This window comes from Streptomyces sp. 840.1 (assembly GCF_003751445.1).
GTDB lineage: Bacteria > Actinomycetota > Actinomycetes > Streptomycetales > Streptomycetaceae > Streptomyces.
On the sequence record NZ_RJUU01000001.1, the window covers coordinates 3,868,298 to 3,925,968 of the forward strand.

The 57,671-nt window shown below is 71.5% G+C and carries 48 protein-coding genes and 2 tRNA genes (1 of these 50 cut by a window edge); 39 read left to right on the plus strand and 11 right to left on the minus strand.

The features are described 5' to 3' along the window. From EDD93_RS17555 to EDD93_RS17565, 3 genes are all read left to right on the plus strand, one after another. Positions 1–1,010 carry the 3' portion of a glutamate-5-semialdehyde dehydrogenase gene (locus EDD93_RS17555; protein WP_123526028.1) on the plus strand. The gene continues 274 nt to the left of window position 1, outside the view, so 1,010 of the gene's 1,284 nt are visible here — the last part of the coding sequence; the start codon falls outside the window, past its left edge; its stop codon occupies positions 1,008–1,010. A 65-nt stretch (positions 1,011–1,075) separates the two neighbouring features. Beyond that, positions 1,076–1,693, plus strand: coding sequence for a hypothetical protein (locus tag EDD93_RS17560; RefSeq protein WP_123526029.1), 618 nt, complete (start codon positions 1,076–1,078; stop codon positions 1,691–1,693). A 264-nt stretch (positions 1,694–1,957) separates the two neighbouring features. Further along, complete coding sequence (locus EDD93_RS17565; protein WP_123526030.1) at positions 1,958–3,088, plus strand: hypothetical protein; 1,131 nt, start codon at positions 1,958–1,960, stop codon at positions 3,086–3,088. Here EDD93_RS17565 and EDD93_RS17570 read toward each other — a convergent pair. Next, on the minus strand, positions 3,009–4,148 hold the full coding sequence (locus tag EDD93_RS17570; protein ID WP_123526031.1) for a M48 family metallopeptidase: 1,140 nt from the start codon (positions 4,146–4,148) through the stop codon (positions 3,009–3,011). The two genes, EDD93_RS17565 and EDD93_RS17570, sit on opposite strands and share 80 nt — an antisense overlap. Positions 4,149–4,258: 110 nt before the next feature. Between EDD93_RS17570 and EDD93_RS39600 the strand changes: the two genes are divergently transcribed. The 7 genes from EDD93_RS39600 to EDD93_RS17595 all read left to right on the plus strand — a co-directional run bounded on the left by EDD93_RS39600 (position 4,259) and on the right by EDD93_RS17595 (position 8,598). Next, a complete protein-coding gene (locus EDD93_RS39600) occupies positions 4,259–4,420 on the plus strand; it encodes a hypothetical protein (protein ID WP_185092351.1) in 162 nt (53 codons plus the stop codon). Positions 4,421–4,504: 84 nt separating this feature from the next. Then, positions 4,505–4,669: a hypothetical protein gene (locus EDD93_RS39605; protein ID WP_024494263.1), complete on the plus strand. Its 165-nt coding sequence runs from the start codon at positions 4,505–4,507 to the stop codon at positions 4,667–4,669. Positions 4,670–4,707: 38 nt separating this feature from the next. Then, positions 4,708–5,325 (plus strand): nicotinate-nucleotide adenylyltransferase, encoded by a 618-nt coding sequence (gene nadD, locus EDD93_RS17575; protein WP_123526032.1) that lies wholly within the window; start codon positions 4,708–4,710, stop codon positions 5,323–5,325. Between the two features lie 19 nt (positions 5,326–5,344). Beyond that, positions 5,345–7,120: an LCP family protein gene (locus EDD93_RS17580; protein ID WP_123526033.1), complete on the plus strand. Its 1,776-nt coding sequence runs from the start codon at positions 5,345–5,347 to the stop codon at positions 7,118–7,120. 195 nt (positions 7,121–7,315) lie between these two features. Beyond that, entirely contained in the window at positions 7,316–7,747 is a 432-nt protein-coding gene (rsfS, locus tag EDD93_RS17585) for a ribosome silencing factor (RefSeq protein ID WP_123526034.1), read from the plus strand. Next, positions 7,744–8,397, plus strand: coding sequence for a histidine phosphatase family protein (locus tag EDD93_RS17590; protein ID WP_123526035.1), 654 nt, complete (start codon positions 7,744–7,746; stop codon positions 8,395–8,397). Before rsfS ends, EDD93_RS17590 begins: the two co-directional genes overlap by 4 nt. Positions 8,398–8,525: 128 nt before the next feature. Continuing rightward, positions 8,526–8,598, plus strand: a tRNA-Ala gene (locus EDD93_RS17595). A gap of 20 nt (positions 8,599–8,618) precedes the next feature. Here the strand turns inward: EDD93_RS17595 and EDD93_RS17600 are convergent. Beyond that, the gene (locus EDD93_RS17600) at positions 8,619–9,410 is read right to left on the minus strand and encodes a helix-turn-helix transcriptional regulator (protein ID WP_311318335.1); all 792 of its coding nucleotides are present in this window, start codon (positions 9,408–9,410) and stop codon (positions 8,619–8,621) included. Positions 9,411–9,698: 288 nt separating this feature from the next. On the opposite strand from EDD93_RS17600, the gene EDD93_RS17605 reads away from it, so the two are divergent. The 8 genes from EDD93_RS17605 (at position 9,699) to EDD93_RS17645 (ending at position 21,168) form a co-directional block, all read left to right on the plus strand. Continuing rightward, positions 9,699–11,192, plus strand: a complete 1,494-nt coding sequence (locus EDD93_RS17605; protein WP_185092352.1) for an MFS transporter — start codon at positions 9,699–9,701, stop codon at positions 11,190–11,192. A 178-nt stretch (positions 11,193–11,370) separates the two neighbouring features. Next, a complete protein-coding gene (locus EDD93_RS17610) occupies positions 11,371–11,604 on the plus strand; it encodes a hypothetical protein (protein ID WP_024494568.1) in 234 nt (77 codons plus the stop codon). A gap of 111 nt (positions 11,605–11,715) precedes the next feature. After that, positions 11,716–11,788: transfer RNA gene (locus EDD93_RS17615), tRNA-Ala, on the plus strand. A gap of 306 nt (positions 11,789–12,094) precedes the next feature. After that, on the plus strand, positions 12,095–14,968 hold the full coding sequence (leuS, locus tag EDD93_RS17620; protein WP_123526038.1) for a leucine--tRNA ligase: 2,874 nt from the start codon (positions 12,095–12,097) through the stop codon (positions 14,966–14,968). Positions 14,969–15,192: 224 nt separating this feature from the next. Beyond that, positions 15,193–16,002: a hypothetical protein gene (locus EDD93_RS17625; RefSeq protein ID WP_123526039.1), complete on the plus strand. Its 810-nt coding sequence runs from the start codon at positions 15,193–15,195 to the stop codon at positions 16,000–16,002. Positions 16,003–16,174: 172 nt separating this feature from the next. Then, complete coding sequence (locus tag EDD93_RS17630; RefSeq protein WP_123526040.1) at positions 16,175–17,023, plus strand: DegV family protein; 849 nt, start codon at positions 16,175–16,177, stop codon at positions 17,021–17,023. Positions 17,024–17,503: 480 nt separating this feature from the next. Next, positions 17,504–18,412 (plus strand): ComEA family DNA-binding protein, encoded by a 909-nt coding sequence (locus EDD93_RS39610; protein WP_260255766.1) that lies wholly within the window; start codon positions 17,504–17,506, stop codon positions 18,410–18,412. Then, positions 18,409–21,168, plus strand: coding sequence for a ComEC/Rec2 family competence protein (locus EDD93_RS17645; RefSeq protein ID WP_123526042.1), 2,760 nt, complete (start codon positions 18,409–18,411; stop codon positions 21,166–21,168). The genes EDD93_RS39610 and EDD93_RS17645 overlap by 4 nt, the downstream gene beginning before the upstream one ends. A gap of 147 nt (positions 21,169–21,315) precedes the next feature. Here the strand turns inward: EDD93_RS17645 and EDD93_RS17650 are convergent, their stop codons facing one another. Beyond that, the gene (locus EDD93_RS17650) at positions 21,316–21,771 is read right to left on the minus strand and encodes a pyridoxamine 5'-phosphate oxidase family protein (RefSeq protein WP_123526043.1); all 456 of its coding nucleotides are present in this window, start codon (positions 21,769–21,771) and stop codon (positions 21,316–21,318) included. 371 nt (positions 21,772–22,142) lie between these two features. Between EDD93_RS17650 and EDD93_RS17655 the strand changes: the two genes are divergently transcribed. Together EDD93_RS17655 and EDD93_RS17660 are read left to right on the plus strand one after the other, a co-directional pair. Beyond that, complete coding sequence (locus EDD93_RS17655) at positions 22,143–22,973, plus strand: arylamine N-acetyltransferase (protein WP_123526044.1); 831 nt, start codon at positions 22,143–22,145, stop codon at positions 22,971–22,973. A gap of 187 nt (positions 22,974–23,160) precedes the next feature. Next, positions 23,161–24,054 (plus strand): YceI family protein, encoded by an 894-nt coding sequence (locus EDD93_RS17660; protein WP_123526045.1) that lies wholly within the window; start codon positions 23,161–23,163, stop codon positions 24,052–24,054. Between the two features lie 106 nt (positions 24,055–24,160). Here EDD93_RS17660 and EDD93_RS17665 read toward each other — a convergent pair whose 3' ends face one another. Together EDD93_RS17665 and EDD93_RS17670 are read right to left on the minus strand one after the other, a co-directional pair. Further along, positions 24,161–24,736: an antibiotic biosynthesis monooxygenase gene (locus EDD93_RS17665; RefSeq protein WP_148083873.1), complete on the minus strand. Its 576-nt coding sequence runs from the start codon at positions 24,734–24,736 to the stop codon at positions 24,161–24,163. 113 nt (positions 24,737–24,849) lie between these two features. Then, positions 24,850–25,113 (minus strand): hypothetical protein, encoded by a 264-nt coding sequence (locus EDD93_RS17670; protein WP_123526047.1) that lies wholly within the window; start codon positions 25,111–25,113, stop codon positions 24,850–24,852. A gap of 63 nt (positions 25,114–25,176) precedes the next feature. On the opposite strand from EDD93_RS17670, the gene holA reads away from it, so the two are divergent. Next, positions 25,177–26,163, plus strand: a complete 987-nt coding sequence (gene holA / locus EDD93_RS17675) for a DNA polymerase III subunit delta (protein WP_123526048.1) — start codon at positions 25,177–25,179, stop codon at positions 26,161–26,163. 354 nt (positions 26,164–26,517) lie between these two features. On the opposite strand, the gene rpsT is transcribed toward holA, so the two are convergent. Further along, positions 26,518–26,784: a 30S ribosomal protein S20 gene (gene rpsT, locus EDD93_RS17680; RefSeq protein WP_123526049.1), complete on the minus strand. Its 267-nt coding sequence runs from the start codon at positions 26,782–26,784 to the stop codon at positions 26,518–26,520. Between the two features lie 238 nt (positions 26,785–27,022). On the opposite strand from rpsT, the gene lepA reads away from it, so the two are divergent. From lepA to hemW, 4 genes are all read left to right on the plus strand, one after another. Next, complete coding sequence (gene lepA, locus EDD93_RS17685; protein WP_123526050.1) at positions 27,023–28,897, plus strand: translation elongation factor 4; 1,875 nt, start codon at positions 27,023–27,025, stop codon at positions 28,895–28,897. A 295-nt stretch (positions 28,898–29,192) separates the two neighbouring features. Continuing rightward, on the plus strand, positions 29,193–31,082 hold the full coding sequence (locus EDD93_RS17690; protein ID WP_123526051.1) for a long-chain fatty acid--CoA ligase: 1,890 nt from the start codon (positions 29,193–29,195) through the stop codon (positions 31,080–31,082). 292 nt (positions 31,083–31,374) lie between these two features. Further along, the gene (locus EDD93_RS17695) at positions 31,375–33,282 is read left to right on the plus strand and encodes an ATP-binding SpoIIE family protein phosphatase (protein WP_123526052.1); all 1,908 of its coding nucleotides are present in this window, start codon (positions 31,375–31,377) and stop codon (positions 33,280–33,282) included. 87 nt (positions 33,283–33,369) lie between these two features. Continuing rightward, positions 33,370–34,602 (plus strand): radical SAM family heme chaperone HemW, encoded by a 1,233-nt coding sequence (gene hemW, locus EDD93_RS17700; RefSeq protein ID WP_185092355.1) that lies wholly within the window; start codon positions 33,370–33,372, stop codon positions 34,600–34,602. Positions 34,603–34,630: 28 nt separating this feature from the next. Here the strand turns inward: hemW and EDD93_RS17705 are convergent, their stop codons facing one another. The 3 genes from EDD93_RS17705 to EDD93_RS17715 form a co-directional block, all read right to left on the minus strand. After that, entirely contained in the window at positions 34,631–37,495 is a 2,865-nt protein-coding gene (locus EDD93_RS17705) for a hypothetical protein (protein WP_123526054.1), read from the minus strand. Between the two features lie 116 nt (positions 37,496–37,611). Then, positions 37,612–38,430, minus strand: a complete 819-nt coding sequence (locus EDD93_RS17710) for a DUF3097 domain-containing protein (RefSeq protein WP_123526055.1) — start codon at positions 38,428–38,430, stop codon at positions 37,612–37,614. A 25-nt stretch (positions 38,431–38,455) separates the two neighbouring features. Beyond that, complete coding sequence (locus tag EDD93_RS17715) at positions 38,456–39,178, minus strand: MBL fold metallo-hydrolase (protein ID WP_123526056.1); 723 nt, start codon at positions 39,176–39,178, stop codon at positions 38,456–38,458. Positions 39,179–39,364: 186 nt separating this feature from the next. Here EDD93_RS17715 and hrcA point away from each other — a divergent pair, with 186 nt between their 5' ends. From hrcA to EDD93_RS17760, 9 genes are all read left to right on the plus strand, one after another. Beyond that, positions 39,365–40,381, plus strand: a complete 1,017-nt coding sequence (gene hrcA, locus EDD93_RS17720; protein WP_123526057.1) for a heat-inducible transcriptional repressor HrcA — start codon at positions 39,365–39,367, stop codon at positions 40,379–40,381. Continuing rightward, positions 40,382–41,518: a molecular chaperone DnaJ gene (gene dnaJ / locus EDD93_RS17725; RefSeq protein WP_123526058.1), complete on the plus strand. Its 1,137-nt coding sequence runs from the start codon at positions 40,382–40,384 to the stop codon at positions 41,516–41,518. A gap of 126 nt (positions 41,519–41,644) precedes the next feature. Next, positions 41,645–42,718: a nitronate monooxygenase gene (locus EDD93_RS17730; RefSeq protein ID WP_123526059.1), complete on the plus strand. Its 1,074-nt coding sequence runs from the start codon at positions 41,645–41,647 to the stop codon at positions 42,716–42,718. After that, positions 42,715–43,461: a 16S rRNA (uracil(1498)-N(3))-methyltransferase gene (locus EDD93_RS17735; RefSeq protein WP_123526060.1), complete on the plus strand. Its 747-nt coding sequence runs from the start codon at positions 42,715–42,717 to the stop codon at positions 43,459–43,461. Before EDD93_RS17730 ends, EDD93_RS17735 begins: the two co-directional genes overlap by 4 nt. A gap of 133 nt (positions 43,462–43,594) precedes the next feature. Then, the gene (locus tag EDD93_RS17740) at positions 43,595–44,095 is read left to right on the plus strand and encodes a hypothetical protein (protein ID WP_311318314.1); all 501 of its coding nucleotides are present in this window, start codon (positions 43,595–43,597) and stop codon (positions 44,093–44,095) included. Positions 44,096–44,172: 77 nt separating this feature from the next. Then, positions 44,173–47,400 carry a S41 family peptidase gene (locus EDD93_RS17745; RefSeq protein WP_185092356.1) on the plus strand — a complete coding sequence of 1,076 codons (3,228 nt, stop codon included), beginning with the start codon at positions 44,173–44,175 and terminating at the stop codon, positions 47,398–47,400. A gap of 221 nt (positions 47,401–47,621) precedes the next feature. Then, positions 47,622–47,981, plus strand: a complete 360-nt coding sequence (locus EDD93_RS17750) for a histidine triad nucleotide-binding protein (protein WP_123526061.1) — start codon at positions 47,622–47,624, stop codon at positions 47,979–47,981. Between the two features lie 18 nt (positions 47,982–47,999). Next, positions 48,000–48,908 (plus strand): ribonuclease Z, encoded by a 909-nt coding sequence (locus EDD93_RS17755; protein WP_123526062.1) that lies wholly within the window; start codon positions 48,000–48,002, stop codon positions 48,906–48,908. Positions 48,909–48,969: 61 nt separating this feature from the next. After that, on the plus strand, positions 48,970–49,962 hold the full coding sequence (locus EDD93_RS17760) for an adenosine deaminase (RefSeq protein ID WP_123526063.1): 993 nt from the start codon (positions 48,970–48,972) through the stop codon (positions 49,960–49,962). Here EDD93_RS17760 and EDD93_RS17765 read toward each other — a convergent pair. Further along, complete coding sequence (locus EDD93_RS17765) at positions 49,926–51,284, minus strand: MFS transporter (RefSeq protein ID WP_123526064.1); 1,359 nt, start codon at positions 51,282–51,284, stop codon at positions 49,926–49,928. The two genes, EDD93_RS17760 and EDD93_RS17765, sit on opposite strands and share 37 nt — an antisense overlap. 333 nt (positions 51,285–51,617) lie before the next feature. Here EDD93_RS17765 and EDD93_RS17770 point away from each other — a divergent pair, with 333 nt between their 5' ends. The 5 genes from EDD93_RS17770 to EDD93_RS17790 all read left to right on the plus strand — a co-directional run bounded on the left by EDD93_RS17770 (position 51,618) and on the right by EDD93_RS17790 (position 56,056). Further along, on the plus strand, positions 51,618–52,724 hold the full coding sequence (locus tag EDD93_RS17770; RefSeq protein ID WP_123526065.1) for a carbohydrate kinase family protein: 1,107 nt from the start codon (positions 51,618–51,620) through the stop codon (positions 52,722–52,724). Between the two features lie 133 nt (positions 52,725–52,857). Further along, a complete protein-coding gene (locus tag EDD93_RS17775) occupies positions 52,858–53,907 on the plus strand; it encodes a PhoH family protein (protein ID WP_123526066.1) in 1,050 nt (349 codons plus the stop codon). A gap of 9 nt (positions 53,908–53,916) precedes the next feature. Next, complete coding sequence (gene ybeY, locus EDD93_RS17780; protein WP_123526067.1) at positions 53,917–54,414, plus strand: rRNA maturation RNase YbeY; 498 nt, start codon at positions 53,917–53,919, stop codon at positions 54,412–54,414. Further along, on the plus strand, positions 54,411–55,706 hold the full coding sequence (locus tag EDD93_RS17785) for a hemolysin family protein (RefSeq protein ID WP_123526068.1): 1,296 nt from the start codon (positions 54,411–54,413) through the stop codon (positions 55,704–55,706). Before ybeY ends, EDD93_RS17785 begins: the two co-directional genes overlap by 4 nt. Continuing rightward, positions 55,703–56,056 carry an MmcQ/YjbR family DNA-binding protein gene (locus EDD93_RS17790; protein WP_123526069.1) on the plus strand — a complete coding sequence of 118 codons (354 nt, stop codon included), beginning with the start codon at positions 55,703–55,705 and terminating at the stop codon, positions 56,054–56,056. Before EDD93_RS17785 ends, EDD93_RS17790 begins: the two co-directional genes overlap by 4 nt. Before the next feature lie 94 nt (positions 56,057–56,150). Here the strand turns inward: EDD93_RS17790 and EDD93_RS17795 are convergent, their stop codons facing one another. Next, on the minus strand, positions 56,151–57,590 hold the full coding sequence (locus EDD93_RS17795) for an MFS transporter (protein ID WP_123527839.1): 1,440 nt from the start codon (positions 57,588–57,590) through the stop codon (positions 56,151–56,153). Positions 57,591–57,671 lie beyond the last annotated feature (81 nt).

Below are 57,671 nucleotides of genomic sequence, written 5' to 3' on the forward strand. Positions count from 1 at the left end.
GGGACGTCGCGGCGCTGCCCGACCCGGTCGGTGAGGTGGTGCGCGGCTCCACCCTGCCCAACGGCATCGACCTGCGCCAGGTCCGGGTGCCGCTCGGCGTGGTCGGGATCATCTACGAGGCCCGGCCGAACGTGACGGTGGACGCCGCGGCCCTATGCCTCAAGTCGGGCAACGCGGTCCTGCTGCGCGGCTCGTCCTCGGCCCGCTCCTCCAACACCGCACTGGTGCGGGTCCTGCGCGACGCGGTCGGCGGCTCAGGCCTGCCGGCCGACGCGGTCCAGCTGGTGCCGGGTGAGAACCGTGACTCCGTGCGGGAGCTCATGCGGGCCCGGGGCCTGGTCGACGTGCTCATCCCGCGCGGCGGCGCCTCCCTGATCCGCACGGTCGTCGAGGAGTCCACCGTCCCGGTGATCGAGACCGGCACCGGCAACTGCCACGTCTACGTGGACGCGCTGACCGACCTCGACATGGCCGTCGACATCCTGGTCAACTCCAAGGCCCAGCGCCCGAGCGTCTGCAACGCCGCCGAGACACTCCTGGTCCACAAGGACATCGCCGGGGCATTCCTGCCCCGGGCCCTGGACGCCCTGGCCGAGGCCGGTGTGACCGTGCACGGCGACGAGCGGGTCATGGAGTACGCCGAGGGGTCCAAGGCCACCCTGGTGGCGGCGACGCCGGAGGACTGGGAGACCGAGTACCTCTCGTACGACATCGCGGCCGCCGTCGTGGAGTCGCTGGACGCGGCCGTGGCACACATCCGGCTCTGGTCCTCCGGACACACCGAGGCGATCGTGACCACCTCGCAGGCCGCGGCCCGCCGTTTCACCCAGTTGGTGGATTCGACGACGGTGACTGTGAACGCCTCGACGCGTTTCACCGACGGCGGCCAGTTCGGCTTCGGTGCCGAGATCGGTATCTCCACCCAGAAGCTGCACGCCAGGGGTCCGATGGGGCTTCCGGAGCTGACCTCCACGAAGTACATCGTGACCGGCGACGGCCATGTGAGGTGAGCTCGGATTGCGCCGGATGTGCGGTCTCCCTGCCCAAACCGACCCTCCGGGGCTAGGCTGAAGCCGTGCCGGACGACGTGGGGGGCAGGCCGTTCCCGAACGGCTGGGAGCCCGACGACGACCGCGGGGGCGCGGACAAGGACTTCGCCTCCGTGGTGTTCGACGAGGACTTCGTACAGGCCGCCACCTTCCATGAACCGACCGCTGTCGAGCGTCTGTCGGCCGCTGCCGAGGCGCGCGCCGACGCGGAGGCCTTCCGGGCCCGGTCCGGCGGTGGACCGCTGGACGACGAGCTGTACGACGACGGCTACGGGCCGGGCGCCGGTTACGGCCGGGGCAGCGCCTACGACGACCGGCCCGGCGCGGACGACGACTACTACGACGGCCCCTACGGGCGCCACGGGGGCGCCCTGCGCCCCTACCGGGGCGCGGCCCGCTGGCACCGGCCGGTGGCCTGGTTGCTCGCCCTGGTGATGGGCATCGGCATGGTCGCGCTGGCCTTCAGCGCCGTCTACCGCAACAGCTCGGGCGACCGGCAGGACCAGGTCCCGCCACCGGCCAGTACCGGGGTGGACAGCGCACCGGCGCCCTCCGCTGTTCCGTCCGCGGTCCCCTCCATGGTTCCGTCCGTTCCGGGCAGCTACCTGCGTCCGGTGGTCTCCATGGCCCCGCGCACCCCCTGACGCAGCCCTGTCCCGCCGGCCCCGGGACTCCGGCCCGTCACGCCTGCCCGCGTGCCCCCGAGGCGGTTCTCCGCCCGTCTCCGCGTTTACGTTCGCCGTAATCGACCTACTCTCAAGGTATGACCCCTCACCTGCTCGAAGAGGGGGCTCCTCACTTGTCCGCGCATGCTCCCGCATGGCGGACAGGCCCTGCCCAGGCCGTCCGGCCGGGGCGGGGGCGCACCGCACCGGCCTCCGGTCGGTGACGTGGAGTCGGGAGACGGCATGGCAGACCACGGAGATCCACCCGAAGGCCCGGCGGAGAACAGCGCGAGCGGCGGCGAGGACGAGTACCGGTCGCTCGTCTTCGACGAATCCTTCGTCCGGGCCGCCCGGCTCCAGGAGTTCTCCGCGCAGGAGCGGATGGGGGAGCACGCCCGTGCCGTGCGGAGCCTGCCGGGCCGGGCCGTGCGCACCGGCTCCCGGGCCGCGCTCGCCCTGGTCGTCCTGATCGCCCTGGCCTTCGGCACGGCCGTCTTCATGGGTTTCCGCCACCCTTACCAGGCCCCCTTGGGCAGACGGGCCGAGCCGCTGCGGATGATCTTCGTCCCGTTGGCCCCGCGCGGAGCGGTACCCCCGGGCACGCCGGCCGCCCTCTTCGCGAGCAGCCCCGCCGCCGACTACCCGAACGGCGCCCAGGGCATCAGCCCGCCGGTGGCCCGGCGGACGGACAACTTCTCGGAGAGCCAGGTCGTCGCCGCCCTGGCCACCGTCAAGAACTACCTGGTCGCCTCCTCGCTCGACCCCGACGTCCTCGGCGGGAACACGGTGCGGCCGGTGGAGTCACTGCTCGACCCGGACCAGATGGCCCAGTTCGAGCGGAGCATGACCGAGCCGTACGACGACGGGCAGCACGCCGCGACGGGCTGGCTCGTGCGGTTCGACCCGGCCGAGGTCACCCCCGCCCCGGAGGTCCGCGTCCGGGGCACGCTGCGCTACGCCGAGGTGGGGACCGACGCGCTGGAGGTGGCGTCCGACCACACCTTCACCTACGTGCTCCGCCCGACCGTCTCGGGGCCCCAACAGGATGCCGGTGCTTCGCTGTTCACCGTGCGGCGGGAGCTGCGCTTCCGGCTCGACCGGGAGGACCTGCGGCTGGGCCGGCTGGAGGTGCGGACCAGCTACGTGCAGGCCGGGCCGCAGTCCTGCACGGCCGATGCCAGGGGTGCGCTGCGGCCACTGCTGGCCGGCCGGCGGGCGGCCCCCCGGGGCCCGGCGGGCACCGACCCGTACCGGACGGACCGGCCCACCGCGGGGCTGTGCGGGACGCTGGAGGTCAGCTCCCAGCCGACCCGGGCTCCTGAGGCCCCTGCTCAGGGTCCTCGGGGTTCCGGGGCTCCTGCGAACCGTCCGTAGCGCTGCCCTTGCCGGTGCCCGCGCCGCCCCCGCCGCCGGTGAACTTGTCACGGAGCTTGCCGCCCAGGTCACCGGCGCCGCCCGCTATGTCGCCGACCAGCTTCATCAGCGGATCCTTGCTGCCACGCACCGAATCGGCGTAGTGCGAGGCGGATTCCTTGAAGGCGTCCGTGACCGAGGTGTCCTTGTCCTCGTCCCGGCGCGGGTAGTGTCCGTCCATGATCCGCTGGTAGTCGCGGGTCTCCGACCACTTCTTCAGCTCGGCGGCCCGGACCGTGGTGAACGGGTGCGAGCGGGGCAGCACATTGAGGATCTTGAGGACGGAGTCGCGCAGGTCGCCGCCCTTCTCGTACTCGTCGGCCTGGGCGAGGAACGCGTCCACGTTCATCTCGTGGAGGTGGTTGCCTCCGGCGATCTTCATGAGTCCGCGCATCGAGGCCCGCAGATCCTGGCCGACCAGCAGCCCGGCCCGGTCGGCGGACAGCTCCGACTTGCGGAACCACTCGCGCAGCGCCGTCACGATCGCCATGATCGCGACGTTGCCGAGCGGGATCCAGGCCACCTTCAGGGCGAGATTGGTGAGGAAGAGCAGGATCGTGCGGTACACGGCGTGACCGGAGAGGGCGTGCCCCACCTCGTGGCCGACGACCGCCCGCATCTCCTCCTCGTCGAGCAACTCCACCAGCCCCGTCGTCACCACGATGATCGGCTCGTCGAGACCGATGCACATGGCGTTGGGCTGGGGGTCCTGGTTCACGTACATCGGCGGGACCTTCTCCAGGTCCAGGATGTAACACGCGTCCCGAAGCATGCCGTTGAGGTGGGTGAACTGGGCGTCGCTCACCCGGACGGAGTCGGACAGGAAGAGCAGTCGCAGGCTGCGCTCGGGCAGCAGGCCGCTCAGGGCCTTGAAGACGGTGTCGAAACCGGTCAGCTTGCGCAGGGCTACCAGGGCCGAGCGGTCCGCCGGGTGTTCGTACGCCCGGGACGAGATTCCCGGAAAGCGCCTGCGCTGCCTGCTCGGCACGTTCTCGTGACTCTCGTGGCTGCTCTCGGTCATGAATAGGCCCCCTGTTCGTACGAGACGTTGCTCGCCCCCTGATAAATCCCAGCCTAGGTGCTGGCGCTACGGTGTGCGGGGGGCTGTGGATAACTGAGGAGACGCCCGACATGCCGCATACCGTTGCTCTGCTCGCCGCCGCATCCGAAGAGCAGGGGCCGGGCAACACACTCCGCATCGTGCTGCTCGTCTCGCTGGTCGGAGCCGCGCTGCTGGCCTGGTTCCTGCTGCGCGGATACCGCAGCGACGACAACAAGGACAACAACGACTGAGTCGGCGTGAGCGTGCCCGGGGCTGCCGCATACGATGTCCGCGACGTCTTCCCTCCGACTCCCGATCGATAGGTCCTGCCGAAGATGAGCCTCACGAGCACCGCACACCAGCTGGTCACCGTCGCCGCCGAGGGCGCCGAACACGGCGGCAATCACGAAAGCCTCAGCCCGTATCTCACCGGTGGCGGTGCGTTTGTCGCGCTTCTCCTCCTTCTGTGGATCACCACGCGCTTCAACCGCGACCGCTGAGACCGAGGCGTACAGCTGTGCCAGTAGGCTCTGCACGCATGGGAGAGCAGGAAGTGCCTACCGGCCCCGGAAAGCGCCGAATCGGCGTGATGGGCGGGACGTTTGACCCGATTCATCATGGACACCTGGTGGCGGCCAGTGAAGTGGCCGCCCAGTTCCACCTCGACGAGGTGGTCTTCGTCCCGACCGGGCAGCCGTGGCAGAAGAGCCACAAGCACGTGTCGGCGGCCGAGGACCGGTATCTGATGACGGTCATCGCGACGGCGTCGAACCCGCAGTTCTCGGTCAGCCGCAGCGATATCGACCGCAAGGGCCCCACGTACACGATCGACACCCTGCGGGATCTGCGCGCGGCCCACGGGGACGCGGACCTCTTCTTCATCACCGGCGCCGACGCGCTGTCCCAGATCCTCACCTGGCGGGACGCCGACGAGTTGTTCTCGCTGTCCCACTTCATCGGTGTGACACGGCCGGGCCATGTGCTGACGGACGCCGGTCTCCCCGAGGGCGGTGTCTCTCTCGTGGAGGTTCCCGCGCTGGCGATCTCGTCCACAGACTGTCGTGGGAGGGTCGCCGCGGGCGATCCGGTCTGGTACCTGGTGCCGGACGGAGTGGTCCGCTACATCGACAAGCGCCAGCTTTACCGCGGCGAGTGAGCCACGGAGAGGGGCACCGGTGAACGACCGACAGAATCCGTACGACCCGTACTACCAGCAGCCGCAGATCGTCGGCTACGACGAGTTCGGGCAGCCGGTGTACCAGCAGCCCGGTCAGCAGCAGTACGACCCGTACGGCCAGCAACAACAGCAGCAGCAACAACAGCAACAACAGCAACAGGCTCAGCAGCCTCAGCAAGCACCCCGTACGGATCAGGGTTACGGCTACGACCCGTACGCCCAGCAGCAGCAACAGCAACAGCAGGGCTCGCCTCCGCAGCAGTACGACCCGTACGCCGCCCAGCAGCCCCAGACTCACCCGCAGCAGCCCCAGGCCCCCCAGCAGGGTTACGGGTACGACGGCTACGGCTACGACACCGGGCAGCAGCCCGCCGCGGTCGACACCACCCAGTGGAACGTGCCGCAGCAGAGCGCGCCCCCCGTTCCCGCCCCCGCTCCTGTCCCGCCGCCGCGTGAGTCCACCCCTGTGCCGGACGGCGAGCCGGAGGCGGCCGTCCCCGGACAGCGCCGCGGCGACCGCGACTACCGCACCGAGCAGTTCTCCTTCATCGAGGAGCCCGACGAGGACTCCGAAGACGTCATCGACTGGCTCAAGTTCACCGAGAGCCGCAGCGAGCGCCGCGAGGAAGCGCGGCGGCGCGGCCACAACCGGATGGTCGCGCTGATAGTCGTGGTGGCCCTGGTCGTGGTCGGCGGCGTCGGCTACCTGTGGTCGGCGGACAAACTGCCCGGCTTCTCCGGCTCGGAGAAGGAGGACACGGCGGCGACCGGTCCGCAGCGGCGGGACGTCATCGTGGTCCATCTCCACAACACCAAGGGCGGCGGTACGTCCACGGCGCTGCTCGTCGACAACGTCACCACCAAGCAGGGGGCCACGGTCCTGCTTCCCAACTCCCTCGCGCTCTCCGACGAGGACGGCAACACGAGCACGCTCGGCAAGTCGGTCGAGGACGACGGCACCACCGGCACGCGTGAGTCCATCGACACGCTGCTCGGCACCGAGATCAGCGGCACCTGGCGGCTCGACACCCCGTACCTGGAGAACCTCGTCGACCTTGTCGGCAACATCGACATCGACACGGACACCGATGTGCCCGACACCAAGAAGGGGGCCTCCCCGCTGGTCAAGAAGGGCACGGCGCAGACGCTCAGCGGCCCGATGGCCGTCGCGTACGCCACCTACCGCGGTCCCGACGAGGCCGAGGCCAAGCAGCTGACGCGGTTCGGCCAGGTCATGCGCGGAGTGCTGCGGAAGATCTCGGACGATCCGAAGGCCGCCACCGTCACGGTGCAGACGCTGGCCCAGATCCTCGACCCCTCGCTTCCCGAGAAGGACCTCGGCGCCTCGCTGGCCAAGCTGGCCGAGCACGCCAAGGTCGGGGACTACAAGACGGCGCTGCTGCCGGTCCAGGAGGACGGCAGCCTCACCGACTCGGCCGCGGACAGCGTGGTCAAGGACATCCTGGGCGGCACGGTCAAGGTTCCGTCGGCGGACGCGGCGGTCCGGGTCGCCATCAAGAACGCCACCGGCAGCGACCGGGGCACGGAGTCCGCGCGGATCAAGCTGGTCAACGGCGGCTATGTCTTCGTCAACGGCGGCAAGTCCGATGCCGAGGCCTCCTCCGAGGTCATCTACAAGGATGCCGAGGGCAAGGAGAAGGCGTCCCAGGTCGCCAAGACCCTCGACCTGCCGGCGAGCGCGGTGAAGCAGGGCAAGCCGACCGGGAACGCGGACGTGTCCGTGGTCCTCGGCCAGAACTACAAGGTCGACTAGCCGGACCGGGCCGATCCGGCGGGGAGCCGCCGTCGCCGGTCCCGGGGGCGCCACATGGCGGCCCCGGGACCGCCGCGCGGGGGCTCCGGGACCACGGCCGGCGGCCCCGGAACGATCTTCGGAAAATGGCTGCGTGGGCTGTCGGCGGTCCGTGAGACCCTAGAGGTTGATCTGCCCGCCGACGAAAGCCTGCTTGTGACCGCCACGGACCGCTCCATCGAGCTCATCAACGCTGCCGCTCAGGCGGCCGCCGACCGGCTCGCGCACGACATCATTGCGTACGACGTCAGCGACGTGCTGTCGATCACGGACGCCTTCCTGCTGGCCTCGGCCCCCAACGACCGCCAGGTCAAGTCGATCGTCGACGAGATCGAGGAGCAGCTCCAGAAGCAGCTCGGCGTCAAGCCGGTCCGCCGCGAGGGTGACCGCGACGCCCGCTGGATCCTCCTCGACTACGTCGACATCGTCATTCACGTCCAGCACAGCGAGGAGCGCGTCTTCTACGCGCTGGAGCGCCTCTGGAAGGACTGCCCCGAGATCGCTCTGCCCGAGGACGCCGTGAAGACCCGCGGCAAGGCCGAGGAGCACGCACAGCTCACCGGCGGCACGGAAGGTGACCAGAGCTGAACGGCAGCGGAAGCGGCAGGGGCCGCAGGATCGTCCTCTGGCGACACGGCCAGACGGCGTGGAACCTGGAGCGCAGGTTCCAGGGTTCCACGGACATCGAGCTGACCGAGACCGGCGTCGGGCAGGCCCGTCGGGCCGCCCGGCTGCTCGCCTCGCTGAAGCCGGACGCGATCGTTGCCTCCGATCTGCGCAGGGCCGCGGCCACGGCCGCCGAACTCGCCGCGATCACGGGTCTCGCTATCGCTCACGACCCCGGCCTGCGTGAGACCTACGCGGGCGCGTGGCAGGGCCTCACCCACGAGGAGATCGTGGGGCGGTTCGGCGAGCAGTACGCGGCCTGGAAGCGTGGTGAGCCGGTGCGGCGCGGCGGCGGTGAGCTGGAGACCGAGGTCGCCGACCGGGCCGCTCCCGTGGTGCTCGCGCACGCCGACAAGCTGCCCGACGACGGCACGCTCGTCGTCGTCAGCCACGGTGGCACCATCCGGACCACCATCGGCCGGCTGCTGGGCCTGGAGTCGCACCACTGGGAAGGGCTCGGCGGGCTGACCAACTGCTGTTGGTCGGTGCTGGGCGAGGGCGCGCGCGGCTGGCGTCTGCTGGAGCACAACGCGGGCACGCTGCCCGAGCCGGTGCTCGGCGACGACGACTGACCGGGCGCCCGCGTGGCGCCCGGACGGCCCCTCCGGGCGGCATCGGCCGGATTTCACTTTCCGGCTGGTCACAGGCTAAAGTTCTTCTTGTTCGCAGCGCGGAAACGCAGGGAAACACAGCGAACAGCGGGGCTATAGCTCAGTTGGTAGAGCGCCTGCATGGCATGCAGGAGGTCAGGAGTTCAATTCTCCTTAGCTCCACAATCAAGATCCCGTCCCCGTCAGGGGGCGGGATCTTCTTGTCGACGGCCGCGCAGCATCGTCATCTGCCGTTCGCTCTCCCGGTCGGCCGGTGTGTAGGCGACGATCCGGCACTCCGGCAGCCCGTTGACGGAGAGCGACACCGACGTCATCCGTATCTCGGCGGACGCCGCGTAGTGCCGGAAGGTCTTCACCCGGGGGCCGGGCGGAGCGACGTCCCCGCTGCGCCACAGCTGGGCGAAGTACGGGCTCGCCGCCGAGAGGCCCGCGACGAACGTCTCCCAGGCGGGCTCGCCCGTATGCCGTCCGTAGCCGCCCCGCAGGGTAGCCACCATGAGCGGCAGCTCCTGGGTGCGGTGGACGATCGGACAGTCCTCCTCGGGGACCGTGAACAGCGCCCACAGCACGTTGCGGATGCCGGTGTCCATCATCGCGGGTACGCCGAAGAGATCCCGGTAGGCGGGGTTGGTGGCCAGCACGTCGTAACGCGTGTTGTAGACGACTGCCGGGTGCGGGTCGAGCGCGTCGATGATGCCCTGTACCTCCTGGCCGACCTCGACCGTGTCGCCCTGTCTGCCCGGTATGTACGCGACCTCGGCCAGGTGGTAGAGGTGCTCCCGCTCCGACGGATCCAGCCGGAGGGTGCGCGCCACCGCGTCCAGGACCTGCGCGGAGGCGTTGATCGGGCGGCCCTGCTCCAGCCAGGTGTACCAGGTGACCCCGACGCCGGAGAGCTGGGCGACCTCCTCGCGGCGCAGGCCCGGGGTGCGGCGCCGGAACCCCGGGGCCATGCCCACGTCCGCCGGGGTCACCCGGGCCCGGCGGCTGCGCAGGAAGTCGGCGAGCTCGGGCCGCCGGCCGTGCTGCCGGGCAGGCTCCTTGAGCGCATGCCCCACGGGCTCCTGCCCGCCGAGCTCCTGCCGCCCCTGCAGATGCTGCCGTTCCTGTCGTGTCTGCCGTTCCTGTGCTGCCCGATGTTGTGCCGTCACCGTCGTCACACCCCCATCGTCGGTGCTCCTGCCGCGTGTTGCCAGGTGCTGCCAGTACCAGCATCAACGGGCTCTCGTTACCCGTATTCGACCGGGGCCAGCCTTGAGGACATGACCGCGACCACAGCCACGAACCCGTCCTCCGAGGCAACTCCACGTTCCCTGCCCAGTAAAGACCCCACCACCGACAGTCGCCCCGGACGGCTGCTCGCCCTGGTGCTGGCGGCCCAGTTCATGGCGCTGCTCGACGTCTTCATCGTCAACGTCGCCGCCCCGACGATCCGCGCCGAACTGGGCGCCTCCGGTGCCGGGTTGCAGCTGGTGGTGGCGGGGTACACCGTCTCCTACGCCGTCCTGCTCATCACGGGTGCCCGGCTCGGCAGCGTCTTCGGGCACGGCCGCGCCCATCTGGTGGGCCTCGCTGTCTTCACCGCCGCCTCGCTCGCCTGCGGACTCGCCACGGGTACCGGGCAGTTGATCACCTTCAGGGTGATCCAGGGGGTCGGCGCCGCGGTGATGATCCCGCAGGTGCTCAGCCTGATCCAGCAGCACTTCAGCGGCGAGGCCCGGGTCCGCGCGCTGGGCGCCTACGCCGCGGTGCTGGCCACCGGTGCCGCGGCCGGGCAGGTGGTGGGCGGCGTGCTGGTCAGCGCGGACCTGTTCGGAACGGGCTGGCGGCCGGTCTTCCTCGTCAATGTGCCGATCGGGCTGGTGCTGCTGGTGCTCGGCGTCCGGGTGCTGCCGGGTGAGCCGCGTGCCGGGCAGGCCAGGCGTGCGGCACGGGCCCGTGGGCTCGACCTGGTGGGGCTGTTGATGCTCGCGGCGGCCGTCGTCCTGTTCACCGTCCCGCTCGTGCTCGGACAGGAACTGGGCTGGCCGGCCTGGACCTGGATCTGCCTGCTCGGCTCCGTGCTGGTCTTCGCCGGCTTCGCGGCGTACGAGACGCGGCTGGCCGCCCGCGGCGGCGCGCCACTCATCGCACTCGGGGTGCTCCGCGTCCCCGGCATCGCGCGGGCGGCGCTGCGCGTCCTCCTGGTGATGGGGATCAACGCGGGCTTCCTCTTCGTGATGACGCTGCACGTCCAGGGTGGTCTCGGGTACACGGCGCTGCACTGCGGGCTGATGTTCGTACCGACCGCGGTGGTCTTCGGCGTGGTCGGGCTGGCCTGGAGGCGTTGGCCGGCCCGGCTGCAGGGAGTCCTCGCCCCGGCCGGATTCGTGCTCGTCGCCGTCGGTTCGGTGGCGCTCGGCCTCCTGCTGCGCGACGGCGGCGACGGCGGTCCCGGGCTGTACGTGGCCTTCGTCGTCAACGGTGCGGGCATGGCGCTGGGCTTCAGTCCCACTCTCACGGGTGCCCTGGCGAACGTACGAGCGGAAGATGCCGCCGATGCGAGCGGAGTCCTCGTCACCGTCACCCAGCTCGGCCAGTTGATCGGCGTCGCGGGGTTCGGCACGCTCTATCTCAACCGCCTTGATACGCCTGGGGCGCAGGGTTCCGGAGAGGCGTTGTGGGTATGTGCTCTCGCACTGTCGGCGGCCGCCGTGGTGGGTGTGCTGGCGGGTCTTGTGCGGCGTCGGCGGATCACGGGATCCCGGCAGGGCTGACCCCCTTGCGGGGCCATGGCAGAATCGGACCGCCGGAGGGGGCGACGGACCGAACGGGAGGGAGTGCGCGATGTCTGCGAGTCGCCACGAGGTCCCGGACCTGCCCCCTTGTCGAGAGGCCCGCGTACGCGGCGGCCGCCCTGCCGGCGGTTCGCCCCCCACGGTCCGGAGCTGACCCATGGGTGCCCACAGGCGGAAGTGCGACTGGTGCGGCAGCGGTACGCCCATCGTCAGGGACATGGATCCGGTCAATCCGGACTACCAGTACTGGTGCGAGGAATGCGCGCGGGCGCTGGTCATAAAGGGCGACCCCATCGAGACCTACCGGGAGCTGGAGGGCGAGCCGATCTACGGCCGTCTGCTGGAGGAGCACTGCACGCTCAAGCGCTTCTACTCCTTCGCCACCGCCTGACCGGGCCCCGCAGGCGAGGCTGAACCGGGCGGACCGGAAACGATTTGGTGGACGGCCGGGGTGACCGGTAATGTTCTCGATGTCGCCACGGGAGACCGGGCGGTGCAGCACGGGGCTATAGCTCAGTTGGTAGAGCGCCTGCATGGCATGCAGGAGGTCAGGAGTTCAATTCTCCTTAGCTCCACAGTGAAGATCGAGCAGCGGGCCATCCGGATCGGATGGCCCGCTGCTCGTCTGTGCTCATGTCTGCGTCGGGTCACGGCGGCGAGCGGCCCCGGCCCACCGCTGTCGGGCCATTGCGGTACCCTGACGCCATGCGTGCCGTACGCCTTCTGCTTAGCGAGCCGCGCTGATCACTCCCGACCGGTGAGAATGCCTGGTCGGCATCGGCGCGGCGTCCCCTCCTGTGCGAGGGGATTTTTCGTTTCCGTAGACGCGTGTCCGTAGACGTGGGCGCCGGCAGATGACGATCGATGGAGCTTTGAGGATCATGAGCGAGACGAATTCCGCAGCCGACGTTGCTGCGCCGCACCGCTACACGGCAGCGATGGCCGCCGACATCGAGGCACGCTGGCAGGACTTCTGGGACGCCGAGGGCACCTACGAGGCGCCGAACCCGTCCGGCGACCTGGCGGACAACCCGGAGCTGGCCGCCAAGCCGAAGAAATTCATCATGGACATGTTCCCGTACCCCTCGGGTGCGGGCCTGCACGTCGGCCACCCGCTGGGCTACATCGCCACCGACGTCTTCGCCCGTCACCAGCGGATGACCGGCCACAACGTCCTGCACACCCTGGGCTTCGACGCCTTCGGCCTGCCCGCGGAGCAGTACGCCGTACAGACCGGCACCCACCCGCGGCTGTCCACCGAGTCCAATATCGAGAACATGACGGCGCAGCTGCGCCGGCTGGGCCTGGGCCACGACAAGCGCCGCTCGTTCGCCACCATCGAGTCCGAGTACTACAAGTGGACCCAGTGGATCTTCCTGCAGATCTTCAACTCCTGGTACGACGCCGAGGCGGACCGTGCCCGGCCGATCGCCGAACTGGTCGCCCAGTTCGAGAGCGGTGAGCGCCCGACCCCGGACGGCCGCGACTGGAACGCGCTGAGCGCCGCCGAGCGCGCCGACGTGCTGAGCGGCCACCGCCTCGCCTACGCCTCCGACGCGCCCGTCAACTGGTCCCCGGGCCTGGGCACCGTCCTGGCCAACGAGGAGGTCACGGCCGACGGCCGCTCCGAGCGCGGCAACTTCCCCGTCTTCAAGGCCAAGCTGCGCCAGTGGAACATGCGCATCACCGCCTACGCCGACCGCCTGCTGAACGACCTGGACGGGCTGGACTGGCCCGAGGCGATCAAGCTGCAGCAGCGCAACTGGATCGGCCGCTCCGAGGGCGCGCGGGTCGACTTCCCGGTCGACGGCGCCGGTGACATCACCGTCTTCACCACCCGCCAGGACACCCTGTTCGGTGCCACCTACATGGTGCTGGCACCCGAGCACGAGCTGGTCGAGCGGATCATCCCGGCCGCCTGGCCCGAGGGCACCCACCCGGTCTGGACCGGCGGACATGCCTCCCCGGCCGAGGCCGTCACCGCGTACCGCAAGCAGGCCGCCGCCAAGTCCGACGTGGAGCGGCAGGCCGAGGCCAAGGACAAGACCGGCGTCTTCACGGGCGCGTACGCGACCAACCCGGTCAGCGGCGAGCAGGTCCCCGTCTTCATCGCCGACTACGTGCTGATGGGCTACGGCACCGGCGCGATCATGGCCGTACCGGCGCACGATGCGCGCGACTTCGCCTTCGCGCGCGCCTTCGAGCTGCCGATGCGCTGTGTCGTCGAGCCGTCGGACGACCGCGGTACCGACGCCTCGACGTGGGAGGACGCCTTCTCCTCGTACGAAGCGAAGCTGGTCAACTCCGCGAACGAGGAGATCTCCCTGGACGGCCTGGGCGTCGTCGACGCGAAGGCCCGCATCACCGACTGGCTGAAGGAGCACGGCGTCGGTGAGGGCACCGTCAACTTCCGGCTGCGCGACTGGCTGTTCAGCCGCCAGCGCTACTGGGGCGAGCCCTTCCCGATCGTGTACGACGAGGACGGCATCGCCCACCCGCTGCCCGAGTCGATGCTGCCCCTGGAACTGCCGGAGGTCGACGACTACTCGCCGCGCACCTTCGACCCGGACGACGCCGACACCCAGCCCGAGACCCCGCTGTCCCGCAACGCCGACTGGGTCAACGTCACGCTGGACCTGGGCGACGGCGCCGGCCCGCGCAAGTACCGCCGCGAGACCAACACCATGCCCAACTGGGCCGGTTCCTGCTGGTACGAGCTGCGCTACCTGGACCCGAACAACAGCGACAAGCTGGTCGACCCGGCGATCGAGCAGTACTGGATGGGCCCGCGCGAGGGACAGCCGACCGGCGGTGTCGACCTGTACGTGGGCGGCGCCGAGCACGCCGTACTCCACCTGCTGTACGCCCGCTTCTGGTCCAAGGTCCTGCACGACCTGGGGCACATCTCGTCGGCCGAGCCGTTCCACAAGCTGTACAACCAGGGCATGATCCAGGCCTTCGTCTACCGGGACAGCCGCGGCATCGCGGTCCCGGCGGCCGAGGTCGAGGAGCGCGACGGGGCGTACTACTACGAGGGCGAGAAGGTCTCCCGCGTCCTGGGCAAGATGGGCAAGTCCCTGAAGAACGCCGTGACGCCCGACGAGATCTGCGGCGAGTACGGCGCGGACACCCTGCGCCTATACGAGATGGCGATGGGCCCCCTGGACGTGTCGCGCCCCTGGGACACGCGCGCGGTCGTCGGCCAGTACCGGCTGCTGCAGCGGCTGTGGCGCAACATCGTGGACGAGGAGAGCGGCGAGGTCACCGTCGTCGACGCCGAACCCGGCGAGGACACGCTGCGCGCCCTGCACAAGGCGATCGACGGCGTCGGCGGCGACATGGCCGGGATGCGCTTCAACACGGCCATCGCCAAGGTCACCGAGCTGAACAACCACCTGACCAAGGCGGGCGGCCCGCTGCCGCGCTCCGTCGCGGAGCCGTTGGTGCTGCTGGTGGCGCCGCTGGCGCCGCACATCGCCGAGGAGCTGTGGCGCCGGCTGGGCCACACCGACTCGGTCGTGCACCAGGACTTCCCGGTGGCCGACCCGGCGTATGTCATCGACGAGACCGTGACCTGCGTGGTGCAGATCAAGGGCAAGGTCAAGGCACGCCTGGAGATCTCCCCGTCGATCACGGACGCGGAGCTGGAGACCCTGGCCCTGGCCGACCCGGCCGTCGTCGCCGCGCTGGGCGGGACAGGCATCCGGAAGGTGATCGTCCGGGCGCCGAAGCTGGTGAACATCGTCCCGGCCTAGGCCGTGTCCGCAAAGTCCCGTCGTACGCCCGGAGGGCGTCGCGGACCAGGCGGGACTTTTGCGGACCCGGCCTAGGGTCTGCGGACGCCTCGGCGAGGGTGTGAGGGCTTTCCCCTACGGGCAGGTTGGGGGTTCCGATGGAACCCGCGGCCTGCCTGTTCCGTTTACGGTGGAAGGGCCGGTAAACACGTGTCGGCAGCCGTCACACCATCCGAGGGGCGCTCATGGAAGCCGTGATCCTGATCCTGGGGCTGCTCGTCGTCGCGTTCGTGGCCCTGGGCATCTATGTGAGTGTCAAGGTCATCCGCGCGGCCAGTCGCGGGGTGGACCGTACGATCACGCAGGCGCGCCGAGCCGTGGAGGACACCACACTGCGGGCCAAGAGCTACGGACAGATGGGCGTCGTCGGAGAACTGGCACAGCTGCGCCTCTCCCTGCGCACCTCGATGCGGGCCACACAGGAGGCGCTGCAGACGGGCGTGACCGAGGACGCCTCACTGTCCGAGTCGCTGGGTCTCTTCCAGCGGCTGAGCGTGCACGGCCGTGAGCTGGACGACGAGCTGAAGAGGCTGGAGCGGGAGCCCGACAAGACGACGGTGGCCTCGTTGCTGCCGGGACTGAAGAAGCGCACCGGGCGGATCACCGGCTCCGCCGAGTCGCTGCGCTGGGCCGCGCGTGACCGGGCCCGTCAGTTCGCCGACGACGATCTCGCCACGCTGAACGAGCAGATCGGCGTGGAGGCCGGTGCCCTGCGGCACTGGACGACGGAGGAGCCCGTGCCGGGACACCAGGGGCAGGCCGGAACGCAGGGAGCCCCCGGAGGCCCCGGCGGGCCTGGAGCCGCCCGGCAGCAGGGGCACTGGCCGGGACCGGGACAGGCGCAGGGAAACGGGCAGGGAAACGGGACGGGAAACGGGACGGGGGACGCCGGAATCGCGGAGGCCATCACGGCTGCGGACCCGCGGCAGCGGACCGAATACCCGTGGCAGAAGACGGCACGGCCCGAGACGGCACGGCCCGAGACCACGAACTGAAGCCGCATGTCCCCGGCGTCGGCACACCTGTGCGGTGCCGGGGCGGGTCACGGAATGATCGATGCGTCGAACAGGACCGGGCATGGCAGGATGCGGCTCGAAGCGATCGGAACTGATCAATCGGTCGGGGTCGGACTGCCGAGCCACCGCCCCGGAAGGTAACCTCCCGCTCATGTCCCGCCATGTCGCGATCGTCACCGATTCAACGGCCTACCTGCCGCCCGAGGCGATGGAACGGCATGGCATCACCGCGGTGCCGCTGACCGTCGTCCTCGGTGACCAGGCGCTGGAGGAGGGCACCGAGATCTCGGCCCGCTCCCTCGCGCTGGCGCTCCAGAAGCGCCGCCCGGTGACGACCTCCCGGCCCAGCCCCGAGGTGTTCGCCGCCACCTACCGTGCGGCCGCCGGCGCCGGGGCGGCCGGCATCGTCTCGCTGCACCTGTCCGGGGAGTTCTCCGGCACGTACGACGCCGCCGTGCTCGCGGCGAAGGACGCGCCCGTGCCGGTGCGGGTGGTCGACACCGGGATGGTCGCTATGGCCCTCGGCTTCTGCGCGCTGGCAGCGGCGGAATCCGCAGATGCGGGCGGAAGCCTGGACGATGCGGTGGCGGCGGCCGAGAAGCGTGCGGAGGCCACGTCCGCGTACTTCTACGTCGACACTCTGGACTATCTGCGCCGCGGCGGCAGGATCGGTGCCGCGCAGGCACTGCTGGGCTCGGCCCTGGCAGTGAAGCCGCTGCTCCAGCTGGACGGCGGCCGTATCGAACTGCTGGAGAAGGTCCGGACGGCCTCGAAGGCCATCGCCCGGCTCGAGGAGATCGTCGCCGAGCGGGCGGGCAGCGGGCGGGTAGACATCGCGGTGCACCACCTGGCGGCCCCGGAACGGGCGGAGCGGCTGGCTGAGCGGCTGGCCGAGCGGGTTCCGGGACTGGTGGATCTGCATGTCAGCGAGGTGGGCGCGGTGATCGGGGCGCACACCGGTCCTGGACTGCTGGGAGCAGTGATCTCACCGCGCTGGTAACCGTGGCTGGTCTCCCGGGGGATGTCACCGCACCGGTTTCACGCACGGGGTTCACCGCACCACGTACGGGGTTCACCGCACCACGTACGGGGTTCACCGCACCACGTACGGGGTTCACCGCACCACGTACGGGGTTCACCGCACCACGTACGGGGTTCACCGCACCACGTACGGGGTTCAGCGGACCGGTTTCACGCACGGGTTGCATCGCGCCGGTGTCACCGTCCGGAGTGGTGGAGTTATCCACAACCGGCGGGTTTTCCACCATAATTGGGTACCCTCAGCGGGTTCCGGCGGAAGTGCCTAGCGTCATGAGGCATGGCTTCCCGATCACATCGTGCAATCAGCGGACCCGGCCGCGTTCCCGCCTCGGACGGGCGTGCCGCCCGGAGCAGTGCGGGTTCCGGACCGGGCCGGCGGCGACACGCACCGGACCGGTCCGCCGCCGCAGCGGCCTCACGCTCCCGCGCGGACGCGCTCATGGCGGGCGGATACGGGCCGCCGGGCGCCCGGCACGCGGTGGCCCGGCACGCGGTGGGCACGGACCTGGGCCCAGCTCCGGCTCCGGCCACGACTCAGTCCCGGGCCGACAACGTGGTGGAGACCGCCGCCTCGGACCCACCGGTCGAGCCGGCGCCGAGTAGGGCACCCGAGGGGTGGTGGGCGCGCACGGTCCCCGCGCTCCGGGAGCGGCTGCCGATGTGGGTGCAGCTCAGATGCGGTCTGGAACCACGGGCCCTCGCCGCACTCGCCGTTGTCCTGGTGGCGGCTGCGGTCTTCGCCGGGATGCACTTCTGGTCCGCGAGCCCCGAGGGCGTCCGCGCTCCGGATCCCGTCAGCGCGGCCGGGCACGCGCCGGTGCCGCAGGGCGACGCCGCCCCGGCGACCGATGGTTCCGGTACACCCGAGCCGTCCCCGGGGTCGCCCGCCGTCGCAGGCGCCGGTGGGCGGATCGTGGTGGACGTGAGCGGGAAGGTGCGGCGGCCCGGGATCCACCGGCTGCCGTCGGGTTCCCGGGTCACCGACGCGCTGGAGGCGGCGGGCGGGGTCCGGCCCGGCGTGGATCTCGACGGCCTCAACCGGGCCCGGGTGCTCGTGGACGGTGAACAGATCCTGGTGGGCGTACCGCCCGGCACGGTCGCCGCAGGCGGTACGGGTGGCGCCGGCCCGGGTCCGACGGCCACGGGCGCCACCACCGGACCGGTGAGCCTCAACAGCGCGACCGCCGATCAGCTCGAAACCCTGCCCGGAGTAGGACCCGTCCTCGCCCAGCACATCGTCGACTACCGCGCCCAGCACGGTGGTTTCCGGTCCGTCGACGAACTCCGGGAGGTCACCGGGATCGGCGACCGCCGGTTCGCCGACCTTCAGCCCCTGGTGCGACCGTGAGCGCCGGGGACGTCCACACGGCGTCGGGGCGGCGGCTCGGGGCCGCCGATCCCCGACAGGAGGGGCCGCCCGATCTGCGACTGGTTCCCCCGGCCCTCGCGGCCTGGGCGGCGGCCGCGTTGACGGTGGGAGCGCCGGGCCGGTGGGTGGCGGTGGGGGCGGTCCTCTGCCTCGGAACAGCCATGGTGCTGCTGGCCGTGCCTGGAGGACGACGGTCCGTGCCTGGAGGATCACGGCCCGTGCCAGATGGACCACGGCCCGTGCCAGGGGGACCACGGCCCGTGCCGGGACCACGGCCCGTGCCGGGACCACGGCCCGTGCCGGGTGGACCACGGCCCGTGCCGGGTGGACCACGGCCCGTGCCAGGGGGGCCACGGTTCGCGCTTGGTGGACCAGTGCCTGTTTCTGGAGGCCCGCCTGTGCCGGGGTGGTCTCCGCCCCTCCGTTCCGTGGGCCTCCTTCGACGGCGCGGGCACACGTCGGGCGACGGGCGGTGGCGTCCGCACGCGACGGCCGCGGCGGCGGTGCTGCTCTGCGCGGCCGCCGGGGCGGCGTCGGCCGGGCTGCACAGCGCAGACACGCGGCAGGGGCCGGTACCCGGGCTGGCCCGGCAGTTCGCGAGGGTCGAGGCGGAGGTCACGCTCACCTCCGATGCCCGGCAGACCTTCCCCCGGGTACGCGGCGACCACAGCACTCCCGCCGCCCTGCTCCTGGACGCCGAGATCACCCGGCTGCTGACAGGGCCCGGTGGGTCGGCCGCCCGGCTGCGCACGCCGGTCCTGGTCATCGTCACACCCGGCGGCGCGGCGGAGCAGTGGCAGCGGCTGCTCCCCTCCACCCGGTTACGGATCAGCGGCAGGCTGGCGCCCCCGCTGCACGACGGGGAGCGGGCCGCCGCGGTCCTTCGCCCCGCCGGGAAGAGCCCGCCCCGCATCACCGGCCCGCCCACGCTCGTCCAGCGCACGGCGGGCGGGCTGCGCGCGGGGCTGCGCACCGCGACCGAGGGGCTCGGCCCCGACGCGCGGGCGCTCCTGCCCGGACTGGTCGTCGGTGACACCACCCGGGTCACGGCGGAACTGCACGAGGCGTTCCGGGCGACCGACCTCACCCATCTGATGGCGGTCTCCGGCGCCAACCTGGCGATCCTGCTCTTCCTGCTCATCGGGCCGCCGGGCAGCGCCCTGCGGGCCGAACGCCGCGGACTGGCACCCGGGCTGGGGATCTCGTTGCGGATGACCGCCCTGCTCGGCGGCGGACTCACACTCGCGTTCGTCCTGGTCTGCCGGCCCGAACCCAGTGTGCTGCGGGCCGCGGCCTGCGGACTGATCACGCTGCTCGCCATCGGCACCGGGCGGCGCAGAACACTGATCCCCGCGCTGGCCGCCTCCGTTCTGCTGCTGGTGCTCTACGACCCCTGGCTGGGGCGCAGTTACGGATTCGTCCTGTCGGTACTGGCCACCGGAGCGCTCCTGACCATCGCTCCGCGGTGGAGCGACGCGCTGCAACGGCGCCGGGTGCCGCCCCGGTTGGCCGAGGCGCTGGCTGCCGCGGCGGCGGCGCAGGCGGTGTGCTCGCCCGTTGTGGTGCTGCTGGCCTCCCGGGTGAGCCTGGTGGCCATCCCGTGCAACCTGCTGGCCGAGTTTGCGGTGGCACCGGCCACGGTGCTCGGGTTCGCGGCGCTGGCCCTGGCCCCGGTGGCCATGCCGGTGGCCGAACTGCTCGCCCGGGTCGCGGGGTGGCCGGCCGGGTGGATCGCCTCGGTGGCCCGGACCGGGGCGGCGCTGCCCGGTGCGGAGATCGGCTGGCCCGACGGGCGGACGGGCGCGCTGCTGCTGGCTGCGCTGACCGGGCTGCTGGTGTTGTTCGCCCGCCGGATCGGACGCCGGCCCTGGGTGTGCTGCGCGGCGGCGTTGCTCCTGGTGCTCGCGGTGGTGCGGCCGGTGCCGCTGACCCGGGTGCTCACCGGATGGCCGCCGCCCGGCTGGGCGTTCGCGATGTGCGACGTGGGCCAGGGCGATGCCCTGGTGCTCGCGGCGGGGCCCGGCTCGGGCGTCGTCGTCGATGCCGGTCCGGATCCCCGGCTCGCCGACCGATGCCTGCGCGACCTGGGGATCACCCGAGTCCCGTTGCTGCTGCTGTCCCATTTTCACGCCGACCACGTCCGAGGTCTGCCCGGTGTGCTGCGGGGCAGGGCGGTGGGCGCCATCCAGACGACGAGCCTGGACGAACCGCCCGAACAGGCCGTGTTCGTCACGAGAACCGCAGCCGCGGCCCGGGTGCCCGTGGTGCGGGCCGTCCCCGGAGAGCGACGCCGGATCGGCACGCTGGACTGGCAGGTGCTCTGGCCGGTGGGCAGTGCGACGGCGGGCCGGACGGCCGGGCCCCTGCCGCAGGGGCCGAACGATGCCAGCGTCACCCTGTTCGTGCGGACAGGCGGACTCACCCTGCTGCTCCCCGGCGACCTCGAACCCCCGGCTCAGCAGAGCCTGCTGCGCAGCTACCCGGCCCTCCCTCAGGTGGATGTGCTCAAGGTCGCCCATCACGGCTCGGCGTATCAGGACGCAGCCCTGCTGCGGGCCGTGCATCCCAGGTTCGCCCTGGTCAGCGTTGGCCGGGACAACCCGTACGGTCACCCGGCCGCCGGCACGGTCGAGGTGCTCAGAGCCGGGGGAGCGGTGGTGCTCCGTACCGACAGGGACGGTGCGATCGCGGTGACGGGCGCCGGGCGGGGGCTCCGGGCGGTGGGCCGCTCATGACCCGTCACACAGCTCAGCGGCCGTCAGCGGTGCGCCGGTTCGCGGCGCACGCGGTCCAGCCGTCCCTCACCGGAGGCAGGTGGCAGGTACACCGTGTCGCGCTCAATCCAGCCGTCCCTCACCGGAAGCAGGTACACCGTGCCGCGCTCAGTCCAGCCACTGCCCGTCGGCCATCAGGTCACGGCCCCGCTGCTCGTTCGCCTCGCGCCACGCCCTGACCGCTGTCGGGGTGAAGCGCAGGTACACCCAGGCGGGGCTGTTGCGCAGGTCCCAGTCGAACCTGGCGGCGAACGCGTTGCCCGACTCCGGGGCGAGGTCAGCCCCTTCGATCACCTCGGCCGTCGCCTCGATGAGGACCACGTCGCGGGTGTGGCCCAGCGCTATCCGGGCCTGCCCTGCCGGTGTCACGTTGACTGCGGTGGGGTTGGTGCGCCGGGTGGCCATCAGCAGCGTCCCCCGGTCCCATACGAACCACAGTGGCACCAGGGTCGGTATGCCGTCCGGCGAGGCGGTGGACACCCACGCGTCCTCGTCCTTCTCCAGGCGGTCGAGCACATCCTGCTTGCGTTGCTGCCGGCTGCGGGCCGGCTCGTGCTTCGTCATGTCCGGCACGCTAACCAGCGTGCCCGGCGCCGCGCCTCGGCCAGCGGTCCTAGGTCGTGTCCGCAAAGTCCCGCCTCATCCGCGATGCCTGGTACTTCCCCCAGCTCTCGGCTTCTTTCGAGCAGGGGAGGCCCCACCTCTCGCCGCGTTGTCGGTCTCGCCCTCGTACACCCAGTACGAGGGCGATGCTCCGCCTTGCGACTGCACGCACCAGACGCCGCGGACCAGACGCCGCGGACCAGACGCCGCGGACCAGACGCCGCGGACCAGACGCCGCGGACCAGGCCCTCCGGGCGTACCGGGGCTTTACGGACACGACCTAGGACCACCGGCTCATGGCGGGGCGCCGCGCCCCGGGACAGACTGCTGGGATGGACCCGCACCTGCCGCACACCGTCGACTCCTACCTGGCACGCATCGGCGCCACCAGGCCCGGCCGGCCCGACGCGGCGTCACTCCGTGAGCTGCAACTGCGCCACCTCACCGCCGTGCCCTTCGAGAACCTCTCGATTCATCTCGGCGAGGACATCGTGCTGGAGGAAGGGTCGCTCCTCGACAAGGTCGTGGCCCGGCGCCGCGGTGGGTTCTGCTACGAACTCAACGGAGCATTCGCCGCGTTGCTGCGGCAGCTGGGCTTCGACGTCACGCTGCTCCAGGCACGGGTCCACGGCGGGGACGGGAAGCTCGGCATCCCTTACGACCATCTGGCGCTCCGGGTGGAGACGGACGACGGAACCGGCCCGTGGCTCGCGGACGTCGGCTTCGGTGACCACGCCCAGCAGCCGCTCGCACTCGACGATCGCAGCGACCAGGACGACCCGCGCGGCACCTTCCGGATCAGGCAGGCCACCGCGCAGGGCGCTGAGCACTACGGGGACGTCGAGGTACTGCGTGACGGAGCGCCGCAGTTCCTGCTGGACCTGCGGCCCCGGGCGCTGGCGGACTTCCGGGCCGGCGCCTGGTACCACCGCACCTCGCCCGACTCCGGCTTCACCCGGTCCCCGGTCTGCTCCCGCTTCACCACCACCGGCCGGATCACGCTCAGCGGCCGGCAGCTCGTCACGACAATCGGTGCCGAGCGCCACGAGACCCCGCTGGGGAGCGACGACGAGGTGCTCGCCGCCTACCGCGAGCATTTCGGGCTGCACCTCGACCGGCTGCCCACGGCCCGCGGGAGCGGCACTTCCACGTCGGACGGGTGACGCGCGCGGGCGGGGCGGTCAATTCGGACCTTCGGTAACACCTCGGTCCAAGCGGCGGCGAGATGCTCTGTTTGCCTCGAACGCCACAAGGGTGATCGAATGCGTGATCGTCGGCGGGCCGCTGCTCCGACAACGAAGTCCAGCCATCCGGCCCCAAGGTGAATGTGCCCCCGGGGAGTACGTGAAGATGTTCGGCCGCTGGTTCGGAAGCATCGGAAACAAGGGAGCGAAGGGTGCCGCGCACGGCAGCACCCTCGCCGGATTCGCGCTGCCTGACTCGGCCGGAGTCCTCAGCTGCCGGGTGCTCGACCCGGTCGGTGAGGCTGTGCGGCGGGCCGAGTTCGGGGTCATGGACGCCTCAGGACGCAAGATCGTCGCCGGTGAGACGGACCCGTACGGCAACGTCCTCGCCACGGTTCCGGCGGGGGAGTACCGGTTGGCTGTCACGGCTGAGGGCTTCACTCCCTTCCATGGTTCGGTGTCGGTGGCCGGAGGCGAGCGCTCGGGTCCGGGCGAGGTGACCCTTCAGGCGTCCGCGCCCCCGCAGTTGCCCGACGCGGGTGAGTGGGAGATCGAGCCGATGCACTCGCAGATCGGCTTCACGGCCCGGCATATCGGGATGGCCCGGATCCACGGCCGGTTCAACACCTTCGCCGGTGCGGTCCGGATCGCGGACCGCATGGAGAACTCGGCCATGCACGTGATCATCGACGCCGCCTCGATCGACACGAACGTCCAGATGCGCGACGACCACCTGCGCTCCGGTGACTTCCTGGACGTCGGCCGCTACCCGACCCTGGAGTTCTACAGCGACCGCTTCGTCCACCGCGGCGGCACCCGCTGGGGGGTGAGCGGCGCGCTCACCCTGCACGGCGTGAGCCGTACGGTCACGCTGGACACCCAGTACCTCGGCCTCGGCAACGGCCTGGAGGGCGAGACACGGGCTGCCTGCCGGGCCAGCACGGAACTGCACCGAGAGGATTTCACCCTCACCTGGCAGACCATGCTGGCCCGTGGGATAGCCGTTGTCGGCCCCAGCATCTCCATCGACATGGACATCCAGATCGTCCCGAAGGGCTGACCCCCGATGCCCCGTGCGGGGCGCCTCTTGCGCGGCGTCCCGAGCCCGGTGTCTTGAAGCCGTTGCGTTCTGGTGCCCCGCGCGTCAGCATTCCGGGCGCAGGAGGCTAGGGCCTGTCGTCGGAGAGCGAACGGTAAAGCGTGTACCGCTTGTGGCTGAGGCCTCCGGTGGCGGCGGCTTCATGGGAGGCGGCGTCGTTCCATTCCGCAACCACCGTTGCTCGCTCACCGTCCGACGTGAGGTGGACGTGCTCCGCGAGCAAGCCCGGCGTCGGCGGGACGGTGGCGTTCACATCGTCCACCGCCATCGTGCTGACCACGAAGAGGCCGGCCGGCCGTTCCGCGTCATGCACGATGCTGCGGGTGAGGCGTGTCCGGACCAGCCCGGGGCGCTCGATACCGGGCACGAGCGTGTCGACGCGGCTGACTGCTCCGGCACGGTGGGCGCGGGCCCACGCCAGATGGTCCTCATCGCTGGACCACTGCGCGTAGAAGAGGAGACCGGTGCCATCGGTAGACAGGAAGATGTGCTGAGCCAGCCGCCCGGAGGGCGTCTTGGCCGCCGCCCACTCGTCCATCAAAGCGTCAGCGGCCGAGCGGGACCGCTCGGTGGTGCCGGTCAGCCACTCACTCATCAAAGCTGTTCCGGCGGCAGGGCGAACGAGATCCAGAAAGCGTGTCATGGACGTTGACCCTCAAGCATCAAGCGCACTTGAGGTCAAGCCGCACGCATAGTTACTGCACGCGTAGTTGTTGAGAGCGGACCACAAGCGTCGAAGCATCCCCTTCGACGCCCCTAGGGGGTCTCCAGCCACCCCTCGTACTCCGCGGCGAACCCGTCGAGGGCCGCGGCGTCCAGCCGTCGGTCCGGGTCCTCCACGACCACCAGCCACTGGGCGTCCTCGGCGTCGTCCTCGCCGGCCAGGGCGTCGCGCACGAGCTGCGGCGCCTCGGCGACCCCGAACCGGTCGGACAGCTCGTCCGCCACCTCCTGCGCCGTGTCGCGGTCGGGCAGCACCAGTACATGTCTCACATCGCTCACCCGCCCATTCTCCGGCATGGGCAGCGGTGCCCCGGCAGTGGCCGGCCGGGCTGTCAGTGGCCCGTGGGATGCTGGACGGCGATGGCCACCAGAAGGAATTCCACCGACGACCCGCTCGCCCCGCTCACGCTCGCCGTGGGCCAGGAGGACCTGCTCCTGGACCGCGCCGTGCGGCAGGTGGTGGCCGCGGCCCGCGCCTCCGACGCCGATACGGACGTCCGGGACCTCACCTCCGACCAGCTCCAGCCGGGCACGCTCGCCGAGCTGACGAGCCCGTCGCTCTTCGCCGAGCGCAAGGTGGTGATCGTGCGCGGTGCGCAGGACCTCTCCGCCGACACGGTCAAGGACGTCAAGAAGTACCTGGACGACCCGGTCGAGGAGATCACACTCGTGCTCCTGCACGCGGGCGGCGCCAAGGGCAAGGCTCTGCTGGAGGCCGCGCGCAAGGCCGGGGCGCGGGAGGTCGCCTGCCCGAAGACCACCAAGCCGGCGGAGCGGCTCTCCTTCGTGCGGGGTGAGTTCCGGGTGCTGGGGCGCTCGGCCACCCCCGAGGCGTGCCAGTCGCTGGTCGATTCCATCGGCAGCGATCTGCGGGAGCTGGCCAGTGCGGTCTCGCAGCTCGTCGCGGACGTCGAGGGCACGATCGACGAAGCCGTGGTCGCGCGCTACTACACCGGGCGCGCCGAGGCGTCGAGTTTCACGGTCGCCGACCGGGCGGTCGAGGGCCGGGCGGCGGAGGCGCTGGAGGCCCTGCGCTGGTCGCTGTCGACCGGAGTGGCGGCCGTCCTGATCACCAGCGCGCTCGCGCAGGGCGTGCGGGCGATCGGCAAGCTGTCGTCGGCACGCGGGGGCCGGCCGGCGGATCTCGCCCGTGAGCTGGGCATGCCGCCGTGGAAGATCGACCGGGTGCGTCAGCAGATGCGCGGGTGGACACCGGACGGGGTCGCGGTGGCGCTGCGGGCGGTCGCGGAGGCGGACGCGGGGGTCAAGGGGGGCGGGGACGATCCGGCGTACGCGCTGGAGAAGGCCGTGGTGGCGGTGGCACGGGCCGCACGGGCGGGGCGCTAGCTGTCGGGCGGGGCGGCGGCGATGGGCCCGGCTCGGCCTCGCGCGGGCCTCGCGCATCGTCCCCAGTCGCCGGACGGACTCGATCCTGCCCGCGCGAAGCCCGCGCTAGACCCGCGCTAGACCCCGCCAGGCCCCGCGAAGCTCGCACGAGGCTCGCGCACGATGCGCGCCTGCCGACCGCATGACGAAGGCCCCTGTCGTCGCCCTGGGGAGGGTGACGACAGGGGCCTTCGGTCTGTGCTTGGTGCGCCGCACCCGCGTGGCGAACGCAGGTTCGGTGTGCGGCGCGGGGTGCCGGTCGGGAGCGGGAGAGAGGGCCCGCTTGGTCCCGTTCCGGCGATCACATCAGAATGCTCAGCCCTGGAGGGTGGCAACCTTGGTGGCCAGCGCCGACTTCTTGTTGGCGGCGGCGTTCTTGTGGATGACACCCTTCGAGACAGCCTTGTCGAGCGCACGGGAGGCGTCGCGGACGGCCACAGTGGCCTTCTCGACGTCACCCGCGACGACGGCCTCGCGGGCCTTGCGGACTGCGGTCTTGAGCGACGACTTGACGGCCTTGTTGCGCAGGCGCGCCTTCTCGTTGGTCTTGTTCCGCTTGATCTGGGACTTGATGTTCGCCACGAAAGAGCCTTTTCAGGTTCGTTGGATCTTCGATGTGCGCCCTGCGGCCGGAAAGCCACGAGGCACAGCTGTCCACGGTAGCAGCCGCGCTCCGACCGGCCCAAACCGGTCTCCGCTCCGCAGGCGTGGGACGATGGGAGCTACGTACAGATCCGAGTGCAGATCCGAGTACAGATCCGACCCGACCCGACATCGACCCGAGACACGGCGTTCGGCGTCTCAAGAATCAGGACCCTGCGTGCCCGCGACTCCTCTCCACGTGCCCGAGCCGAGCCGTACCGACCCGGCGCTGATCCGCAATTTCTGCATCATCGCGCACATCGACCACGGCAAGTCGACCCTTGCCGACCGGATGCTCCAGCTGACCGGTGTGGTCGACCAGCGGCAGATGCGCGCTCAGTACCTCGACCGGATGGACATCGAGCGCGAGCGTGGCATCACCATCAAGTCCCAGGCGGTACGGCTGCCCTGGGCGCCCACCGCCGGCGAGGGCCAGGGCAGCACCCACGTCCTCAACATGATCGACACCCCGGGGCACGTCGACTTCACTTATGAGGTCTCGCGCTCGCTCGCGGCCTGCGAGGGCACGGTCCTGCTGGTCGACGCCGCGCAGGGCATCGAGGCCCAGACCCTCGCCAACCTCTACCTGGCGATGGAGAACGACCTCACCATCGTGCCGGTGCTCAACAAGATCGACCTGCCGGCCGCCCAGCCCGAGAAGTTCTCCGAGGAGCTGGCCAACCTCATCGGCTGCCAGCCCGAGGACGTGCTCAAGGTCTCCGCCAAGACCGGTGTCGGGGTGGACGCGCTGCTGGACCGCGTGGTCAGGGACGTCCCGGCGCCGATCGGCAAGGCCGACGCCCCGGCCCGCGCGATGATCTTCGACTCGGTCTACGACTCGTACCGCGGTGTCGTGACGTACGTCCGTGTCGTCGACGGCTCGCTGAACAAGCGCGAGCGGATCCGGATGATGTCGACCGGCGCCACCCACGAGCTGCTGGAGATCGGCGTCTCCTCCCCGGAGATGACGCCGTCCGACGGCATCGGCGTGGGTGAGGTCGGCTACATCATCACCGGCGTGAAGGACGTCCGGCAGTCCAAGGTCGGTGACACCATCACCTCCCTGAACAAGGGCGCGACCGAGGCGCTGGGCGGCTACAAGGACCCCAAGCCGATGGTGTTCTCGGGTCTCTACCCGCTGGACGGTTCCGACTACCCGGACCTGCGCGAGGCCCTGGACAAGCTCCAGCTCAACGACGCCGCCCTGGTGTACGAGCCGGAGACCTCCGCGGCGCTCGGCTTCGGCTTCCGCGTCGGCTTCCTCGGCCTGCTCCACCTCGACGTGGTCCGCGAGCGGCTGGAGCGTGAGTTCGGCCTCGACCTCATCGCCACCGCGCCCAACGTGGTCTACCGGGTCGAGATGGAGGACGGCAGCGAGCACACCGTCACCAACCCGAGTGAATTTCCCGAGGGCAAGATCGACAAGGTGCACGAGCCGGTCGTCCGGGCCACGGTCCTGGCGCCCAGCGAGTTCATCGGCGCGATCATGGAGCTGTGCCAGCAGCGCCGCGGCAGCCTCCTCGGCATGGACTACCTCTCCGAGGACCGGGTCGAGATCCGCTACACCCTGCCGCTCGCGGAGATCGTCTTCGACTTCTTCGACCAGCTGAAGTCCAAGACCCGCGGCTACGCCTCGCTCGACTACGAGCCCACTGGTGAGCAGTCCGCCGACCTGGTCAAGGTCGACATCCTGCTGCACGGCGACAAGGTCGACGCGTTCTCCGCGGTGACGCACAAGGACAAGGCGTACGCGTACGGCGTCCGGCTCGTCGCCAAGCTGCAGAAGCTCATCCCCCGGCAGAACTTCGAGGTGCCGATCCAGGCGGCCATCGGCTCCCGGGTCATCGCCCGTGAGACGGTCCGAGCCATCCGCAAGGACGTCCTCGCCAAGTGCTACGGCGGTGACATCTCCCGTAAGCGGAAGCTGCTGGAGAAGCAGAAGGAAGGCAAGAAGCGGATGAAGATGGTCGGCAACGTGGAGGTGCCGCAGGACGCGTTCATCTCCGTACTGTCGACCGACGAGTCCGCCGGGGACGGCAAGGCCAAGAAGTGACCCTTCCGCGCGCCCGCCGACCCTACTGATCGGTAGACCCATGGGCCCCCGCATCGCAGAACGCTGCGGCGCGGGGGCCCGTTCGTTATGAAGCGGGGTTCGATTGCCCCTTACGCGGCGGACGCGGGCGCTCTACCCTGATCACGACTTCGTAGTTACTCGTGAGTTAAACAAGCAGGATCAAGCACCAGACACAACAAGCACCAGACACAAGCGGAGAGCAAACCCACACGCGGAGAGCGAACCGCGAACCAGCAGCCGGTCGTGAAGCACTGCCGTAGGCCCGGAGGATGTCGTGAGCGACGCACAGACCATGATCGAGAACCGTCCGCCGTCCGTGGCGACCCTCTTCATCGACCGGGTGGCCGCCACTCCGGACGCGGAGGCTTACCGCTACCCCGTCCCCGCGGCCGGCGGCGGGGGCGCCGACGAGTGGAAGTCACTCAGCTGGGCGCAGGCCGCCGAGCGCGTGTACGCCATCGGGGCCGGGCTGATCTCGCTCGGAGTGCTGCCGGAGGAGCGCGTCGCGCTCGCCGCCAGTACCCGGGTCGAGTGGATCCTCGTCGACCTCGGCGTGATGTGCGCGGGCGCCGCGACCACCACGATCTACCCCTCCACCAACGCCGAGGAGTCGGCGTTCATCCTCTCCGACTCCCAGAGCCGGGTGCTGATCGCCGAGGACGCCGTACAGCTGGCCAAGGCCCGTGAGCGCCGCGCCGAGCTGCCGGACCTCGCCCACGTCGTCGTCATCGACGCCGAGGGCGCCGGACCCGCCGAGGGCGACCCCGAGGGCTGGGTGCTCACGCTGGCCGAGCTGGAGGCCCGGGGCACCGAGCACCTGGCGAAGAACCCGGCCGCGATCACCGAGCGGGTCGACGCGATCACCGCCGAGCAGCTCGCGACCCTCATCTACACCTCCGGCACCACCGGCCGCCCCAAGGGGGTGCGGCTGCCGCACGACAACTGGTCGTACATGGCCAAGGCCACCGTCTCCACCGGGCTGATCACCAAGGACGACGTCCAGTACCTCTGGCTGCCGCTCGCGCACGTCTTCGGCAAGGTCCTCACCTCCGGCCAGATCGAGGTGGGACACGTCACCGCCGTCGACGGCCGGGTCGACAAGATCATCGAGAACCTGCCGGTCGTCCAGCCGACGTACATGGCCGCCGTCCCCCGCATCTTCGAGAAGGTCTACAACGGCGTCGCGGCCAAGGCCCGCACCGGCGGGGCGGCCAAGTACAAGATCTTCCAGTGGGCGGCCGGGGTCGCCCGTGAGTACGCGAAGGTCTCCCAGGACAACTTTCGCCGCACCGGCACCGCCTCCGTGCCCTTCGCGCTCGGTGCCAAGCACAAGGTCGCCGACGCTCTCGTCTTCGCCAAGATCCGTGAGGCCTTCGGCGGCCGGCTGCGTGCCTGCGTCTCCGGTTCAGCGGCCCTCGCGCCCGACATCGGCTTCTTCTTCGCGGGCGCCGGCATCCACATCCTGGAGGGTTACGGCCTCACCGAGACCAGCGCCGCCTCCTTCGTCAACCCGGGCGAGTCCTACCGCACCGGCACGGTCGGCAAGCCGCTCCCCGGCACGGAGGTCCGGATCGCGGACGACGGGGAGATCATGCTGCGCGGTCCCGGCCTGATGCAGGGCTACCAGGGGCTGCCGGACAAGACCGCCGAGGTGCTGGAGGCCGACGGCTGGTTCCACACCGGCGACATCGGCGAGCTGTCCGTGGACGGCTACCTGCGGATCACCGACCGCAAGAAGGACCTGATCAAGACGTCGGGTGGCAAGTACATCGCGCCGGCCGAGGTCGAGGGCCAGTTCAAGGCGGTGTGCCCGTTCGTCTCCAACATCCTGGTGCACGGCGCGGACCGTAACTTCTGCACCGCGCTGATCGCCCTCGACGAGCCGACCATCCTGGGCTGGGCCGCCGAGAACGGCATGGAGGGCAAGTCGTACGCGGACGTCGTGGCCGCCCCGCAGACCGTCGAGCTCATCGACGGCTACGTGAAGCGCCTCAACGAGGGGCTCCAGCGCTGGCAGACCATCAAGAAGTTCCGGCTGCTGCCGCGCGACCTGGACATCGAGCACGGTGAGGTGACGCCCAGCCTCAAGCTGAAGCGGCCCGTCGTCGAGCGCGCCTACAAGAACCTGATCGAGGACATGTACGCGGGCTCCCGCGAGGCCTGAGAGCGGCCTCCGCACCGGCCCCTGCCGGGTTCCCACCTGCCCGACGACGGGTTTCGGCCGTCCCGGCACCGGGTTCAGGCCGGTCGGCCCCCGCGCTCCGGCGCGGGGGCACGGACATTGCTACCGCACCCGCTCCGGCGTGCGCTCCGGCGCTCGCTTCTCCGCTCACTTCGGTAACTCCGCGCGTGTGGGGTTGGCCGATCTGTCACTCTGTCCCTTGTCGTCAGCGGCGCAAGTGCGAGAACAGGCAGAGCGAGAACAGGTCAGGAGCCGCCCGGTGGGGTCCATTCCCTTGCAGCGGGACATCGTGCAACGTCCCGGAACCAGTGCCGCGTCCACGGGCACCCAGCCGGTCGCCCGTACGAGTCTGCCCGGGAACCTGCTCGCGCCCGCAGCTGCCCGGCGGTTCGTCGCGGCGGCGCTCGCCGAGTGGAGCGGCCTCGGCCTGCCCGCAGCGGTGGGGTTCAGCGACCGGCTGTCCGACGACGCGGCGGTGATCGTCAGCGAACTGGTCACCAACGCCGTCGTGCACGCCGGGACCAACGTCGAACTGCTCTTCCGGCTGGAGGAGGCGACCGAGGACGAGGCCTCCGCACTGGTGCTGGAGGTCTCCGACCACCACCCGGCCCGCGCCGTGCGCAGCGACGGCAGCGAGAGGGACGCCGGGCCCGAGGGCGCGGGCGGACCGGGGGAGCCCGCCGAGTACGGGCGCGGACTGGAACTGGTCGCCACCCTCTCCGAACGCTGGGGCATCACCTACCGCACCGGCCTCAAGACCGTCTGGGCCAGGCTCCCCGTCGACGACTGGAACCCCTTCGCGGACGCCCGCACGGAACCCGGCTTCCAGCAGGGTCTGCGCGCCGCCGAACTCCTCGCCCCCACCGCACGGCGCGCCCTGCGGGACGACGCGGACTGGGCCGGTCGCGGCGCGCTCTCGTTCCTCGCGGAGGCCTCCGACCTGCTCGCCGGGCAGCTCGACGAGGACATCGTCGCCGCGCTCGCCGGACAGTTACTGGTCCCCAGGCTCGCCGACTGGTGCGCGATCTGGCTGGAGCCGGAGAGCGGCGGCCGGGCCGCCGTCCCCCGGCTCGCCAAGGTCTGGCACATCGACGAGACCCGCACCGACCCGCTCCGCGAGGTGCTGGAGGGCGACCCGCTCCGGCTCCCCGAGCGGGTCGGCACCGGACCCGTCTCGATCCCGTGGCCCGGCAGCGCGGAGGACGCCGAGCCGGCGGACGGCAGCGACGGCGTCGCCCTCGCGTACCGGATCACCTCCGGCGGCCGCAACCTGGGCGCCGTGCTCGTCGGCCGCGAGGGCATCGCCCGGGTCCCCGACGAGGTGACCGCCCTCATAGAGGACTTCGTGCGCCGGGTCGGTCTCGCCGTCGGCGCGGCCCGCGCCTACACCCGGCAGGCCACCATCAGCCGCATCCTGCAGCGCGGACTGCTGCCCAGCAAGGTCGCCGACATACCGGGAGTGGCCAGCTCGCTGGTGTACGAACCCAGCGACGACGGAGTGGTCGGCGGTGATTTCTACGACATCTTCCCGTGCCCGAACGACCGCTGGTGCTTCGTCCTCGGCGACGTCCAGGGCAGCGGCCCCGAGGCCGCCGTCGTCACCGGTCTGGCCCGTCCCTGGCTGCGCCTGCTGGCCCGCGAGGGCTTCCAGGTCGGCGAGGTGCTGGTCCGGCTCAACCGGCTGCTCCTCGACGACGCGATGGAGGCCGCCGAGGCGGCCGCGCTGATGGTCGCCGCCGCGGGCGGCCAGCAGTCGGCGGAGAGCGGCCCCCGCTTCCTCTCGCTGCTGTACGGGGAGCTCGTACCGCTGCCGGACGGGGGCGCGCGCTGCACCCTGGCGAGCGCGGGCCACCCGCTGCCGCTGCTGCTGCGCCCCGACGGCACGGTGCGGATCGCCGCCGAACCACAGCTGCTGCTCGGGGTCGTCGACGACGCGACGTACGAGAGCCAGAGCTTCGACCTGGCCCCCGGCGACAGCCTGCTGTGCGTCACCGACGGGGTGACGGAGCGGCGCTCGGGCCCGGTGATGTTCGACGACGGCGACGGCCTGGCGCAGGCGCTGGCCGACTGCACCGGGCTGACCGCCGAGGGGATCGCGGACCGCATCAACCAGGCGGTGCACTCCTTCGCGGAGCGCCCGCCGGACGACGACCTGGCGCTGTTGGTCCTCCAGGCTCTCTAGGGCCTGTCGTCAAACTGCTGTCTGCCGGGGCCGGGCAGGAATCCGGGGTGGCGTCCGGTCGCCGGGAGGCGCGCGACAATGGACGGTATGCCTTCCGTACTGCCCGATGGTGAGCCCGTGCCCGACGACGGGGCGCTGCCCCGCCATGCCCTGGAAGGCGCCGCCGGCCGGCCGCTCGGCTTCTACCTGCATGTGCCGTACTGCGCGACCCGCTGCGGCTACTGCGACTTCAACACCTACACCGCCACCGAGCTGCGCGGTTCCGGGGGCGCCCTGGCCTCCCGGGACAACTACGCCTCCCACCTGATCGGTGAGGTCCGCCAGGCCCGCAAGGTCCTCGGTGACGACCCCCGGCAGGTCCGCACGGTCTTCGTCGGCGGCGGTACGCCGACGCTGCTGGCCGCCGCCGACCTCGTCGCCATGCTGGGCGCGATCCGCGAGGAGTTCGGCCTGGCGGACGACGCCGAGATCACCACCGAGGCCAACCCGGAGTCGGTCGGCCCGGCCTACCTGGCCGAGCTGCGCGAGGGCGGCTTCAACCGGATCTCGTTCGGGATGCAGAGCGCCCGGCAGCACGTACTGAAGATCCTGGACCGCACACACACCCCGGGCCGCCCGGAGGCCTGTGTCGCCGAGGCGCGGGCGGCCGGCTTCGAGCACGTCAACCTCGACCTGATCTACGGCACCCCCGGCGAGTCCGACGACGACTGGCGCGCCTCACTGGACGCGGCGATCGGCGCCGGGCCCGACCACGTCTCCGCGTACGCCCTGATCGTCGAGGAGGGCACCCAGCTGGCCCGCCGGATCAAGCGCGGCGAGATCCCGATGACGGACGACGACGCGCACGCCGACCGCTACCTCATCGCGGACGAGGCGATGGCCGCGGCGGGCTTCTCCTGGTACGAGGTGTCGAACTGGTCCCGCACACCCGAGGGCCGCTGCCTGCACAACGAGCTGTACTGGCGCGGCGCCGACTGGTGGGGCGCCGGGCCCGGGGCGCACAGCCACGTCGGCGGCGTGCGCTGGTGGAACGTGAAGCACCCGGGGGCGTACGCGCAGGCACTGGCCGAGGGGCGTTCGCCGGGCGCGGGACGCGAGATCCTCTCCGCGGAGGACCGCCGCGTCGAGCGCATCCTGCTGGAGCTGCGGCTGGCCGACGGCTGCCCGCTGTCCCTGCTGGCCCCGGCGGGGCTCACGGCCGCCCGGCGGGCCGTGGACGACGGTCTGCTGCAGCCCGGCCCGTTCGCGGCCGACCTGGCCGTGCTGACCCTGCGCGGGCGGCTGCTGGCCGACGCGGTGGTGCGGGACCTGGTGGACTGACGCGGCCCGGCCGGCCCCGGCCGGGATCTCACCCCACCGGGCAGCCGGCCGGGGTGAGCTTGTCGGCACCGGCGGGCCGGCCGCAGATCACCCTGCTGTGGATCCGGCCGTCCGGATAGGTGATCTCGACGACGTCGAGACCGTGGCCGGCCTGGGCCTCGTACGGGATGAAACCGCGGAAGGTGACGGTGCCGGTGGGCATCGACTGAAGGTTCACCGCGTACAGGTTCGCCCACGTCTCGGCGGCGCTGTTCACCTTGTCGTTGTGGCTGGCGGCGTCGTACAGGGCGGCCGTCGCGTTGTACGAGATCACCGACTGCCCGCTGGCGAAGAGGCCGTCCTCGTACGGCCTGGCGGCCGGCAGCCGGGGCAGGGTCCCGCCCGCGGGCAGCAGCCCCTCCAGGGTCCGGTGCGCCTCCGCGTAGAAGCCGCCGGCCCGGCCTCGGCCCATCGGCGCGAGCGCCGTGTGGTAGAGCGTGACGTCCTCCGCGAGGTCGGTGCTGTCGTCGAAACGCGCCTTGGTCAGATCGTCGCCTGTGAAGACCGTGATCGGCTTGCCCGCGCAGCCCTGGGCGAGCCGGCCCATCAGGTTGTTGACGTCCTCGACCCGGCCGGCGAAGTACAGGGCGTCCGGCGCCGGGTCCGCCTCGCAGATCTTCTGCACCGGCTTGTCGAGATCGGCGCTGTTGCGGCGGCCGAGGCCGTACTCGGCCAGCTCGGACAGCTTGAACCCGGCCTTCTTCAGCATCGCGTCGCCCACCTCGCGCTGCTCCTTCGTGTAGCGGTCCTTGTCGTTGTTGCCCAGCTTCCGGGAGAGCACGAGGGCCCGGGGGTGCGCGGACTTCCCGGCCACCTGCCGCGCCACCAGACCCATCGCGTCCGCCTGCTCCTCGTCGGTCGCAGCGATGCCGAAGTAGTTCGAGTAGCTCCTGGCCAGGTAGCCGCCGGAGTTGGTCGTGTCCACCACCGGGAGACCGGCCTCCTGGAGCAGCCCGGTGGCCAGCGGACTGTCGGTCGTGTCGCGCCCGAGCCCGATCACACCGACGACCGTGGGGTCCTCCCCGGCCACCTCGATGATCTTCCTCACCGCCGGTATCTGCTGGAGCATGTCCTGCCCGCCGTTGGCGGTCAGCACCTTGAGCTTGACGGAGAAGTCCAGCTTGTTGGTGTGGTGCTGGTACAGGTACACACCTGTCAGCTCCTCCAGGGCCTTGCGGGTGCCCTCCGTGGACGTGGCGGTGAAGGGGCCCGCGTAGATGACGGTGACGTAGTCGTCCCCGGGCGCTATGCCGGCGTTCTCCTCCTCCACCGCCCGCTCGATCCGGTCGAACGTGAGGCCCTTGCCGGAGCCGGCCAGCGACAGGTCGTTGCCCTTCGCGAACCGCACCTGCGTGGTCGTCGACACGCCTATGCACTCCTTCGGCCCGCCGCCGGGGCCCGCGAGCCTCACCGAGGCGGTGTTCACGTCGGTGAGCGGACCGTGGCAGTACCGGTCGGCCAGCCGGCTGCTCACCAGGAAGGTCGCCAGCAGGGCGCCGACCAGCAGGCAGGCCAGGGTCGTACGCGACATCACCCACCAGACCCACGTCCTGCGCACGCGCTCCGTGACCAGCTGCGCGTGCGCGTGCTCATGGGTCAGCTGCTCGGTCGAGAGCGGCAGCCGCAGCACCCAGGCGAGGGTGGCGGCGGCCGTCGGGGACTGGCCGATGCTGAGATGGCTGATCCAGTTGTCGTAGCGGGCCCGCGCCGCACCCGTGTGCGTGGGCAGCGGATCGGCGGGCAGCGGCGGGGTGTGCCGCAGGATCTCGGCCGCCGGCAGCGAGGCCAGGAGCAGCAGCGGATCGACCTCGCTGCGCCGGGAGCGGACGTTGTTGATGGCGTTGACCAGCTGGATGCCGCCGTTGCTCTGGCAGGCGGTGGGCAGGAACACCACCGGCGGTACGGTGCGCTTCCCGCGCCGCCAGTCCAGCGCGTGGGGGCGGTAGTTGTTCCGCAGGTCCTCCAGCAGCGCCTGGACCCGCAGCTCCAGGTGGAACTGGCGGGACTGCTCGTCGCCCGCCGCGGCGTCGGCCACCCGCCCGGCGACCACCGAGGCCCGGACCCGGATGACCCGCCAGGACCCGCTGGGCGAGAACCGGGACCAGCCGTCGGACGGGTAGCCGGTACTGGCCGCCGCCAGCGATGAGGTGGTCGCGAACCACCTGCTGGCCCGCCGCAGCCACAGCAGCGGGGGCGCCGACGTCGTCACCAGCCGCACGACTGCGAGCCCCAGCACCGCCGCGACGGCCACCAGGGTCGTGGGCACCCAGCCGATCTCGCCGAGCAGCACACCGAGCACCGCGATGACGACGGCCCCGAGGAACGTCTCCGGCCGCACCGACTCCCTGAACGCGCCCAGCCAGTTGCGCGGTCCGTGCCGGCTGGCCCGCCAGCGCAGCGTGCTCAGCTGCTCCAGGATCCGTATCTCGCGCTCCTCGGGCGTGCCGCCCCGGTCCGGCTCCCGGATCACCGACGCGGTGGCCTGCTCGATGGCGCCGAGCAGCCGCGAGCGGGGAAAGGCGAAGGGCTTGTACTGCGAGCTGCTCCGGGTCTCCCACGGCTTCTCGGTCAGCGTGCGGACCATGTCGAGGGCCGCCTCGTACGGCGTCTCGCCACGGCCGGCGAGCAGTTTCAGCGGCACCCGGCGCAGCTGATTGGCGTGGTGGATCTGGCGCACGATCTGCTCGACCCTGGCATCCACGTCGGGCGGGACGTCGGCGTCGGCGGCCTGGAGGACCACCAGCGGCATCACCGGCCGGTTGTCCCGGTACCGGTCGATGAGCTGCTGCACGAAGTGGAAGACGGCCGAGGCCGCCTCGTTGTCCGCACTGTCCCGCCATACCTCGCGCGCCATCGCCCCGTGCCTTCCCTCGCGAAAAGAGCCAGGAAACACTCAATAACCGATGATGCGTGCGAGGCGCAGGCAATTGTAGGGATCAGCCCGGGATTGGCGGGAAGACCCGCCGGACATCAGGCGGGAAGCGTGACGAAGTCAATCAATTCCTCTACGCGGCCCAGGAGTTCGGGCTCCAGGTCCCGGTAGGAGCGGACCGAGGCCAGAATGCGCTGCCAGGCCGCACCGGTGTTTTCCGGCCATCCCAGTGAACGGCACACCCCCGTCTTCCAGTCCTGGCCGCGCGGCACCACCGGCCAGCCGTCGATCCCCACGGACGACGGCTTCACCGCCTCCCACACGTCGATGTAGGGATGGCCGACCACCAGGACGTTCCCGTCCGAGATCTGCGCCGCGATACGGGACTCCTTGGAACCCGGCACCAGATGGTCGACCAGCACGCCCAGGCGCGCGTCCGGGCCCGGGGAGAACTCGCGCACGATCGCCGGGAGGTCGTCGATGCCCTCCAGGTACTCCACGACCACCCCCTCGATCCGGAGGTCGTCGCCCCAGACCCGCTCGACCAGCTCCGCGTCGTGCCGGCCCTCCACGTAGATCCGCCCGGCCCGCGCCACCCGGGCCCGCGCCCCGGGGACCGCCACCGAGCCCGAGGCCGTACGGGCCGGCCGGACGGGGCCGCCGGCCGACGGCCGCACGAGCGTCACCACCCGGCCCTCCAGCAGGAAGCCGCGCGGCACCAGCGGGAAGACCCGGTGCTTGCCGAACCGGTCCTCCAGGGTCACCGTCTGCCCCTCGGCCGTCTTCTCGCAGCGGATCACCGCACCGCAGAAGCCGGTGACCGCCTCCTCCACGACCAGATCCGGATCGGCGGGCACCTCGGGGGCGGGGGCGGACTTCTTCCACGGCGGGGTCAGGTCCGGCTGATAGCTGCGCATCGCACGACGATAGGACGCCCCGGCCTCACGACACGCCGAGGCCCCGCGCCAACGCGTCGCGCTGAGCCCGTACGAACGCGGCGTCCACCACCGCTCCGTGCCCCGGCACGTACAGCGCGTCCTCGCCGCCCAGCGCCAGCAGCCGGTCCAGCGCGGCCGGCCAGCGGGAGACGCACGCGTCCGGGCCGGCCTGCGGCTCGCCGGACTCCTCGACCAGGTCGCCGCAGAGGACGACCGGGGGCGATCCGGGCACCAGCACCGCGAGATCGTGCCCGCTGTGCCCCGGGCCCACGTCGGCCAGCAGCACGCGGCGGCCGCCGCCGAGGTCCAGCGCCGACTCCCCGGACACCTCGTGGTGCGGGACCACCAGCACGTCCACGGCCTCCGCCGCCTCCCGCTCCGGGACCCCGTGCGCGACGGCGGAGCGGTGGAGGTCGTCGGCCCCGGTCCTCAGCAGCTCCGCCAGGCCGGCCGCCCCGTACACCTGGGCCCCGGCGAAGGCGGCCGTGCCCAGCACGTGGTCGAAGTGCGCATGGCTCAGTGCGATATGTGTCACCCTCCGGCCGGTCAGCCCCTGGATCTGCCGGCGCAGCTCGACGCCCTCCCGGAGTGTCGAGCCGGTGTCGCAGAGCAGCGCCCCGTCCGCTCCGGCCACCAGCGCGGCCGTCGCGTCCCAGCCGGGCAGCCGCCGCCGGCCCACTCCGTCACCCAACCGCTCCCAGCCGAACTCTTCCCAAGTGACGTCCATGCGGCGACGCTATCGGCAACGACCTGCGCGCTCTCGCGGTAGCGTGGCCGGTCGCCCTTGCTAGGGGCCCACCCCGTCGCCGTACACTGACCGGGGAGATTGCTGGCACTCGAATGGACAGAGTGCCAGGAGAAGTCCCGGGAACGGCCCGAGATCGACCGAGGTAGACAGCTGGAGGTGTGCGCGATGCTCAGCGAACGCAGACTCGAAGTGCTGCGCGCCATCGTCCAGGACTATGTCGGCACCGAGGAGCCCGTCGGCTCCAAGGCGCTCACGGAGCGGCACGCGCTGGGGGTCTCCCCGGCCACCGTCCGCAACGACATGGCGGTACTGGAGGACGAGGGCTTCATCGCCCAGCCCCACACCAGTGCGGGACGTATCCCGACGGACAAGGGCTACCGGCTCTTCGTCGACCGGCTTGCGGGCGTCAAGCCCCTGTCGTCGCCGGAGCGCCGTGCCATTCAGAATTTCCTCGACGGCGCGGTCGACCTCGACGATGTCGTGGGACGTACCGTACGGCTGCTCGCGCAGCTGACCCGGCAGGTCGCCGTCGTGCAGTACCCCTCGCTGACCCGCTCGACGGTGCGGCACGTGGAACTGCTGCTGCTGGCACCCGCCCGGCTGATGCTCGTGCTGATCACGGACACCGGCCGGGTCGAACAGCGGCTGGTCGACTGCCAGACACCGTTCGGCGAGACCTCTCTCGCCGATCTGCGGGCCCGGCTCAACAGCCGGGTGGTGGGACGCCGGTTCGCGGACGTCCCGCAGCTGGTGCAGGACCTGCCGGAATCCTTCGAGAGCGAGGACCGGGCGACCGTGTCCACCGTGCTCTCGACCCTGCTCGAAACCCTCGTCGAGGAGACGGAGGAGCGGCTGATGATCGGCGGCACCTCCAACCTCACCCGCTTCGGGCACGACTTCCCCGTGATGATCCGGCCGGTGCTGGAGGCATTGGAGGAGCAGGTCGTGCTGCTGAAGCTGCTCGGCGAGGCCAAGGACTCGGGCATGACCGTACGAATCGGGCACGAGAACGCCCACGAGGGACTCAACTCCACGTCCGTCGTCGCGGTCGGCTACGGTTCGGGCGACGAGGCAGTCGCCAAACTCGGCGTGGTCGGACCGACCCGCATGGACTACCCCGGAACGATGGGAGCGGTACGCGCAGTGGCACGTTACGTCGGACAGATCCTGGCGGAGTCGTAAGTGGCCACGGACTACTACGCCGTACTCGGCGTGCGCCGCGACGCTTCTCAGGACGAGATCAAGAAAGCCTTCCGGAGGCTCGCACGCGAGCTGCACCCGGACGTCAACCCCGATCCGAAGACCCAGGAGCGGTTCAAGGAGATCAACGCCGCTTACGAGGTCCTCTCGGACGCGCAGAAGAAGCAGGTCTACGACCTCGGCGGGGACCCGCTGTCCGCCTCGGGCGGAAGTGGTGCGGGCGGATTCGGACAGGGCGGCTTCGGCAACTTCTCCGACATCATGGACGCGTTCTTCGGCACGGCGTCGCAGCGCGGACCCCGTTCGCGCACCCGGCGCGGCCAGGACGCCATGATCCGGCTGGAGATCGACCTCTCCGAGGCGGCCTTCGGCACGACCAAGGACATCCAGGTCGACACGGCCGTCGTCTGCACGACCTGCAGCGGAGAGGGCGCCGCACCCGGCACCTCGGCCCAGACCTGTGACATGTGCCGCGGCCGGGGCGAGGTCTCCCAGGTCACCCGGTCCTTCCTCGGCCAGGTCATGACCTCACGGCCCTGCCCGCAGTGCCAGGGCTTCGGCACGGTCGTGCCGACCCCCTGCCCGGAGTGCGCCGGCGACGGCCGTATCCGCTCGCGGCGCACCCTCACCGTGAAGATCCCCGCAGGTGTCGACAACGGCACCCGCATCCAGCTCGCCGGAGAGGGCGAGGTCGGCCCCGGCGGCGGCCCGGCCGGCGATCTCTACGTCGAGATCCACGAGCTGCCGCACACGGTGTTCCAGCGCCGCGGCGACGATCTGCACTGCACGGTCACCATCCCCATGACGGCGGCGGCCATCGGCACCAAGGTGCCGCTGGAGACGCTCGACGGCCTGGAGGAGGTCGACATCAGGCCGGGCACCCAGTCCGGCCAGTCCGTGCCGCTGCACGGGCGCGGCATCACCCACCTGCGGGGCGGCGGGCGCGGCGACCTGATCGTGCACGTCGAGGTGATGACCCCGACGAAGATGGACCCCGAGCAGGAACGCCTCCTGCGGGAGCTGGCGAAACTGCGCGGCGAGGAGCGGCCCACCGGCCAGTTCCAGCCCGGTCAGCAGGGCCTGTTCTCCCGGCTGAAGGACGCCTTCAACGGGCGCTAGTCCCACGCTTCGACACCGTACGGGCCCGGGTTTCCGGGCCCGTACGGCATTTGCGGACATAACCGTTGCCCAGTGCGGCCCAGGGGTGCGCATCCCGGGACAGGAAGGACATGACACGATGCCGTCATGCCATCCGCGTTGACCGATCTCTGCCGGTATCCGATCGTGCAGGCCCCGATGGCGGGCGGAGTCTCCTGCCCGCAGCTCGTCGGCGCCGTGGCCGAGGCCGGCGGACTCGGCTTCCTGGCCGCCGGGTACAAGACCGCGGACGGCATGTACAACGACATCAAGCAGGTCCGCGGACTGACCGGCCGGCCCTTCGGCGTCAACCTCTTCATGCCCCAGCCCAACCTCGCCGACCCGAGCGCCGTCGAGGTCTACCGGCATCAGCTCGCGGGCGAGGCCACCTGGTACGAGACCCCGCTCGGCGAGACCGAGTCCGACGGCGGGGACGGCTACGAGGCCAAGCTCGCCATCCTGCTGGAGGACCCGGTCCCGGTCGTCTCCTTCACCTTCGGCTGCCCGGCCCGCGACACCTTCGACGCGTTCGCCGCCGTGGGCACGTACACCGTCGTGACGGTCACCACGCCCGAGGAGGCCCAGGCCGCGCAGTGGGCCGGCGCCGACGCGGTCTGCGCCCAGGGCGTCGAGGCGGGCGGTCACCAGTCCACCCACCGGGACGACCCGCAGGCCGACGGCATCGGGACCGGGCTGCTCAGCCTGGTGGCCCAGGTCCGCGAGACCGTGCAGATCCCGGTCATCGCCGCCGGCGGGCTGATGCGCGGCTCCCAGATCGCCGCAGTGCTCGCGGCCGGCGCCGACGCGGCGCAGCTCGGCACCGCCTTCCTGATCTGCCCGGAGTCCGGCGCCCACCTGCTGCACAAGCAGGCCCTGACCAACCCGCTGTTCGTCCGCACCACCCTGACCCGGGCCTTCTCCGGGCGCCCGGCCCGCGGCCTGGTCAACCGCTTCGTCCGCGAGCACGGGCCGTACGCCCCCGCCGCCTACCCGCAGATCCACCAGCTGACCGCCCCGCTGCGCAAGGCGGCGGCCAAGGCCGGGGACGCGCAGGGCATGGCGCTGTGGGCGGGCCAGGGGCACCGGATGGCACGCGAGCTGACGGCCGGCCGGCTCGTCGCCCTGCTCGCCGGGGAACTGGACGCCGCACGCGCGGCAGTGAGCACAAGGAGCACGCAGTGACGGCACCCGTCTTCGTCGTCGAGGAGATGCCCACGGGGCCCGGCTTCGTCCTGGAGGGCCCGGAGGGACGGCACGCCGTCTCGGTGCGACGCCTGCAGGCCGGAGAGGACGTCGTCCTGACCGACGGCCGGGGCCGCTGGGCGCAGGGCGTGGTGTCCGCCGCCGAGGGCAAGGACCGGCTGGTCCTCACCGGTCTTGAGCCCGTCCACGAGGAACCCCGCCCGGGGCTCCGCATCACCGTCGTCCAGGCGCTGCCCAAGGGTGACCGCGGAGAGCTCGCCGTCGAGACGATGACGGAGACCGGGGTCGACGCGATCGTGCCGTGGCAGGCCGGGCGCTGCATCACCCAGTGGAGGGGCGAGCGGGGCCTCAAGGCCCTGGCGAAATGGCGCGCCACGGCCCGCGAGGCCGGCAAGCAGTCGCGCCGGGTGCGGTTCCCGGAGGTGGCCGACGCGATGACGACCAAGCAGGTCGCCGCGTTTCTGGCCGAGGCGGACTTCGCGGCCGTGCTGCACGAGGACCGCGCGTACGGCAGCGAGCCGCTGGCCGGCGTCGCCCTGCCCGAAGCGGGCGAGATCGTGCTGGTCGTCGGACCGGAAGGCGGCGTCTCGCCCGAGGAGCTGGCCGCGTTCACCGCCGCCGGGGCGCGGACCTGCCGGCTCGGGCCGACCGTGCTGCGTACCTCGACGGCCGGCACGGCAGCAACGGCCCTGCTGCTGGGCCGCACCGGCCGCTGGTCATGAACCCCGCTGTTTTCCGCCACTCGGGCCGGTTGTGGCCGCGAGCGGTCTACCGCACCGTCAGGAGCGGTGGGAAGCTGCCCGTATGGGGACAACAAGGGCATGGAGCAGTCGAGGGGTCCGTCGCTTTCCGGCCGTGATCTGCCTTACCGGCACGGTCGTCGCGGGACTGGCCGCCTGCGATCCGGTCAACGGCCTGAACTCCGCGTCCATCGCCGTGACCACCGACCGGACCGCCACCCGCGCGCTGGAGCACGAAGGGGTGCACGTGCAGTGGCTGACCTGCACCGCACGGACCGGCCGGGGCGCGAGCTCCCGCACCGGTCCGGCCACCCCCGCCACCAGCCGGGTCGCGGACGTGGACTGCAACGGCCGCACCAAGGAGGGCGAGGACATCAGCCTGGACGGCAAGGTCGACCGGGAGGTCGAAGGCCGGTGCGTCAGCGGTGACATGACCGCGAAGGCGGGCGGCGAGACCGTCTTCCGCGCCACGATGCTCGGCAACTGCGACGCCGCGCCCTCGTCGTCGGCACCGCGCCGGCCCCCGGCGGGCGGCGGCGCGGACGGCGGCGGGCCGGGCGCCCGGCCGACCGTGACGGTCACGGTCACCGTGACCGAGTCGCCCCGGGGCAAGTAAGTGTGCGGGGCACCGACTGTGTCGGACTCCGGCCAACTCCGTTTCCCCGGGCCCGGCCTCGGCCTAGGGTGATCGCTGTGACACAGCCTTCCTACCTCCGGTATCCCCATGTCCAGGGCGACCTGATCGCCTTCACCGCCGAGGACGACGTCTGGCTCGCGCCGCTCGACGGCGGCCGAGCCTGGCGGGTCAGCGCGGACAACCGCCCCGTCGCCCAGCCGCGGATCTCTCCCGACGGCACCCTCGTCGCCTGGACGTCCACCCGGGACGGGGCACCCGAGGTGCACCTGGCCCCGGTCGACGGCGGCCCCTCCAAGCGGCTGACCTACTGGGGCGACGCGCAGACAGCCGTGCACGGCTGGACACCCGAGGGCGAGGTGCTGGTCCTCAGCACCCAGGGCCAGGTCTCGCTGCGCCGCACCTGGGCCCGCGCCCTGCCGGCCGACGGAGGCCCCGCGCGCACCCTGCCGTACGGACCGGTCGGCTCCCTCGCCTACGGGCCCGGTGGCCGGATCCTGCTGCTCTCGGCCACCATGGGGCGCGAGGCCGCCAAGTGGAAGCGCTACCGGGGCGGCACGGCCGGCAAGCTCTGGATCGCCGCCGAAGAGGCAGCGGCCGACGGTGAGCCGCAGGAGTTCGTCCGGGTCAACGAGGAGCTCGACGGCAACATCGAGTGCCCGATGTGGGTCGGCGAGCGCATCGCCTTCCTCTCCGACCACGAAGGCGTCGGAGCCCTCTACTCCTCCCTCCCCGACGGCACCGGACTGCGCCGGCACACCGGCGTCGAGGGCTTCTACGCCCGGCACGCCGCCACCGACGGCACCCGGGTCGTGCATGCCGCGGCCGGTGAGCTCTGGCTCCTGGACGGTCTGGACGGGGACGAGCCCCGCCGGCTCGACATCCGGCTCGGCGGCCAGCGCGCCGACCTCCAGCCGCACCCCGTGCACGCCGGCAGCCACCTGAGCGCCGCGTCCCCGGACCGCACCGGACGCGGCAGCGCGGTCGGGTCCCGCGGTGCCGTGCACTGGGTCACCCACCGCGAGGGCCCGGCCCGCGCACTCGCCGTCGAACCCGGCGTACGGGCCAGGCTGCCCCGCACCTTCCAGGCCGACGGCGACCAGCACGTCGTCTGGGTCACCGACGCCGAGGGCGACGACGCGCTGGAGTGCGCACCCGCCACCGGCACCGCGCCCGACGCCGTACCGCGCCGCCTCGCCGCCGGGAGGCTCGGCCGGGTCCTGGACCTGGCCCCCGCCCCCGACGGCAGCCGGTTCGCCGTCGCCGCCCACGACGGACGCGTACTGATCGTCGAACGGGAGAGCGGCGAGGTCCACGAGGTGGACCGCAGCGAGCACGGCGACGCCTCCGGGCTCGTCTTCTCACCCGACTCCTCCTGGCTCGCCTGGTCGCACCCCGGCCCAGAGCCGCTCAGCCAGCTCAAGCTCGCCCACCTGGCCGACCTGACGGTCACCGAGGCGACCCCCCTGCGGTTCCGGGACTTCGCACCCGCATTCACCGCCGACGGGAAGCACCTGGCCTTTCTCTCCGAGCGGGCCTTCGACCCGGTCTACGACTCACACGTCTTCGACCTCGCCTTCATCGGCGGCTGCCGGCCGCACCTGCTGACCCTCGCCGCGACCACCCCCTCCCCGTTCGGGCCGCAGCTCCACGGCCGCCCGACCGAGCGCGAGAAGGGCGGCGAGGGCGACGACAACCCCACCGCGCTCCCGGTCACCCGCATCGACCTGGACGGCCTCGCGGACCGGATCGTCGCCCTGCCCGTCGAGGCGGCCAGCTACTCCTCGCTCCGGGCCGCGAAGGACGGCCTGCTCTGGCTGCGCCACCCGGTCGTCGGGGTCCTCGGCACGAGCGCGGCCACGCCCGACGCCCGACGCCCCGAGACCGTGCTGGAGCGGTACGACCTGGAGAAGCTGCGCTGCGAGGAACTCGCCTCCGACGTCACCCGGTTCGCGGTCAGCGGCGACGGCAAGCGGCTGGTGCTGCACAGCCGGGGCGCCCTGCGCGTCGTACCCTCCGACACCCGGGTGGCGGGCTCCGACGACGACCACGACGGCGACGGCGTCACCGTCGACCTCTCCCGGATCCGCCACACCCTGGACCCGGCCGCCGAATGGCGGCAGATGTACGACGAGGCCGGCCGCATCATGCGGGACAACTTCTGGCGCCCCGACATGGGCGGCACCGACTGGAACGGTGTCCTGGACCGCTACCGGCCGGTCCTGGAACGCGTCGCCACCCACGACGACCTCATCGACCTGCTGTGGGAGGTACAGGGCGAACTCGGCACCTCCCACGCCTACGTACAGCCGGCCGGCGGCTGGCACGACGACTCCGCCCGCCAGGGACTGCTCGGCGCCGACCTCTCACGCGCCGACGACGGCAGCTGGCGCATCGACCGGATCCTGCCCTCGGAGACCTCCGACCCCGCCGCCCGCGCGCCGCTCGCCGCACCGGGCGTCGCCGTCCGCGCCGGGGACGCGATCCTGGCCGTCGACGGACACCCCGTCGACCGGGTCACCGGCCCCGGACCGCTGCTCACCGGCTCGGCCGGCCACCCGGTCGAGCTGACCGTCGCACCCGCCGACGGCGGCGACCCGCGCCATGTCGTCGTCGTACCGATCGCGGACGAGGAACCGCTGCGCTACCACGCCTGGGTCGCCGACCGGCGCGCCTACGTCCACGAGCACTCCGGCGGTCGCCTCGGCTACGTCCACATCCCCGACATGGCCGGACCCGGCTGGGCCCAGATCCACCGCGACCTGCGCACCGAGGTCGCCCGCGAGGGGCTGGTGGTGGACGTCCGGGAGAACCGGGGCGGCCACACCTCACAGCTGATCGTGGAGAAGCTGGGCCGCCGCATCGTCGGCTGGGACCTGCCCCGGGGCAGGCAGCCCCAGAGCTACCCGGGCGACGCGCCGCGCGGACCGGTCGTCGCGGTCGCGGACGAGTTCTCCGGTTCGGACGGCGACATCGTGAACGCGGCGATCAAGCTGATGGGCATCGGCCCGGTGGTCGGCGCCCGCACCTGGGGCGGCGTGGTGGGCATCGACAGCCGGTACCGGCTGGTGGACGGCACCCTGGTCACCCAGCCGAAGTACGCCTTCTGGATGGACGGGTACGGCTGGGGCGTCGAGAACCACGGCGTCGACCCGGACGTCGAGGTCGTCATGACGCCGCAGGACCGTGCCGCGGGGCGCGATCCGCAGCTGGACGAGGCGATCCGGCTCGCACTGGAGTCGCTGGCCCGGACCCCGGCGAAGACGGCGCCCTCGCTGCCGGGGTGACGTGAGGGGGCGGGTGCCGGGGCGCCTGCGGCCGGGCTGTTCCCGTCCCGCCCCTTCCCGTGTCCGGGGCTCCGCCCCGGACCCCGCGCCTCGAACGCCGGCGGGCCGGACGCTGCCGCCTTCGAGGCGCGGGGGCCCGGAGGCGCGGAGCCCCCGGAAACGGTGCGGTCCGTCCGGCTAGGCTGCTCCCTGACGGATCACCGAGACCGAAGGAGCACCAAATGGCGGGAGAACCCCAGCCCGACTGCCTGTTCTGCAAGATCGTCTCGGGTGACATCCCGGCTACCATCATTCGGGAGACCGACACCACCATCGCCTTCCGCGACATCAACCCCCAGGCGCCCACGCACGTGCTCGTCATCCCGCGCCTCCACCACCCGGACGCCGCCTCCCTCGCCTCCGCCGAACCGCAGGTCCTCGCGGACGTCCTGCGCGAGGCCGGACAGGTCGCCGCCGACGAGAAGATCGCGGACACCGGCTACCGGGTCGTGTTCAACACCGGCGCGGGCGCCGGGCAGACCGTCTTCCACGCGCACGCCCACGTCCTGGGCGGCCGCGGCCTCCAGTGGCCCCCCGGCTAGAACGGACCGCCGCACACCGTGTCCGCACGTGAACTCGTCGTCCTGGGCACCGCCAGCCAGGTCCCGACCCGGCACCGCAACCACAACGGCTACCTGCTGCGCTGGGACGGCGAGGGCCTCCTCTTCGACCCCGGCGAGGGCACCCAGCGCCAGATGCTGCGGGCCGGCGTCGCCGCGCACGACATCAACCGGATCTGCGTCACGCACTTCCACGGCGACCACTCGCTGGGCCTGGCCGGGGTGATCCAGCGGATCAACCTCGACCAGGTCCCGCACCCCGTCGCCGCGCACTACCCGGCGAGCGGACAGCACTTCTTCGACCGGCTGCGGTACGCCACCGCCTACCGCGAGTCCGTCGAGCTGCACCAGGCCCCGGTCGCCGCCGACGGGCCGCTGGCCACCACGGACGCGTACACGCTCAGCGCCCACAAGCTGTCCCACCCCGTCGAGTCCTACGGCTACCGACTCGTGGAGCCGGACAGGCGGCGCATGCTGCCCGCCCGGCTCGCGGAGCACTCCATCGCCGGACCCGACATCGGCCGGCTCCAGCGCGAGGGCGCCCTCGGGAGGGTCACCCTCGACGACGTCTCCGAGCACAGGCGCGGACAGCGGTTCGCGTTCATCATGGACACCAGGCTCTGCGACGGCGTGTACGCCCTGGCCGAGGGGTGCGACATGCTGGTCATCGAGTCGACCTTCCTCGACGAGGACGAACGGCTCGCCACCGACCACGGCCACCTGACCGCCGGCCAGGCGGCCCGGGTGGCGCGCGAAGCGGGCGCACGGCACCTCGTGCTCACCCACTTCTCGCAGCGCTACCCGGACCCGGAGGCCTTCGAGGCGCAGGCCCGCGCCGCCGGATTCGAGGGCGAACTGACCATCGCCCAGGACCTGATCACGGTCCCGGTCCCCACGCGTCACCAGTAGGACCACCAGCAACAGCAGCACCAGTAAAAGCAACAGCACCACACGCGTTAGTGAGACACCCGTGCACCTCCCCAAAGCAGAACTCCACCTCCACATCGAAGGAACCCTCGAACCCGAGCTGGCCTTCGAGCTCGCCGCCCGCAACGGCGTGCGGCTGCCCTACGCGGACACCGAGGAGCTGCGCACCGCCTACCTCTTCGACGATCTGCAGAGCTTCCTCGACCTGTACTACGCGCTGATGGCGGTGTTGCGGACCGAGGACGACTTCACCGAGCTCGCCGACGCCTACCTCGCCCGCGCCTCGGCCCAGGGCGTGCGGCACGCGGAGATCTTCTTCGACCCGCAGGCGCACACCGCGCGCGGCGTCCCGATCGGGACGGTCGTCGAAGGGCTCGGCCGGGCGCTGGAGCGCAGCGAGGAGAAGCACGGCGTCTCCACCCAGCTGATCATGTGCTTCCTGCGCGACCGGCCCGCCGAATCGGCGCTGGAGACCCTCCAGGCCGCCAAGCCGCATCTGCACCGCATCAGCGCGATCGGCCTGGACTCCGCCGAGGTCGGCCACCCGCCGGCCAAGTTCCGCGAGGTGTACGCCGAGGCCGAGGCGCTCGGACTGCGCAAGGTCGCGCACGCCGGCGAGGAGGGCCCGCCCGCCTACATCCGGGAGGCCCTGGACGTGCTCGGGGTGGAGCGCATCGACCACGGGCTGCGCTGCATGGAGGACCCGGAGCTGGTGGAGCGGCTGGTCGCGGACCGGGTGCCGCTCACCCTGTGCCCGCTGTCCAACGTACGGCTGCGGGCCATCGACACCCTGGAGGAGCACCCGTTGCGGGCCATGATGGACGCCGGGCTGCTCTGCACGGTGAACTCCGACGACCCCGCCTACTTCGGCGGGTACGTCGGGGACACCTTCCACGCCGTGCACGAGGCGCTCGGCCTGGAGCGCGAACAGCTGCGCACCCTGGCCCGCAACTCCTTCGAGGCGGCCTTCCTCGACCACGACGAGGAGCGCCGGGCGCGCTACCTGTCCGAGGTCGAGGCGTACGCGTTCGACTGACCGTCCCCGCCCGCCGGGCCTGCCGTCCGGAACGCGCTCCGGACCAGGCGCCTGCGGCGCAGCTCGGGCAGGCTGAGTTCCGTGACGGCCTGCTCGGGCGCGCCGAGCCTCGGCACGGCGCCGGGCACCGCACCGGTGGTGACGGCGAGCAGGGCCGCCGGAGCACCGCCCCTGCGTCGCACCGATCCAGGCACCAGCGGACGGCCACCGGTGTGCAGCGCGACGGCCGTCACCGGGACCGCGACCAGCAGGGTCACCGCGCCCAGGACCAGCCCCATCACCCGGTAGCCGGACGTCTCGGACAGCACGCTGCCGAGCAGCGGCCCGCAGGCCACGCCCACCGACGAGGCGGAGCCCGCGAGGACCGCCCAGCGGCCGCGGACGTCCAGTGACGCGGCCAGACCGATCAGGTAGGAGAGGACCACCGGGTAGAAGGTGTTCCACACGATCTCGCCGGTCGCGAACGAGCGGAGGCCGTCCGCGGAGGAGCTGAGCACGATCATCGCCGCGATGATCACGGTGCCCAGCCCGATCGGGACCGCGCGTCCGAGCCGTGCGCCCAGCAGTCCGGCGCCCATCACCCCGAGCAGTCCGGCGCCGAGGGCGACGGCGAAGACCGCTCCTATGGAGACCTCGGAGAGCCCCACCTGAACTATCCCGATGCGGCTGCTGACACCCCAGAGCGCGTTCTGCGCCATCGACCAGACGAGCATGCCGCCCGCCAGCACCAGACCGGAGCGGCGGTGCGGCAGCCGCCCGGCGGCGGGAACGGCGGGACCTGCGGGCACCGCGCCGCCCAGCCGGGACGTGGCGGGCCAGACGAGGAGCGCGGCCAGGGCGATCGAGGCGAACGGCAGCCGGTGCCCGCCGCCCAGGTGAGGGATCGTCAAGTAGAGGACGCCGGCGGTCGCGGAGACGCTGAGCAGCCCCAGGGACGAGGTCCGGTGCGGATCGCGCTGTGCGGCGATGCCCGCCGCGGCGACCGCGGTCGCCGCGCCGGAGCCGAAGCCGCCGACGGCCACGCCCATGACCACCAGCGGTACGGAACCGGCCAGCGCCGCGCAGCCGTAGCCGAGCGCGGCCAGCGTCAGTCCGATCCGCGCGGGTCTGCGCGGCCCGTACGTCTCGACCCGGCCCGCCAGGCAGAACCCGGCACAGGCCGAACTCAGCAGCAGGGCGCTGCCGACCAGCCCGGCCTGGGCGGCGCTGAGGCCCAGATAGACGGAGAGCCTCCCCACGATGGTGGGGAGCAGATATGAGGCGAGGTAACCGGCGGTGAACACGGCAACCAGCGGCCACGCGGCGCGAGGGCGCGAGGACATGGGCGTTCCTGAAGACATGCCAGAAGAGGCGGGAGAAGACAGAGGGGGGTAAGGCGAAAACGCAGAAAACGAAGGAAATGCGAAGAAGTCGACACACTCGTCGGAAAACGCCTCCAACGGTGCTCGCGGGCCAATTTGTATCAAGCGCTCCCGGCCGACGGAAAGTCGCCTCGCTGTGATCTAAGACACTTATGTGTTTGCCGCGTTTATATGCGGGTAGCGGTGCATGTTTATGCAGGTCAGGCTCTGTATGAACAGACTCGGCGTGGACCCCCCGAACGGCGGAGTGAATCGGGCACACTGGCCGGAACTGCCACGACCGGGGAGTGCAAGGTGAGCACTGGGATGCCAGGAATCGACCCACTGGACGGACTGCGCGCGCCGCAGGACCCGGACTGCGACGTCTTCCTCACCGGCACGGTCTTCCTCGACATCATCTTCACCGGCCTGGACAGCGCCCCCGTGCGCGGCACCGAGTCCTGGGCGCGCGGCATGGGCTCCAGTCCCGGCGGGGTCGCCAACATGGCCACCGCGCTGGCCCGGCTCGGCCTGCACACCTCACTGGCGGCGGCCTTCGGCGACGACCACTACGGCGAGTACTGCTGGGACGCCCTGGAGCAGGGCGAGGGCATCGACCTCTCGATGTCGCACACCGTCCGCGGCTGGCACTCCCCGGTGACCGTCTCCATGGCGTACGAGGGCGAGCGCACGATGGTCTCGCACGGCCACGAGGCCCCGCCGCCCGCCGCACCGGGCCCGGCCGTCACCGCCGCCTTCCCGCAGTGCCCGCCCCTGGCCCGTGCGGCCGTCGCCTCGCTCGTCCCGGGCCGCAGCGAGCCGTGGGTCGCCGCCGCCGCCCGCAGCGGCGCCAAGGTCTTCGCCGATGTCGGCTGGGACGAGACGGGCCGCTGGGACCTGGCGGGGCTGACCGACCTGTCGCACTGCCAGGCGTTCCTGCCCAACGCGCAGGAGGCCATGCGCTACACCCGCACCGACTGCCCCCGCGCCGCCGCGCACGCCCTCGCCGAGCACGTACCGCTCGCCGTCGTCACCCTCGGTGCCGAGGGCGCCTACGCGGTCGACTCGGCCACCGGCACCGCCGCCGAGGTCCCCGCGATCGCCGTCGAGGCGCTCGACCCGACCGGCGCGGGCGACGTCTTCGTCGCGGGGTTCGTCACCGGCACCCTGGCCAACTGGCCGCTCGCCGACCGGCTCGCCTTCGCCGGGCTCACCGCCGCCCTCTCCGTGCAGGAGTTCGGCGGCTCGCTCTCGGCCCCCGGCTGGGCCGAGATCGCCGCCTGGTGGCAGCAGGTCCGCACCTGCGCCGACCAGGACCCGGCGGCGCTCCAGCGCTACGCGTTCCTCCAGGACCTGCTGCCGGCGACGGCCCGCCACTGGCCGCTGCGCCGGGCCGTACCGACGATCGGCTTCCGGCCGTGACCGGACGAGCCGCGTTCCGCCCGCGAAAACCTCTCGGTGTTGTCGTGGTGGAGTCGTAGGCTTGGTACTCCAGAGGTTGTCGAGCAGCGAGAACCCTGCAACGGGAGGTATGCGCAGGCCCGAGGGCCGGCCCATGACTCAGACACCAACACAGCCGCAGGCGCGTGCCCAGATCAGGATTCCGGCCGCACACCCCATGGTGATGCTCCTGGGATCGGGCGACTCGCTGCTGCGCGTGATCGAAGCGGCGTTCCCGGCAGCCGACATCCACGTCCGGGGCAACGAGATCAGCGCAACGGGGAACGCGGCGGAAATCGCCCTGATCCAGCGCCTGTTCGACGAGATGGTGCTGGTGCTCCGCACCGGTCAGCCGATGACGGAGGACGCTGTGGAACGTTCGATCGCGATGCTCAGAGCCAGTGACAACGGCCAGGCGGACGGCGCGGAGACCCCGGCCGAGGTGCTCACCCAGAACATCCTCTCCAGCCGGGGCCGCACGATCCGCCCCAAGACCCTCAACCAGAAGCGCTACGTCGACGCGATCGACAAGCACACGATCGTGTTCGGCATCGGCCCCGCCGGTACCGGCAAGACGTACCTCGCCATGGCCAAGGCGGTCCAGGCCCTGCAGTCCAAGCAGGTCAGCCGGATCATCCTGACCCGGCCCGCGGTCGAGGCGGGCGAGCGGCTCGGCTTCCTGCCCGGCACCCTCTTCGACAAGATCGACCCGTACCTGCGCCCGCTCTACGACGCGCTGCACGACATGCTCGACCCCGACTCGATCCCGCGCCTGATGGCGGCGGGCACGATCGAGGTCGCGCCGCTGGCCTACATGAGGGGCCGCACCCTCAATGACGCCTTCATCATCCTGGACGAGGCGCAGAACACCAGCGCCGAGCAGATGAAGATGTTCCTGACCCGCCTCGGCTTCGACTCGAAGATCGTCGTCACCGGTGACGTGACCCAGGTCGACCTGCCGAACGGGACCAAGAGCGGTCTGCGCCAGGTGCAGGACATCCTGGAGGGCATCGACGACGTGCACTTCTCCCGGCTCACCTCCCAGGATGTCGTCCGGCACAAGCTCGTCGGCCGTATCGTCGACGCGTACGAGAAGTACGACAGCCAAGGCGAGCAGAACGGCCCGGCCGGCAAGGGCCGGGACCGTCACAACGGGAAGCAGTAACAGCGCACCATGTCGATCGACGTCAACAACGAGTCCGGAACCGAGGTCGACGAGCAGGCGATCCTCGACATCGCCCGCTACGCACTCGCCCGGATGCGGATCCACCCGCTCTCCGAGCTCTCGGTGATCGTGGTGGACACCGACGCCATGGAACAGCTCCACATCCAGTGGATGGATCTGACGGGTCCGACCGATGTCATGTCCTTCCCGATGGACGAGCTGCGTCCGCCGGCCAAGGACGACGAGGAGCCCCCGCAGGGGCTCCTCGGTGACATCGTGCTCTGCCCGGAGGTCGCCAAGAAGCAGGGCGAGGACGCCGAGACGCAGCACTCCATGGACGAGGAGCTCCAGCTCCTCACCGTCCACGGGGTGCTGCACCTGCTCGGCTACGACCACGAGGAGCCGGACGAGAAGGCCGAGATGTTCGGCCTCCAGGCGGCGATCGTGGACGGCTGGCGCGGTGAGCGCGGCATCACCGGCCCGTCGCCCGCCCCCACCGTCTCGTGAGCCTGCCTCTCGTCCTCGGGGCTGTGGTGCTGGTCGTCGTCGGCTGGCTGGCGGCCTGCGCCGAGGCGGGTATCGCGCGGACGTCGAGTTTCCGGGCCGCCGAGGCGGTCCGCTCGGGCCGGCGCGGCAGCGAGAAGCTGGAACAGGTCGCGGCCGACCCCACGCGCTATCTCAACGTCGCCCTGCTGGTACGGGTCGCCTGTGAGATGTCGGCCGGGGTGCTGGTCACCTACGCCTGCCTCAAGGAACTCCCGGAGACCTGGGAGGCGCTGGCCGTCGCCATGGGGGTGATGGTCCTCGTCTCCTACGTCGCCATCGGGGTCTCGCCGCGCACCATCGGCCGCCAGCACCCGCTGAACACGGCCACGGCGGCGGCCTACGTCCTGCTTCCGCTGGCCAGGATCATGGGCCCGATCCCGCAGCTGCTCATCCTCATCGGCAACGCGCTGACGCCGGGCAAGGGGTTCCGCAAGGGGCCGTTCGCCAGCGAGGCCGAACTGCGGGCGATGGTCGACCTCGCGGAGCAGGAGTCGCTGATCGAGGACGAGGAGCGCCGCATGGTGCACTCCGTCTTCGAACTCGGTGACACCCTCGTGCGCGAGGTGATGGTGCCGCGCACCGACCTGGTCTGCATCGAGCGCTACAAGACCATCCGCCAGGCCCTCACCCTCGCGCTGCGCTCCGGCTTCTCGCGGATCCCGGTCACCGGGGAGAACGAGGACGACATCGTCGGGATCGTCTACCTCAAGGACCTGGTCCGCAAGACGCACATCAACCGGGAATCGGAGGCCGACCTGGTCTCCACGGCGATGCGCCCCGCGGCGTTCGTGCCCGACACGAAGAACGCCGGCGACCTGCTGCGCGAGATGCAGCAGGACCGCAGCCACGTCGCGGTCGTCATCGACGAGTACGGCGGTACGGCGGGCATCGTCACCATCGAGGACATCCTGGAGGAGATCGTCGGCGAGATCACCGACGAGTACGACCGCGAACTCCCGCCGGTCCAAGAGCTGGAGAACGGCTGCTTCCGGGTGACCGCGCGCCTCGACATCGGAGACCTCGGCGGGCTGTTCGGCCTCGACGAGTACGACGACGAGGACGTGGAGACCGTCGGCGGGCTGCTCGCGAAGGCGCTGGGCCGGGTGCCGATCGCCGGTGCGTCCTCCCAGGTGGAGCTGCCCGACGGGCGACGGCTGCTGCTGACCGCCGAGTCCCCGGCGGGCCGCCGGAACAAGATCGTCACGGTGCTGGTGGAGCCGGTGGCTCCGCCCGAGGAGGAGGCGGCGGCATGACTCCGAAGGAGCTGAGGGCGTTCTGCCTCGGGTTCAACGCGAGTACCGAGGAGTTCCCGTTCGGGCCGGAGGCGTCCGTCTTCAAGGTGCTCGGCAAGATGTTCGCGCTGAGCTCCCTGGACGCGCGGCCGCTGACGGTGAACCTCAAGTGCGACCCCGACGACGCGGTGCGGCTCCGGGAGGAGTACGAGGCCGTGGCGCCGGGGTGGCACATGAACAAGCGGCACTGGAACACGGTGACGGTGTCGGGGCTGCCGGCCGCGAAGGTGCGTGAGCTGATCGAGGACAGCTACGACCTGGTGGTCGCGGGGCTGCCCCGGGCGGAGCGGTTGCGGCTGGACCGGGCGTAGGGCCGGGGGTTCGGGGGCGGTGCCCCCGGGCCCCCGCTCCTCAATCGCCGGAGGGGCCTGCAATGCCCGCGCGGCTTTAATCGCCGGCGAGGCGTCAGTTGCCCGCCCGGTCCGCATTGCGCGTGCGGCTCGAGAGGCCCGCGGCCACCACTGCCGCCGCGACGATGAGCAGGACCGCGGCGGCCGCCACCACGGTCCGGACCCCGTCCAGCAGTGAGCTCCGGGCGGTCGCGACCACGCCGAGCAGCGGGATGCCGATCGTGAGGCCCACCTGCTGGGTCGTGGTGACCAGGCCCGTCGCCAGGCCCTGCTCCTCGTTCGGCACGCCCGAGGTGACGGTCAGCCCGTACGCGATGATCGCGCCCAGGTGGCACACGCTGGCCAGTGAGACCGCGAGGGTCGCCAGCCAGACGCCCGAGTCCGCGCCGAGCCCCAGCAGTGCCGCGATGAACAGCCCCTGGCCCAGCAGCGAGAAGGACAGGGTCCGCCGGGCACCGATCCGGCCGATCACCTTCGGGGCGTACACCCCGGCCGCCACCGACGCGATGCCCTGCACCCCGAAGACCAGCCCGGTCCCGAACGCCGACAGGCCGAGCACTTCCTGGAGGTACAGGGTCAGCACGAACACGACGGTGGTCATCATCGAGAAGGTGAGCAGCCCGCCCAGATTGCCGAAGGCCACCGTGCGGCGGCGGAGCATCGGCAGCGAGACCAGGGGGGCCGGGGTACGCGACTCGACGACCGCGAAGGCGGCGAGCAGGGCGATGCCGGCCACCAGTGACACCTGCACGTCCGTGCGCCCGAACCCGTGCTCGGCGGCCGTGGAAAGGGCGTAGATCAGGGCGAGGAGCCCGCCGGTGACCGTCGCCGCACCAGGGATGTCGAGCCTCGGCCGGTCGGGCGTACGGGACTCGGTGAGCAGCGCGGGGGCCGTCGCGAGCACCGCCACCGCGGCCACCGTCAGCAGCCCCATCGTGGAGCGCCAGCCCAGGGTGTCGGTGAGGGTCCCGCCGGCCACCATGCCGACGGTGAAGCCGAGGGAGAGCAGTGTGCCGCTGATGCCGAGCGCGCGGTCGCGCAGCGGCCCCTCCGGGAAGGTGGTCGTGAGCAGGGACATCCCGGTCGGCACGATCACCGCGGCACCGAGGCCCTGGAGCGCCCGGCCGGTGAGGAAGACGGCCGGGTTCCAGGCGAGGGTGGCCAGCAGCGAGGCGGCCCCGAACACGGCGAGACCGGTGAGGAACATCCGGCGGCGTCCGTAGAGGTCGGCGATCCGGCCGAACAGGAGCAGGAAGCCGCCGGACGGCAGCGCGAAAGCGGTGATCGCCCACTGCAGACCGGACCGGCTGAGGCCGAGGTCGTCACCGAGGACGGGCAGCGCCACGTTCAGTACGGAGAAGTCGAGCGACACCATGAACTGGGCGGCGCACAGGACGAGGAGGACCAGCCGGGCCCGGCCGGAGAGCCGGTCCTGGGCAGGGGGAGTGGGAGCGGGAGGGATGACAGCTTCTTGAGCCGGGGGATGGATCGCCATGCCCATGAGCCTGCGGCCGCCGGAATATCCGTGGGGAGCGGGAACTTATCCTGTTGGCCGCACCACCAGGCAGCGGGCCCG

Coding starts and splice junctions, on each gene's coding strand:
- EDD93_RS17565 (WP_123526030.1), top strand. CDS start 1,958: ATGGCAGACCACGGAGATCCACCCGAAGGCCCGGCGGAGAACAGCGCG.
- EDD93_RS17570 (WP_123526031.1), bottom strand. CDS start 4,148: ATGACCGAGAGCAGCCACGAGAGTCACGAGAACGTGCCGAGCAGGCAG.
- EDD93_RS39600 (WP_185092351.1), top strand. CDS start 4,259: ATGCCGCATACCGTTGCTCTGCTCGCCGCCGCATCCGAAGAGCAGGGG.
- EDD93_RS39605 (WP_024494263.1), top strand. CDS start 4,505: ATGAGCCTCACGAGCACCGCACACCAGCTGGTCACCGTCGCCGCCGAG.
- nadD (WP_123526032.1), top strand. CDS start 4,708: ATGGGAGAGCAGGAAGTGCCTACCGGCCCCGGAAAGCGCCGAATCGGC.
- EDD93_RS17605 (WP_185092352.1), top strand. CDS start 9,699: ATGACCGCGACCACAGCCACGAACCCGTCCTCCGAGGCAACTCCACGT.
- EDD93_RS17610 (WP_024494568.1), top strand. CDS start 11,371: ATGGGTGCCCACAGGCGGAAGTGCGACTGGTGCGGCAGCGGTACGCCC.
- leuS (WP_123526038.1), top strand. CDS start 12,095: ATGAGCGAGACGAATTCCGCAGCCGACGTTGCTGCGCCGCACCGCTAC.
- EDD93_RS17625 (WP_123526039.1), top strand. CDS start 15,193: ATGGAAGCCGTGATCCTGATCCTGGGGCTGCTCGTCGTCGCGTTCGTG.
- EDD93_RS17630 (WP_123526040.1), top strand. CDS start 16,175: ATGTCCCGCCATGTCGCGATCGTCACCGATTCAACGGCCTACCTGCCG.
- EDD93_RS39610 (WP_260255766.1), top strand. CDS start 17,504: ATGGCGGGCGGATACGGGCCGCCGGGCGCCCGGCACGCGGTGGCCCGG.
- EDD93_RS17650 (WP_123526043.1), bottom strand. CDS start 21,771: ATGACGAAGCACGAGCCGGCCCGCAGCCGGCAGCAACGCAAGCAGGAT.
- EDD93_RS17655 (WP_123526044.1), top strand. CDS start 22,143: ATGGACCCGCACCTGCCGCACACCGTCGACTCCTACCTGGCACGCATC.
- EDD93_RS17660 (WP_123526045.1), top strand. CDS start 23,161: ATGTTCGGCCGCTGGTTCGGAAGCATCGGAAACAAGGGAGCGAAGGGT.
- EDD93_RS17665 (WP_148083873.1), bottom strand. CDS start 24,736: ATGACACGCTTTCTGGATCTCGTTCGCCCTGCCGCCGGAACAGCTTTG.
- EDD93_RS17670 (WP_123526047.1), bottom strand. CDS start 25,113: ATGCCGGAGAATGGGCGGGTGAGCGATGTGAGACATGTACTGGTGCTG.
- holA (WP_123526048.1), top strand. CDS start 25,177: ATGGCCACCAGAAGGAATTCCACCGACGACCCGCTCGCCCCGCTCACG.
- hemW (WP_185092355.1), top strand. CDS start 33,370: ATGCCTTCCGTACTGCCCGATGGTGAGCCCGTGCCCGACGACGGGGCG.
- EDD93_RS17705 (WP_123526054.1), bottom strand. CDS start 37,495: ATGGCGCGCGAGGTATGGCGGGACAGTGCGGACAACGAGGCGGCCTCG.
- EDD93_RS17710 (WP_123526055.1), bottom strand. CDS start 38,430: ATGCGCAGCTATCAGCCGGACCTGACCCCGCCGTGGAAGAAGTCCGCC.
- EDD93_RS17715 (WP_123526056.1), bottom strand. CDS start 39,178: ATGGACGTCACTTGGGAAGAGTTCGGCTGGGAGCGGTTGGGTGACGGA.
- hrcA (WP_123526057.1), top strand. CDS start 39,365: ATGCTCAGCGAACGCAGACTCGAAGTGCTGCGCGCCATCGTCCAGGAC.
- EDD93_RS17730 (WP_123526059.1), top strand. CDS start 41,645: ATGCCATCCGCGTTGACCGATCTCTGCCGGTATCCGATCGTGCAGGCC.
- EDD93_RS17750 (WP_123526061.1), top strand. CDS start 47,622: ATGGCGGGAGAACCCCAGCCCGACTGCCTGTTCTGCAAGATCGTCTCG.
- EDD93_RS17765 (WP_123526064.1), bottom strand. CDS start 51,284: ATGTCCTCGCGCCCTCGCGCCGCGTGGCCGCTGGTTGCCGTGTTCACC.
- EDD93_RS17775 (WP_123526066.1), top strand. CDS start 52,858: ATGACTCAGACACCAACACAGCCGCAGGCGCGTGCCCAGATCAGGATT.
- ybeY (WP_123526067.1), top strand. CDS start 53,917: ATGTCGATCGACGTCAACAACGAGTCCGGAACCGAGGTCGACGAGCAG.
- EDD93_RS17790 (WP_123526069.1), top strand. CDS start 55,703: ATGACTCCGAAGGAGCTGAGGGCGTTCTGCCTCGGGTTCAACGCGAGT.
- EDD93_RS17795 (WP_123527839.1), bottom strand. CDS start 57,590: ATGGCGATCCATCCCCCGGCTCAAGAAGCTGTCATCCCTCCCGCTCCC.